This window comes from Streptosporangium sp. LJ11 (genome assembly GCF_051918945.1).
GTDB lineage: Bacteria > Actinomycetota > Actinomycetes > Streptosporangiales > Streptosporangiaceae > Streptosporangium.
On the sequence record NZ_JBPXMB010000002.1, the window covers coordinates 457,714 to 514,461 of the forward strand.

Genomic DNA, 56,748 nt, shown 5'->3' on the forward strand with positions numbered 1-56,748 from the left:
CTGTACGACGCCCTTGTCCGGGTTGAGGATGGCGGAGGGGTCGTAGATCGCCGCCAGCTGGCTCCGCGACATCCGCTGGAAGCCGCCGGTCACGCCCTTGAAGTGGACGGTCTCTCCGATCAGTACGAAATTGATCTCCTGGAGACTGCCCATCACGTCGATCTGGAGGGTGCCGTCCGCGTCGCCGGTCCCGCTGAGACGGCCGGAGGCCTTCTTGACCGGTACGGGGGGCGTGCCCTCCGTCTCCATCGAGAAGGCGGCTGACTTCACGGCGCGCGTCACGTCCGCGGACTTCCTGAGCAGGTCGGCCCCGTCGGGAAGGGCCGTTGTGCCGTCGGAGGCACCACCGCCGCTGCACGCGGTGACCAGGAAGGACGCGGCGATCACCGCGGTGATGAGGATCCGGCGAGCAGACATGGGCGGATCGTAACGACACTCCGGTCTACTAAGGAGTAACGACCGGTATCGGTTTCGCGTCAGCGGACGCCTTCGCGGGTTTCACCGCCCGGTTTCGCGCCGGCGGACGCCTTCGCCGGTTTCGCCGCCCGGTCTCGGGTCAGCGGATGCCTTTGAGGTGGTCCACCACCGGTGCGTACGCCGCTTCCAGCTCGATCAGCTGGTCGTCGGTGAGCAGGTCGATGAAATGCCGTCGCACGCCGGCCACGTGGTGCGGCGCGACCTTCTGGATGGTGGCCCAGCCGTGTTCGGTGAGGACGGCGAAGGTGCCGCGCCGGTCGTCGGCGCAGGTCTCCCTGGCGACCAGGCCGGCGGCCTCCATCCGGGAGATCTGGTGGGACAGGCGGCTGCGGGACTGGATCGTGGCGTCCGCCAGGTCGCTCATCCGCATGCGGTGACCGGGGGTCTCCGACAGGTTCACCAGGATCTCGTAGTCGTTGACCGAGAGCCCGAAGGGCTGGAGCTCACGGTCGAGGCGGTGGTCGAGGAGCTTGTGCACGGCGAGGTGGGCGCGCCATGCCCGTTGCTCGATCGAGGACAGCCAGCGGGGCTCCTGCTCGCTCACCGGTCGCTCACCACTCTCGTTCGCCGCGTGTGTGGTCGCGACTCCGGCGGATCCGTCCCCCGGCCGACCACCCCGCCCGCCGGGCGGGGCTTGCTTCAGGGTCATAGATCAGAACTTACCTCAGAAGGTGCCGATAGCTCGTGGTAGGCGATGTGGCAACGTGACGGAACCCGCGTGTCTCCCCACCCCCGGACGCTCATCCCGCGAGGCCTGAGCTCTCCATCCACCTCTCCACCTCGTCGGGGTGGCGGGGCAGCCCGGCCGACATGAGACGGGCGCCGTCGGCGGTGACGACGAGGTCGTCCTCGATGCGCACCCCGATGCCGCGCAGTTCCGGCGGCAGCGTCAGGTCGTCCGGCTGCAGGTAGAGGCCGGGCTCGACGGTCAGCACCTGCCCCTCCTCCAGCACGCCGTCCAGGTAGACCTCCGAGCGGGCCCTGGCGCAGTCGTGCACGTCCATGCCGAGCATGTGGCCGCTGCTGCACAGCGTGTAGCGGCGGTACAGGCCGCTCTCGGGCTCCATCGCCTCGTCCGCGCCGATCTTCAGCACGCCCCAGTCGTGCAGTCCCTCCGCGATGACGCGCATCGCCGCGCGGTGGAAGTCGCGGAAGCGCGCACCGGGGCGCAGGGTGGCGATCGCCGCCTCCTGGGCCTCGTACACCAGCTCGTAGACCTGGCGCTGGACCGGGCTGAAGCGCCCGGACACCGGCAGGGTCCTGGTGATGTCGGCGGTGTAGAGGTGGTCGGTCTCCACACCAGCGTCGAGGAGCAACAGCTCGTTCCCGTCCAGCCGCCCGTCGTTGCGGATCCAGTGCAGCACGCACGCGTTGGCGCCGGAGGCCACGATGCTGTCGTAGCCGACCGCGTTGCCCTCCAGGCGGGCACGGAGGCCGAAGACCCCCTCCAGGTAACGCTCGCCGCGCCGGTGCCCCAGGGCGGCGGGCAGGGCCCGCGCCACGTCCTCGAACCCGCGCGTGGTCGCGTCGACCGAGAACTGCAGCTCGGCGATCTCCCACTCGTCCTTGATCAGCCGCATCTCGGAGAGGAACGTCTCCAGTTCCTCGTCGCCGCCGCCGGGCGAGACCCGCCCGTCCACGGACGCGTCCACCCCGCGCAGCACCCGCGCGGGCCCGGCGAGCGCGTCGTCCAGCCTGTCGATCGGCGCGCAGGCGATCTGGTGGATGGCCTCCGCCTCGGCCAGGTCGGGGCGGCGGCCCACCCAGAACTCGCCGTAGCGGCGGTCGCGGTAGAACTCCTGCCCGGCCTGGCCCGGCGCCGATCTCGGCGAGCGGGGGCGCAGGAACAGCGTGGCCTCCCCGGAGGGCTCGACGACGAGCACGTCATCGGGCTCCTGGTCACCGGTGAGGTAGGCGAACGCGCTGTGCGCCCGGAACCGGTAGTCGCTGTCGTTGCTGCGGGCCTTGAGCGTGCCGGACGGGATCACCAGCCGCTCGCCGGGAAAGCGGGCGGCGAGCGCGGCGCGCCGCTTGGCGGTGTAGGCGGCCTGCGGGAGCGGCGCGAGGTCGTCGCGGTGCGTGTCGGCCCAGCCGGTGTTCATGAACGCGGCGAGGGCGTCGGAGACCGGCAGGTCGTGGCTGCCGGTGTTGAGCTTCTGGGTCATCGTGTCCCCGGGCGCGGATGTCTTCTGGATGCCCCCACGTTAGTCCCGGAGCGGTGCGGCCCGCACCCCCGGCAGGTACGGAGCCGCACCGCGGATCACGGGTCAGCCCACCGGGACCTGGTACTCCTTGGCCAGGTCGGAGGTCGCGGCCTCCTTGAAGACGACCGCGCCGCCGAGGGCGGCCTTGTCCGGCTTGGCCACGTACGACAGCAGCGAGGCGGGCTTGTCGAACGTGGTGAAGTCCATGACCGTGCCGAACTCCGCACCCCAGGACGACTGGCCGCGGTGCGCGGTGACCACCGCGGCCCGGGTCAGGTCCTTGCCCTCGCAGGCCTTCTTGAGCGCGTCGACGACGATCGCCGCCGCCGAGTAGCCCGAGGGGACGCCGCTGTCGATGGCCGTGTCCGGGTACTTCGCCGCGTAGTCGGCGGCCAGCTTCTTCATGGCGGGCATGTCGGAGCTGATCGGCGTGCCCGCGGTCATGTAGTAGAAGTCCTTCAGCAGCGCGGGCCCGGCCGGGGTGGGCAGCAGCTGCGGGGAGTAGGCCGAGTTGCTGCCGACGAACGGCACGTCCATGCCCTTGGCGAGCGAGACGCCGACGAGCGAGGCGGTCTGCTTGGGGCCGACGGAGACCAGGACGGCCTTGACGCCCTCCGCCTTGAACGCGGCCACCTGGGCGCTCATGTCCTGGTCGGTGGCCTTGATCTTCTGCTCCACGAGCGTGAGGCCGAGCTTCTCCGACGCGTACTTGGAGCCGTTCAGCGCGCTCTCGCCGTAGTCGCCCTCGAAGTACAGGTGACCGATCTTGTCCCCGGACTTGATGCCCTTCTCCTTCGTCAGGAAGTCCACCCCGTTGATCATGTCGATGTCGTAGGTCGTCCCGGTGACCTGGATGGACTTGCTGCCGAGCAGCCCGGTCGCCCAGGCCTGCGGGATGGTGAGCACCTGGTCGGTCTCGATGCGCTGCTTGAGCGCGTTGACCATGGGCGAGCCGACGAAGTGGGCGATCGCCACCACCTTCGGGGCGATCTCGGTGTAGGCCGCGACCGCCTTCTGCGCGTCGTAGCCGTGGTCGCGCACCAGCGCCTCCAGCTGCCGCCCGCACACGCCTCCGGCCGCGTTCGTCTGCTCGAAGTACAGCTGCTGCGCCTGGGTCAGGCTCTTGCCGAACGACGCGTAGGGGCCGGTGAGGTCGGTCATCAGGCCGATCGTGATCTTGTCGGCGGTGACGCCGGGGCCCGTCTTCACGCCGTCCCCCCCGACGGCGGAGGGGGCGGCGCCTCCGCTGCCCCCGGTGGCCTTCTCGCTGGCGCACGCGGTGACGGCCAGGGCCAGGGCGGCGAGTGCCGCGATGCGTCGGACCGGGGTTCTTGGGATTCCCATGTCATCAGTTCCTTGGGTCGGGGGAGGGAGAGGGAGAGGGGGACAGCGGGGTCTTCGTCGTCGCGGGAGTCGCGGGAGTGGTGGCGGCCGGGGGATCGGAGGCGGGGGTGGACCTCCGGTCGACGGCCAGGCGCAGGCGCCCGGCGAGGCCGAGCAGCCCGCCGGGCAGGAAGAGGACGATGACGACGACGGCGGCGCCGTACAGGATGCGGGCCGCCTCGGCGGGCGACACCCCGCCCGAGCCCGGCTCGGCCACCAGCGGCAGGGCGTCGCTGTAGCGGCTGAGCAGCTGGGGGAGCATCGAGATGAAGATCGCGCCGATCACCGCGCCGGCGACGGAGCCGAGCCCGCCGATGATGATCATCGCGAGGTAGTCGAGGGAGAGCAGCAGGCCGAAGTAGTCGGGCACGGTGCGCTGGAAGACCAGCGCGATCAGGACCCCGGCCAGGCCGCCGTACATCGACGACAGCACGAACACCCCGGCGCGGTAGCGGGCCACCGGCACGCCCATCACCCCGGCCGCGATCTCGTGGTCGCGGATGGTGTTCATGGCCCGCCCGGGACGGCCGCGCAGCACCCCGCGGGCGAACAGCGCCGCGCCGGTCAGCAGGACCAGCCCCAGGAACCAGAGCCGCTCCAGCGACCCGAACGGCACCTGCGCCACCACCAGCTCGGGGGTGTCGGCGAACGCGAACCCGAACAGCTCCATCGGCGGCACCGTCCGCCCGTTGTACCCGCCCGTCACGGGTTCGGCGTTGAACAGCACGTGCTGGCCGACGAAGATCAGCGCGAGGGTGGCGATACCGAGGTAGGCGCCTTTCAGGCGACCCGCGATGGGGCTGAACACCCCGCCCGCGACACCCGCCGTGAGCACCGCGAGCAGCGCCGCGACGGGCGTGGGCAGGCCCAGGCCGCCGAGGGCGTGCGCGCCGCCCTCCGGTTCGGAGCCGAAGTAGACGTAGGCGTACGCGCCGACCGCGAGGAAGAACGCGTGGCCCATGGACAGCTGGCCGGTGGCGCCGGTCAGCAGGTTGATGCCGATCGCCCCGATCGCCGCCGACATCGCGAAGAGCCCGGCCTGCAGCCAGAAGCCCTCCAGGTAGAACGGTACGGCGACCGCCACCGCGACCAGCGCGACGCAGGAGAGGATGACCTTCTTAGACACGTGCCAGCTCCCTCGTCCCGAACAGCCCCGCGGGGCGGATGAGCAGGACAACGATCATCACGAGGAACGGGGCGACGTCGCCGATGCCCCGGCCGAGGAAGGCCAGGTCGTTCTGGTAGCCGCTCATCATGGCCTCGGTGATGCCGATGATCAGCCCTCCGGCCAGCGCCCCCGTGGTGGAGTCGAGGCCGCCGAGGATCGCCGCCGGGAACGCCTTCATCGCCGCGAACGTGGTGCTGCGGTCCAGCCCCGGGGTGGGGAAGACGCACAGGAAGAGCGCGGCCACGGCGGCGAGCGCCCCGGCGACCGCCCAGGCCCCCATCGAGACCCGCCCGCGCCGCACGCCCATCAGCGCGGCGGTCTCCGCGTCCTCCGCGGTGGCGCGCATGGCGATGCCCCAGTTCGTGTACTTGAACGCCAGCAGGAACGCGGCGATCAGGGCCGCCGCGACGGCGAACGCGACCACCCGGGTCTGGGCGACGCTGACGGCTCCCAGATGCAGCACCCGGTCGTGCCACGGATCGCCCAGGGCGAGCACGTCGGTGCCGATCTGCCTGGTCAGCTCGGTCGTCAGCACGATGTCGACGCCGATCGTCACGATCGCCAGCACGCTGTGCGAGGTGACGTTCGCCCTGCGGATGATCAGGAACTCGATCAGGGCGCCCACGACGGCCGCCCCGGCGACGCCCAGCAGCAGGGCGGTCCAGAAGCCGACCGACGGGTGCGTCTTGGCCACGATGAAGCCGCCGACCAGCAGCAGCGAGGCGTGCGCGAAGTTCACCACCTCGGTCGCCTTGAAGATGATGACGAAGCCCAGGGCGATCAGCGCGTACACGGCCCCGACGGAGATCCCGTTCACCAGGAGCTCGAGAAAAGTGATCACGAAGCGACCTCCTCGTCCTTGGCCGGTGTGCTCTCCGCCGCCGCGCCCAGGTAGGCGCGGACCACCTCGGGGTCGTTCTGCACCTCGCGGGGGGACCCGTCCGCGATGCGCCTGCCGAAGTCCAGGACCGTCACCGCGTCGGCGAGCCGCATGACGATCCCCATGTCGTGCTCGACCAGCAGGATCGAGATGCCGAGGCTCTCCCGCACCGCGACGATCAGCTCGGCCATGTCGCGGCGCTCACCGCCGTTCATGCCGGCGACCGGCTCGTCCAGCAGCAGCAGCCGGGGCTCCATGCACAGGGCCCGCGCCAGCTCCACGCGCTTCTGCACGCCGTACGGCAGCAGCCCGACAGGCGTGGCCAGCCGTTCGGAGAGCCCGACGAACGCGGCGATCTCGGTCACCCGCTCGCCGTGCGCGGCCGCCTCGCGCCGGGCCGACGGCAGCCGCAGCCCGGCCGAGACGAACCCGGCGCGGGTCAGCCGGTGGCGGCCGAGCATCAGGTTGTCCCGCACCGACAGGCGCGGCGACAGGGCGATGTTCTGGAAGGTGCGCGCCACCCCCAGGGCGGCGATGCGGTGCGGGGCCAGGGAGGTCAGTTCCGCGTCGCCGAACCGCACGCTGCCCGAGGTGGCCCGGTAGACGCCCGACAGGACGTTGAAGCAGGTCGACTTGCCCGCTCCGTTGGGCCCGATCACCGCGTGGACGCTGCCGGGCTCGACGCTGAAGCCGACGGCGTCCAGCGCGGTGAGCCCGGCGAAGCGCACGGTCACGTCACGCACGTCGAGCCGGGGAATGGAAGTATCCGTACCGTCCGGTTGGTATGTGTCACTCACGCGGACCACCTCGCCAGTGCCGGGCGGGCGGCCGCCGCCTTCCCCGCGGATCCCGGGACGGCCGGAACCGGGTCCTCGATGCCCAGGTAGCGGCGGCGCACCTCGTCGCTCGCGGCGAGCTCGGCGGCCGGTCCCGACAGCACCACCTCGCCGACCTCCAGCACGTAGGCGTGCGAGGCCAGGGACAGGGCCATCGCGGCGTTCTGCTCCACCAGGAGCACCGTGGTGCCCGCGGTGTTGATCTCGCGGATGGTGTCGGCGATCCTGGCGGCCATCATCGGAGCGAGACCGAGGGTGGGCTCGTCCAGCAGCAGCATCCTCGGCCTGGCCATCAGCGCGCGGCCGATGGCGAGCATCTGCTGCTCGCCGCCGGACAGCAGGCCCGCGCGCTGCCCGGCGCGCTCGGCGAGCACGGGGAAGAGCGCGAGCACACTCTCCCTCGCCTCGGCCGCCGACCGCCGGTCGGGCGCGCCGAGGGCGCCGGCCCGCAGGTTCTCCTCCACCGTCATCCGCGCGAAGACCCTGCGCCCCTCGGGCACCTGGACGACGCCTCTCGCCACCACGGCCGAGGTGGCGGCACCGGACAGCCGCGTACCGCCGAACCCGACCTCGCCCGCGGTGATACCACCCCGGTGGAACCTGAGAGTGCCCGACACGGCGCGCAGCAGGGTCGACTTCCCCGCGCCGTTACCGCCGAGCACCGCGACGACCGAACCGCGCGGGACGTCCAGCGAGACACCCCGCAGGGCCAGGACCGGGCCGTAACTCACCGCCAGATCCCTGACGACCAGCCCGGAATCTCCGGGCGGGCGAGGGTCGTGCACGTCCATGTGTGCCTCCTGACAGCCGATGAACGCACCCAACCGAGGCGCTTCACCGGCGTCCAGAGGGCAGGGTGAAGTCGGGGCGGGCGCCCATGCGGGACGGGTGCCGGTTGTGCGCGCGCACAACCCCGCATCACGAAACAGAACAGAACCTTGTTCGGCTAGGTGCCTTGCTGTCACGATCCCCAGATGGGGACCCGCCCGGTTACGGACGAAGAAGTACGCAGGATCATGCGCCTGGCCGCCCGCAGGCTGCTGCTGAGGCTTCCCGAGCTCACCGACGAACTCGTCGCGAAGATCCGCGACACCGACGAGGCGTACCGGCGGATGGTCCCCACCGACGACCACTGGCAGAGCGTCTACGCGGCGATGCGGGACGGCATCGGCGCCATCCTGCTGCCCCGCTCCGAACGGTGCGACCTGCCTCAGGCGGAGAAGACCGCCCGGCGCAGGGCCGAGCAGGGACTGCCCATGGACTCCCTGCTGCGCAGCTACCGGCTCTCCGCGCAGGTGATGTGGGACGGCCTCATCGACGTGGTCGCCGAAGAGGAATCAGACAGCCTGCCGGTCCTGCTCCGCAGTGCCACGAAGGTGTGGCACGCCATCGACAGGCAGGCGATCGCCGCCGCCGAGGCCTACCGAAGACGGGAGGCCGAGATGTTCGGCCGCACAGCCGAGAGGGTCCAGGCCCTGCTCGACGCGCTCCTGGAGGACCGGGTCGACGCCGCCCTCGTCCGCAGTGCCGCCGCCGGGCTCGACCTGCCCGAACTGGGCCGGTACGCCGTCGTCATCACCCGGCTGCCCGGCCGCCACGACCACGGGGACGACGCCCCCAGGCCGACCGCCCTGGGCGTGATGCGCCTGCTGTGGCGGATGCGCCCCGACTACGAGGTGTCGGTCGTGCTGCTGCACGACGCGAACATGGACGACCTGGCCGAGGAGCTCCGCCCGCACGTCACCGGATGCGCGGGGATCAGCCCGGTCGTCGAGGGGCTGGCGGAACTGGGCCGCGCCAGGCGGCTCGCCGAGCTGGCCCTGCGGACCTGCGTGGGCGAGGGCCCGGAGATCGCCAGGCTGGAGGACAGGCTGCCCGCCGCGCTGGTGGTCAGCCAGCCCGAGCTCGCCGGTCACCTCAGCGGCGCTGTGCTGCGGCCCATCCTCGCCCTCGACCAGGCCGACCGGGAGGTGCTCCTCGGCACCCTGGAGGCGTGGCTGCGGTGCGAGGGCTCGGCCATGCGCGCCGCGGGGCAGCTGTACTGCCACCGCAACACGGTCTTCAACCGCATCCGCCGCATCGAGCAGCTCACCGGCCGGTCGCTCGCGCGCCCGCTCGACATCGTGGAGCTCACCCTGGCCCTCGACGCGGTACGGCTGCTGCCCGTCACCTGATAATCACACGCTTTGCCCATTTCAGCGCTTAGCGTGTGGCACAAAGGGGCAAAGGAAAGGGATACCCGCGCCAGGCTGAACCGAGGTGGTGTCAATGCTGATCGGTACGATTCTGCAAGGCAAGGGAGCGGAGGTGGCGACCGTCCGCCCGGACGCGACGGTCGCCGCGCTGCTGGCCGTGCTGGCCGAGAAGAACATCGGTGCCGTGGTGGTGTCCGAGGACGGCTCGTCCATCGCGGGCATCGTCTCCGAGCGCGACGTCGTGCGGCGGCTGCACGACCGCGGCGCCGGCGTGCTGGACGAGCCGGTGTCGTCGATCATGACGACCGAGGTCCGCACCTGCCCGCCGGACGCCGATGTCGACGACCTCCGCCAGACCATGACCACGCACCGCATCCGGCACGTGCCGGTCGTGAGCGCCGGTCGGCTGGCCGGGATCGTGAGCATCGGCGACGTGGTCAAGAGTTCCATCGAGGCGCTGGAGACCGAGAAGGCCTACCTGGTCGACTATCTCCACCGCTGAGCCCTGAGCTCGTGAGCCCGGACGGGTCCGGGCTCACGAGCCAGGACGGGCCCGGCGCGTCGCGCCGGGCCCGTCACGTTTCCCCTTACTGCACGGTTATCCTGTCCACCTCTATCGTCAGGCCCTTGACCTGCGGTGTCGACGTGCCCGTGGTCACCGTCCCGACGCCGGGGCTGACGCCCTTGATCTTCATCGTGTAGCTCAGGCTGCCTCCCGGGGCGCCGGGCGTGCTGGACACCCGGAGGTCCTCGGCCGGCGGGCCGCTGATCTGGCCGCCCGCGGTGCCGTCGGCGTTCTCGGCGCCCACGGTGAGGCCGTAGCCCGCCGGGGGATCGCCGGGCAGGTTGGCCGGGTCATAGGTGTAGGTGATGTCCTCGGTCCCGTTCAGGCCGATCCACTGCTGGAAGACCTTGAGGTCGCTCGTTCCGTAGAGGTTGACCCGCCACTCGATGACGAGCCAGTCGCTCACGCCGTCGGTCAGCGTGCCGGCGTAGACGCCCGGCGCGCCGGTGCCGTCCAGGTCCGTCCAGTAGGGGGCGAGCACGTTGTTCGGGCGCGTGGGGTCGGGCAGGGTCTGTGGCTGGAACGAGACGTCGGCCGAGCCCGAGCTTCCCCCGGCGATCGTGTAGCCGTTGGAGACGATGCCGAGCCTGGTGTAGGTGTTGCCCGCGTACTGGAACGGGGGCACGGTGAAGTTGATCGCCTGCTCGTCGCCGATCGGCGTCGGCGCGATGCCGAAGGCGTCGAGCGGCAGGTACGGGGCCGGACCTGTGCCAGGGGCGATGCCCGGCCTGTCCGGCTGCCTGGCCGCGAGGGTGGCCTTCGTCGTCGCGATCTGCGAACCGACCTTGGTGGCGCCGGTCACCGAGTTCAGGCGCAGCCTGCCGTCGAGCGTGCTGACCGCCGTGACCTCGGCGTTCTCCAGGGTGTCGTTCTGCACGGTGACCGTGCAGGTGGACTCGCCGGTGTCGCGCGGGATGGTGGCCGGTGCGCAGGTCTGGTCCACCGGGATGGCGCCCTCCTTGCGGACGAACGCGACCGGCAGGTGCAGGTTGCGCGAGCCGCCGACCTGCTTGAGGTTCACCTGGCCGAAGTACTGGCCCTCCGGCAGGTCCGGCGCGGTGATGACCACGCTGAGCTTGACGCTCTTGCCCGCCTTCACGCTGAACAGCGGCGGCAGCACCGTGATGTTCGCGCCGCTCACGGTCGTGCCCGTGGCGGTGAAGGTGAGCGTCTTGTTCGTGACGTTGGTGAACGTCCGCTTGGCGGTGATGAGGCCCGGCATGATCGGGGCGTTCACCGACGGCAGGTTCAGGTCGATGCGGTTCAGCGGGTCGTCGGCCGAGGCGGTGAAGTTCTCGCCCGTCTCGTTCAGGGTCAGGCCGGGGTCACCGGCCTTGGTCAGGTCGATGCGCCCGCCGCCGGTGTCGAACGGGTCGGCCGGGGTGACGCGGTCCTGCTTGGTGACCGAGGTCTTGGCCGTCGTCTCCAGCGCGGACTTCACCTGGCCCGGCGTCCAGTCCGGGTGCAGCGCGAACAGCAGGGCCGCGGAGCCCGCGACGTGCGGCGACGACATCGAGGTGCCCGAGATGGCCTGGTAGAGGTTGCCCTGCGGGCCGCCGGCCGGACCCTCGAGCAGCGGGGTTTGACCGGCCAGGATGTGCAGGCCGGGGGCGGTGACGTCCGGCTTGAGGAAGTCGCCGCCGGGGCCGCGCGAGGAGAACGTGGTGATCGCGTCGCCCTGCCAGGTGGCCTTGGTGCCCTGGGTGAACGAGGCCGTCGCGCCGGGGTTGGCCGACAGGAACGCCAGCAGGGCGTCCCCCTCGGGCTTGTCGATGTGGACGGAGGGGATCCAGTGGTTGTCCGTCATCACGTCGAGCGGGGTGGCGTTGTACAGGATCATCCCGGCCGCGCCGCCCTGCCGGACGTTGAAGCCCTTCAGGACCCGGTCGGGACCGCGCTCACAGACGACGATCTTCCCGGTGAACAGGCCCGGGGGTGCGGGCGCGGTGCAGAGCGGGTTGGAGTACGGCGGGGCCGAGGCCCGCACCACCGGCAGCGGGGAGGCGATGCCCGGGGTGATGGAGGCGCCCTTCACCGTGGCCGTCGCGCCGCCGGAACCGGACAGCGTGACCGTCGACTGGAAGGTCCTGGTCTGCGTGGAGGCCGCCACCGTGGTCACCCACGGGCTGACGTGGTTGACGGTCGCCGCGCCGGGACCGGCGTTGCCCGCCGAGGCCGAGACGAGCACGCCCGCCGAGTACGCGTCGAGGAAGGCGAGTTCCACCGGGTCGCTGTAGGGGGAGGTGCCGCCGGAGATCGAGAAGTTGATCACGCGGACGCCGTCGAGGATGGCCCGGCCGACCGCCTGGGCGGAGTCGGAGGGATAGCAGCCCGTGACGCCGCAGACCTTGTAGACCGACACGTGCGCCGCCGGGGCGATGCCGTGGATCGGTCCCCGGTTGATGCCGAGCGGGTTCGCGTCGGCCACCGGGCCGCCCGCCGAGGTCGTCGCGGTGTGGGTGCCGTGGCCGTTGGAGTCGCGGGCGCTGTCCGGGAAGGTCTCGCCGGGGACGTTCGCGTTGTAGGTCTCCAGGAACGGGGCGCCGCCGATGACCTTCCGGTTGCAGACGAACGGGTCGGCCGCCGGGGTCAGCGGGTTGTCGCCGAAGTCGCAGACGCGCGGCGTGCCGTCCTTGGTCGCCGGTACGGCGGGCAGCGTGCCGGGGTCGGCGAACTGGGGGTGCTCGGGCCAGGCGCCGGAGTCCAGGATGCCGACGATGACGCCCTTGCCCGACGAGGAACTGCCGCCCAGCTTGCTGTAGATCGCGGGCGCTCCGATGAACGCGGGGCTGGAGTCGGTCAGCAGCTGCTCGGGCTTGTCCTCCTGGACGGCGGCGACACCGGGCAGCTTCAGCAGCGCGGCCGCCTTGTTCGCGGGGACGCGCAGCGCGATGCCGCCGTAGACGGTCCGCAGCTTCTGGCCCGCCTTGGCGCCTGGCACGTTCCTGGCCAGCTCGGCGAGGAAGGTGTTCTCGACGTCCTCGATGTGCCGCTGGTATTTCTGCGCGTCGCCGCTCTTGATGTCAAGAGCCTTTCCGGTCTTCGCCGGGCTCGTCGCGGGAAGTCCTTCGAGACCGCCCTGATAGGCGGCGAAAGAGTCGTAGTCGAGTTTGACCATCACGTTGACCGTGGCGCCCGAGGTCGACTTCAGCAGCCCCTCGTCACTCCGGGCGAGTTTGCCGGTGGGGGACTTCGCGCCCTGGACCGGCTCACCCCCGGTCAGGGGAGTCGCCGTCCATTTGGCGGACGGCGTGGGGGTGGGGGTGGGATCCGCGCTCGCCGGCGGCGCCATCGCCGCGACGAGCCCGACGCCGGCGGCGAGTACCGCCACGCGTCTGATCCTCGGTGAGTAGGGCTTCCTGGCCAACGAGACCTCCCTGTAGGCACGCGTGAACCGCCACGCCACAGGGAGGGAGGCCACCCGCGGGCCCGGGGCAGGGCATGCCGGAGAGGCCGTGACCCTCCCCGGTGGGTGACGCGCGATCGGCCACCCGGTAAAGGCGGCCGATCATGACAGGGAGCCTAACTAGACAGCATTTGTCTGCCTAGATCATTGAATTGACACAATAATCCTGGGAATTGGTCAAATTTGATTGCAGACTAGGCCGATGTTTCGGTGTCCCCGAGGTCCGCGACTCCTGACGTCTCGCGCCCGCGCGATTCGCGATCGCGGGCGGACATGATGGCGGGGCGTGATCACGGGGAGGCGTGCCCGCCGCGAAGGCGTGGCGTGCCGCCCCGCGTAAACTGGCCCCACCTGACACGCGGGAGGCTCGGTTGAAGCTCAAGCTTGATCTACACCCCCTCTACAACAAGGGCGGGGAGATCGACAAGGCGCTGCGGGGCATCATCGACGAGGCCATCAGGAAGAAGGCCACCGAGGTCGAGATCATCCCCGGCAAGGGCTCGGGCCAGCTGAAGAAGAAGGTCCTGCGCTTCCTGGAGCAGAAGGAGATCAAGGCCCTCTACCACCGCATCGACAAGGACGCCAAGAACCACGGCCGCCTCTTCGTCTACTTCCGCTACAAGTAGGCCGGAGAGCGCGGCGGCGACCACCGCGGGATCGTCGAGTCCGAGACAAACCGCTGCTGTAAGCCCAGGTCAACGCCGATCTCTTCAACGCGGAAGACGTAAGGGCCAGCGGTGATGAACTGTCGGCCCGAGAGGCCCTCACCGGTCCTGGGCCGTCTGCGGGCCGTCAGACCAAGACCCAGTGACCTCATAAACCCTGTCGACGGCTCTTCGGGTCCGTCCCTGACTGCTCGGCATCAGGTGTGTATAGACCCGCAGGGTGAACCCTGGATCGCTGTGGCCGAGGTACTGACTGAGGGCCTTGTGAGCTTGCTCCGCTTTGACGAACCCCTGATCTCGGATGTCCGTCAAACCGGATCAAGCCCAAATCGCGCCCACGCCCGTATCCGGGCCATCGGTGAGCGTGCCGTCGCGACCTTGAAGGGCTGGAAGGTGCTGACCAGGCTGCGCTGTTGCCCGCATCGAGCGACCGCGTTCGTGCAGGCGATCCTTGTGCTGCAGCTCGTGGAAGAAGGCCGCTACCCAGGATGAAATGGCTCTTATTGTGTCGGTGGGCGCTGCGAGCATGACGGGATGATCGCGACTCCTGACGACTACTCCTGGTTCTCCCCCGAGCGCTTCCCCGGCCTGGCGGACGCCTACTGCTTCACCTACGTCCGCGGCCTGACGCTTGAGGAAGTGGTGACCCGGCTCGGCGTCCGGGTCGAAGACTGCTCTCGCGTGACGCTCGATGGGCTGATCCGGTGGCAAACCTTCGGTGCCGTCGCCGTTGGAGACTGGGTGCTCTTCGTCGAGGCCTGCAGCGGGCTCGGCGTCACCGAAGAGATCATCATGCCGCTGTCGGCGGGCACCCGTCTCGTCTCCCACTTCTACCTCGACGTCGATGACATGGACCACTTCTACTGGATCGACGACGGGAAGATCCGGTTCGAGTTCGCGCACGACGAAGGCTATTCCCACCGGATCGAAGACGGGAGGATCCAGTTCATGGCCAGGCCCCACGAAAGCTACTCGGAGGAGACGCCGGACGAACTCGCGGAGATCCTGGAGCGGATCGACTCCCCCGTCTACTCGATCGCCGCCCCCCACAAAGGGCCGGCGTTCCTCCTGGCCGAGCGCCTCACCGGGATCACGATGACGCCGCAACTGCTGGAGGAGTCCACCTATCTGTGCGGAGTCGTTCCCGGATCGAGGTGAGCAGGATCCATCGTCTGCAGACCCCGCGGGTCGGCAGGCGGACGGTGGATCACTTCGCCGCACGCTCCTGCAGGTTTCACGGGGGCACTGTTCTCCGCGGGCCTGCCGCACCAGGCCGTCAGGATGAAAAGCCTCACAAGATCGCATCGGCCGGCGGCGCATCATCCCGGCCACGGCGGCTGCCGTTGTAGCCCTGCGGCGAAGGAGCGAAGTACGCAAGTGATCAGGTGGTGTGTTTCGTCAGCAGTACACCCGCCATTCCTCATCAGGGACGGAGCCCTCTGACGCGTCACAGACACGATCAGACCACTCGTGGGCAACAAAGACCGGACGGGTCAAGACGACATCTCCGGCGCGTTGCGCACGCATCACGAGCCCAAGCTCGTCAGCTCCGAGATTTCCGTACTGAGAGGAGCGGACCGCCTCCGGCAGTCCCCGCGACAGCATGTGATCAACGAATAGATCCTCCAACTCGGACGGCACACGTCCAACCAGCCGAAGGCCATCCATCGTCACCTGAGGACCGTGAAGCGCGTCAACCGCGATGCAGGACAGGCGTCCAGACTCCGCATAGTACGTCGTCAGGGCACTCCCGTGAGAGGTAGGCAGACGGAACCACGCATGGCGCACTCCGCATCCGTCAGACTGGCTGGAAGGGACATCCGTATCCAGCGCAGCCATCACCTCGTCATGACTCATTCCAAACCGTAGTGGTCCAACGCTCATGAGCGGTGTGAAATCCCACTGCAGTCGTTCCGTGTCGTCTAAAATGACGCCCGCACGTTTCATGGAGCGCGCCTTTCCGATGCCCCTGACAGTTCAGCGCACCGCACCCTACCGCGTGAGCGTTCAACACTTGCCCGGGCGTAACCCGGCCGTCACGACCTTGAACATCTACACCCACCGGGGCCGGACGCGGGCGACCGCGGCCTCGCTGCGGCGGCGATCTGCGCCGACATCAAGCCCAGCCCGCCGATTCCACCAGCGAACCCGCCTGGCCACCGCATATTCCCAGCTCAACTAACGAATGGCGGCTGCCGTACCAAGACTGTGACTCGTTTGGTGGTCGCTCGTCGGACATGGCGCGGATGCATTCCTTCGGCGACCGGCCCGAACGGGATGACACAAAGATACGTAGCGGCCATCGTGATCTGCGGGAACAGGCCCCCGGTCTTTACCGTGGCGTGATATGCCGGACCAGCCCCGTGACGTTCAACTCCGAGACTCCCTCCTGTGATGACCGGGAGAGTGTGGCCTGCCGTTTCAGAAGGCCATGGCGCAGATCACCGCCTGACGCGCTCTTCACGCTGCGGGCGGCGCGGCGGTGACCGAAACATTTCGGTATTTCACCGGCTAAGCTGCAGCTTAATTAAATTGACATATTTCGGAAATGCTCCCAGAATGGCGCGCAGGCCGGCTGCCGCCACACATCACCTTGACGATCAGCCGTCCAGCAGGCGGTGCTGGGGGATGCCGTCGTCGAAACCGCATCACCACCGGTGTGCGGATTTTTGCACCTGCTCCTCCCCGGCCCCGGCTCCCGTGGGCGATCGGGGGCGTCTCCGGACGGCCCCCGTACGACACGCCCGACTGTCCAGTGGAAGGAGAAGCCGCGGTGACGATGGTTGAGGTGGTGGCGAGACGATGGCCCCTGGTGGGCCGCGACGCGGAGCTGAAGGCGTTCAAGGCGGTCCTCAATGAAACCGGTTACAAGGCTTTTCTCATCTTCGGTGAGCCCGGCGTCGGCATGACCCGGCTGGCGGAGGAATGCCTCACCGTCGCGGAGCTGCAGGGGCACGCCGTGGGCCGCGCCGCCGCGACCGGCGCGGCGGCGGAGATCCCCCTCGGGGCGATAGCACATCTCCTGCCGGACGGCGTGGATCTGTCGGATCCCGTCGCGGGCTTCGCGACGGCCGTCCGGCTCATGTCGCGGGCCTACGGCGCACCGGCCCGTCTCGTTCTGCTCATCGATGACCTGCACCTGCTCGACTCCGCCTCGGCCCTGCTGTTGCGCCAGCTCATGGAGACCGGTGCCGTCTTCCTGGTGGGCACGGTGCGCTCGGATGCCTCGTCCCTGGAGAGCGTCGTGACGCTCGGGCGGGGCGATGCCGTCCATCACGCCGACCTCGCGCCGTTGACGTGGCGGGAGGTGAACGAGCTCCTCCAGCACGCCCTGGCCGGGCACGTCCACCGGGAGAGCATCGACCGATTACACGCCGCGAGCGGAGGCAATCCGCTCTATCTGGGCGAACTGGTGCGCGGTGCGCTGGCCGAAGGCCGGCTGACGAACGACGGGGAGATCTGGCAGCTGGCCGCCACCGAGCCCCTTCCGGTCACCCGCCGCCTCACTGATCTGATCCGCCACCGGCTCGCGACGGTGGCGCCGTGCGGCCGTCGCCTTCTCGACGTCCTCGCGCTGTGCGGCCCGGTGTCCGTAGCCGACCTCGAACGCGAGCCCGGCGCCGAGGTCCTGGACGAGCTGGAGCGAGCCGGACTCGTCACCGTCGTACGGGAGGGACGGCGCACGTACGCCCGCCTGGCGCACCCTCTCTACACGGAGGTGCTGCCCCCGGGCATCACCGAGAGGCGGCGCAGGGAGATCCTGCGCGAGCAGGCGGACAGGCTGGAACGGACCGGCTCGCGCCGCCGGGAGGACGCCATGCGCCTGGCCTCCTACCGGCTCGCCGGCACCGGCACCGCCGATCCGGCCCTCCTCCTCCAGGCCGCCCGGCTCGCCGCGTACGGTGACGACCACGCCCGCGCGCTCGCCTTCCTCCGGGCGATCCCCGAGGACGACCTCACCTTCCCGGCCCTGCTTCTGCTCGGCCGCACGCTTTCGGAGGCGGGCCGGCCGCAGGAGGCCGAGGACGTGCTGTGCCGGGCCGACGGGCGGGCCACCACGGAGAGCCGCGCGCTCGCGGTGGCGCTGGCGCGCACCCACAACCTCATGTGGTGCCGCGGCGCAGCCCGCGAGGAGGCCGTCGCCGCGAACGGCGCGGCGCGCGACCGCGTCACGAGCGCCGCGGGCCGGTGGGCGCTGCAGGTGAACGAAGCCAACATACTCTCCAGCCTGGGCCACCACGCCGAGAGCCTCGGCCTGCTCGACGGCATGCTGGACGAGGAACCGGCGGTGGGTGACATCGCGGGCGTGGCAGCGTGGACGGCCGCCGCCGCGACGAGGGCCAGTGCGCTGTCCTTTCTCGGCCGGAGCGAGGAGGCGGTGCCGTGGGCCGAGCGGGCCGTGGCCCTGTGCGCGAAGGCGAGGACGGAAGGCAGGGGCCACGCCCCGCAGGAGGCGGCCGCGTGGTCCGCCCTCGTCCTGGCCCTGACCGAGATCGGACGTCTGCGGGAGGCCCGCGTCACCGCCGAGCGCGCCTACACCGACTCGGGCTGGGTGCCGACCGGGTGGCAGCGTACGCTCCTGGTCTTCCCGCTCGCCCGCAACGCCTGGACGGCCGGCCGCCCGGCCTCGGCGCGCCGCTGGTACGCGGAGATCGCGCACGACACCCGCCCCCAGGCAGTGATCATCCGTCCACTCGCCCTCGCCGGGCTCGCGGCGGCCGCGGCGCTGCAGGGTGACGTGCGCGCGGCGGAGGCCGCCCTCGCCGAGTACGCCGGCCTCGCGGCGCCGGTGTACGTGCCCGAGGAACGGCTCGGCGAGGCGTGGACGCACGTGGCGCGGGGAGAGCAGGGGGCGGCCAGGAGAGTGCTGCGGGAGGCGGCGGCCGAGGCCCGCGAGCGGGGGCAGTTCTCCTCCGAGGCCATGTTGCTGACGGACCTCGCGCGGCTCGGCGGCGCCGCGGAGGCGGCGAACGGTCTCTCGGAGCTCGCGAAGGCCGGGGGGCCCTTCACCGCCGCCCGGGCACGGCTGGCGGCCGCGCTGGCCGCCGGAGACCAGGACGGCCTGATGGCGGTGGCCGGCGACTTCGACCGGATGGGGGCGAGCCTGCTCGCGGCGGAGGCGGCGGGCGCGGCGGCGGAACTGTGGCGCCGTTCCGGCAGCCCCAGGCAGGCCTCCGCCGCCGCCGCGCGGGCGGCCGCGAACGCCGCCCTGTGCGAGGGCGCGCGCACGCCCCTGCTCCAGGCGGCCGACGCGGCCGTGCCGCTCACGACCAGGGAAAGCGAAGTGGCGATCCTGGCCTCCGGAGGGATGTCCAGCAAGGACATCGCGGCCAATCTGACCATCTCCGTCAGGACCGTGGACAACCACCTGCAGCGCGTCTACGCGAAGCTCGGCGTCTCGAACCGCCAGGAGCTGACCGGCCGGCTCGGCCGCACGAACAGGTGAACCACTCGGCCGCGCCGCCCGCGCACAGGGGCGCGGGCGGCGCGGCCGCGGAGTCGCCGGGTCCCGCCCGCCTTCGCCGGCGGGGCGGGACCCGGGTGGCGCAGGCGGCGCGTCAGACCGCTTCGAGCCAGTAATCGGAGACCCCGAACAGGCAGCCGGACTCGGTCCGCGCGGGGGTCGTGAAGCTCGTCCAGCGGCCCTCGACGACCGCCGCCGGCTCGCTGCGGTAGGTCAAGCCCCATGAGCAACTGGTGACGAGCCGGACCCGCGCGCTCGAGGCGTGGGGCTTGGTGTGGCACTCGTTCGCGAAGGCGCGATAGCCGGTCGGGCGGTAGGCGTCGTAGTAGGTTCCGGTCGCCCACGCCGGGCAGGCCACCTTGTCCGTCTCCAGATATTTGTATGTGCCCGCGGCGGCCGCCGGAGAGGCCGGGCCCAGTACGGTGAGCGCGGCGAGTGTGACGGCGCCCGCTTTCCTGACGATATTGTTCATGGCGTTTCCATATCCTCTCGAATTCACGGCGGGCGTTTTCACAGGGCGGAGGCGAGCGCCACCGCGACGCCTTCCGAACCGAGGGTGAGCTTGCTCTGCGGCAGGTTGCTGGCGTAGCAGTTGAACTGGGCGAAGCAGAGGTTGACCCCGCGCGCCATGTGGGAGTAGTGGGGCGACCCGACGCCGGTGGTGTTGGTTCCGACCGGCGCGCCCACGAAGGCGCGGACCACGTCGGTGACCAGGCCCTGCGGGTAGGCGACGGAGGACTTGTCGGTGAAGTAGTCACGTCGGTTGTACATGGGCTCGGAGATGACACGGGTGCTCTCCCAGCCCGAAACCTGGTTCGCCGTGCAGTAGGAGAACGCGTGATGCCAGGTGTAGATGGTGAGGCCCGCCCAGGAAGTGAGCGTCAGCGGGTGGTCGACGGCCCAGCATTTCTGCTGGTAGGACGCTAGCGCGGCGCGCGACGCGGAGGAGTCCCGGCCGCCGGGCCTCTGGGGCGGGTCGACCTTGGTGACGACCGGATCGCCCGCCTTCACCGACACCGGCACCGTACGGGCCAGCTGGGGGTCGTTCTTGATGATCTCGAGGTCGGCGGTGGTGGCCTTGCCCGACACGGCGTGCTGGATGGCGGTCCTGACGTCGGCCTCGGAAGGGCCGTCCGCGGCGGTCGCGGGACCCCCGGCGACCATCACCGCCGCGGCCGCGACAGCGAGTCCCGCGGACAGGGTGCGGAGCTTCATTCTCATTTCCCCTTCGAAATCGGAATACTGTTTTCGATAAGAGAAACTTTTTCAGCCGTGGAATTCGAGAGGTAGAGTAATGACTACTCATTCCTCCGTGCGCGACTGCTCATGCTCACCATGAACGCCGGGGCCGCGCGATGCGATCTCTCGATCGTCATCGTCCCCGCCCCGCTTCTCCGGGGCCCGCGCGCTCGCCGCTGCCGTCCGCGCCACCCGTGTCGGCCACCCGGCCCCGTACGCCGGAGCCGCCGGGCCGTCGCGTGCTTCCGTCCCTCCGGCCCGCGTCCGGGTGGCGGGCGGTGGCGACGCCGGTCGGCGCCGGCCGGCGCCGACCGGCGCCGACCGGCTCAGCCGGAGGCGACGGGACGGTAGCCCCTGACGTAGTCGACCGTGAACCGCTTGGGATAGGCGTGTCCGGGCCTCGGCGACCCGTCCGGCTCGGGGAACTCGTAGATGTTCAGCATCAGCTGCATCGGATAGCCCGGCGACTGGTGAACCGTCCGGACACGGCGCCCGTCGACGAAGAAGGCGACGTGCTCGGAGGTCCACTCGGCGGCGTAGACGTGAAACTCCCGCGCGTCGATGGGCAGGGTCTCCACCGTGAAGTCGTCGGTGATCTCCGGGTCCCCGAACGGGTGAAGCCCCATCCCCACCTTCACGCTGTCCGGTCCGACGTCCCGGCCGAAGATCTCGCACACGCATATCTCGGCGGAGCGCTCCGGCTCGTCCTCGTAGCCGATCATCCACAGCGCGACCATGCATCCCGGGTCGTCGATCGCCTTGGCCCGCATCTCGATCAGCCCGTACCTCGGGGTGTAGAGCCGGACGTTGCGCTGGGCCTCACGCACGACGGCCCTGGAACCGCGCCCGTGCTGCCCGATCGTGCTTCCCACCGGACCGGCGAAGACGCCGGTCTGCAGCGACGACACGCGGAGCGGCCCCTCGAGCTCGGGCGACCAGGGCGGCTGGTCCTCCTCGATCAGCAGGTGCAGACGCCCGCCGTCCAGCTCGTAGCGGGCGGCGGAGGCCGCGCGGTCGCTCCACTGGGGCAGGTATCGGGGAACCCAGCGATCCTCGTCGAGGCGGTCGGCCTCGAAGGTGTCCTCGAACTCCAGCTCGTAGCCGGCCCACGCCACGGGTCCCCACCTTCCTGCCGCCGTCTTTCCGGAAAGGACCATACGCCGGGTCGGCCGCCGCGGTCACGGGCGGCGCGGGTGTGGGCGGGCGGGGGCGGCGCGGACCGCTCACGGATCAGCGGCCAGGTTCTGCCAGCAGCAACGAATTGAGGGTGCCGTACTCAAGACCGCCCTCAAGGGCTCCGCAGGTGCCGTCGGTGAGCAGTTCCCGGGCGGCACGTGCGACCAGCCCGTAGGCCGCCTCGGCGATCGAGGATCCAGCACTCACCCGAGCCACGCCCAACGCCGCGAGCGCGGGCACGGTGAGAGTCCCGGGACCCGCCAGGACGTTCACCGGCACGGACACCGCACGCACGAGCGCCGTGATGGTCTCCGCATCCAGAGCCCCGAGAACGAACACCCCGTCAGCGCCGGCCGCCACGTAGGCCTCGGCCCGGGCCAGGGTTTCCTTCAGCCGTACCGCGGGATCCCCGGCCGGCAGACGGTGCGTGTCGATTCGGGTGTTGATGAACAGCGGCACACCAGCGGTGTCCGCGGCACCACGGGCAGCCGCGATGCGCTCGGACTGCTCCGGGACGGGACGCAGCAGGGCCGGGCCCGCGCGAAGTGAGTCCTCCAGATTGATGCCGACGGCTCCGGCCGCGAGCACGCCCCGCACGGTCTCGGCCACCCCCGCGGGGTCGGGCGCGTATCCGCCTTCGACATCGGCTGTCACCGGAACGTCGACCGCTGCGGCGACCCGAGCGATCAGGTCGAGGCCGCGGTCCCGGTCCAGGTGGTCGCCGTCTCCATAGCCCAGGGCCCACGAGACGCCGGCGCTGGTGGTGGCGACCGCGGCGGCGCCGGCATCCGTCACGATACGCGCGGAGGCGACGTCCCAGGCATTGGGCAGTACCAGCGGCCGGCCGGGGACGTGCATCGAGCGGAACAACAGGGCCTTGCCGCGAAGTGTCGTCATGCCGGTTATTTCATCAGACGGTACTGAAGCCCGATCAAACCTATTTCGCGAAGCCACCGCGGAGTATCGAAATCGCGCATGAGCTGCTGCCGGCTCCGGAGCTCGTCGCTGCCCGGGCACCAGTCGAGGCCCCAGCCGCCGAGGGCGTGGATGATCGGAAGAGTCTGGATGCCGGTTTCGGTGAGGCTGTAGCGAGCGCGCTGCCCCCGCGATGCGGTGCCGCGGGTGAGGATCCCCGCCTCGACGAGCCGCACGAGGCGGTCGGCGAGGATGTTCGAAGCGATGCCCTCGATCGATCCGGTGAGCAGCACCCGGAAGTAGCGGCGGTCGCCGAAGATGACGTCGCGCAGCACGAGCAACGATCAGCGATCTCCGAGCACCTCGACGGCGGCGTTGATCGGACACCCGGACCGTGGTTCCACGATTCCTCCTTGACAGGTATTTCGTCCTCACTACAGTAGTTGCAAAACGCAATCACTATGGTGGAAGAGGAGATGATGGGCCACTTCGTGTATTGGATGAACGTGTCCCTCGACCTGCGGATCGAGCAGGTTCCGGGGGACAACGGCGCGGGCGAGTGGCTGCGTATCGGCGAGGAACTGCACCGCGAGTTCAACGCCCGGGCACAGACGCTCGCCCTGATGGTCCAGGGCCGGGTCATGTACGAGACCATGGAGGAGTTCTGGCCACGGGCGCGCGAGGACACGTCGCTGCCGGACGTCTTGCGTGAGTACGGCGAGATCTGGACCGCCAAGCCCAAGGTGCTCGTCTCCCGCACCCGCCACAGCGCCGATCACGACACCCGGATCGTCGGCGGAGACGACGCGATCGAGCGGCTCGCCGCCCTGCGGGCCGAGACCGACGGCCCCATCGGGGTGGGCGGCGCGGCAATCGCGACGCAGCTGCTCCGGGCCGGGCTGCTTGACGAGCTGCTGCTCTTCACCCACCCGGAAATCCTCGGCTTCGGCAGGCCGCTGTTCGACGACTACGACCTGCCGATCGAGCTCGACCTACTCGAGCAGCGATCGTTCGAGCAGGGCGTCACGATGCATCGCTACGCCATCCGGGACGCGAGGCGGGCGAGCTCGTGCTGAGGCAGGTCGCGGAGGGCTCGCGCTCCGGGCGAGCGGCGGACGGCGGCGAGAGCCCACCGGCGGCGGGCCCGCTCATCCCTTCAGGCCCGAACGGGAGATGCCCTCGATGACCCAGCGCTGGGCGACGAGGTAGAGCACGATCACCGGCAGGCTGGCGATCACCGCCCCGGCCATCAACAGGTCGTAGCGGATGCTGTTGGCGCTCTGGAAGTTGCCCAGGCCCGCAGGGAGGGTGAGGGACTCGGGGCTGAGCAGCACGAAGATCGGCCACAGGAAGTCGTTCCAGTTGGTCAGGAACGACAGCAGGAACAGCGTGACCAGCGCCGGGCGGGCCAGCGGGAGCGCGATGGTGGTGAAGATCTGCCACCGGTTGCAGCCGTCCAGCTCGGCGGCCTCCTCCAGCTCCCCGGGCAGGGTGACGAAGAACTGCCGCAGGAAGAACACGCCGAACGCCCCCGCCGCCGCCGGGACGATCACCGCCGGCAGGCTGTCCACCCAGGCGAGCTCGTTGACGATCAGGAAGTTGGGGATCAGCAGCACCACCGGCGGCACGAACAGCGTCGCCACCACCGTCGCGAAGATCGTGCTCCGGCCGCGGAAGCGGAGCCGGGCCAGCGCGTACGCGGCCGGCGCGGCGGTCACCAGGACCAGGGCCGCGTGGCCGGTGGCGGCGGCGAGGCTGTTGAGGAACCACGTCATGATCGGGCTGTCGGCGCTGCCGAGCAGCTGCCGGTAGGCGTCCAGCGAGATCGGGTCGGGGATCCACTGCGGCTCGGTGGAGCCGGCCGCCTCGCGGGTCTTGAACGAGGTGACGAACATGTAGACCAGCGGGCTCAGGTACAGCGCCGCGATCACCGCCAGGACGAGGTGCAGCAGGGCGCGCCGCAGCCGCCGGGTGTCGAGGGTCATCGCGTGCTCCTGTCTCTGAAGGCGCCGAAGACCAGGGCGCTGGCCACCATCAGGAACGCGGCGAGGATGAAGCTCATCGCGGACGCGGTGCCCATGTCGAACTGGCGCAGGCCGGTCTCGGCGATGAGGTAGATCGCGGTCTTCGTCTGGTCGGCGGGCGCCCCGCGGGTGATGATGTAGGACTGGCCGAACATGTTGGCCGAGGCCAGGATCGTGGCGTTGACCACGAACACCGTGACCGGCCGCAGCCCCGGCAGGGTCACCGAGCGGAACCGGTGCCAGGCGGAGGCGCCGTCGACCATCGCGGCCTCGTGCAGCTCGCGCGGGATGTCCTGAAGCCCGGCGAGGAAGATGACCGAGTTCAGGCCGAGCGTCCACCAGACCGTCACGCCCACGAGGGCGACCCAGGCGGGCGGCACGTCGGTGGTCCACTGCACGTCCAGGCCGAGGTAGTGGTTGACCAGGCCGATGTTGCCGTCCAGCAGGAACTGCCAGACGAACCCGACGACCGCCACGCCCAGCACGTACGGCGCGAAGTAGACGGCGCGGTAGACGTTGCGTCCCGCGAAGCGGCCGTTCATCAGCAGCGCGGTGAGCAGGGGCAGCACGATGAGCAGCGGCACCGACGCGAGGGTGAAGATGCCGGTGGCCCGCATGGCCGTCCAGAACCGCGAGCCGTCCACGCTGGCCGGGTCGAACAGCTCGGCGTAGTTCTCCAGCCCGACGAACGGCTTGTCCGGGAGGTTGATGTCCCACTCGTGCAGGCTGGTCCAGAACCCGAAGCCGATCGGCAGCAGCATGAAGACGGCGAACAGCGCGAGGTAGGGGGCCAGGAAGGCGTACGGCGTCCAGGGCCGCATCCTGGGCGTGGTCCCGGCGGCGGGGGGCCGGTCCCCGGGGGCGGGGGACCGGCCCTTCCGCTCGGCGAGCAGGCTCACTTCCCGTACTTCCGCTTGTTGGCGGCGAGCAGCTTGTCGGCGGACGCCACGCCCTCCTTCAGCGCGTCGGCCGGGGACGCCTGCTTCAGCACGGCCTTGGCCACCGCGAGCTCCAGCGCCTTGGACTGCACGTCGCCGACGCCGGGCAGCGGCGGCAGGAAGCGGAAGATGTTCACGTCGGAGGCCATCCTGATCTGCGGCAGGTCGGCGATCGCGGGGTCCTGGCGGGCGGAGTTGCGCGCCGGGATCATCCCGGCCTTGGCCCACTCGGTGGACTGGCGGCTGATGTGGTCGATGAAGAACTTGGCCGCCTGGACCTTGTTCGGGTCCTTGCCCGCCTGGGAGGTCATCACGAAGTTGTGCGAGGAGGCCCAGGCCGCGGCCGTGCCGCCGATGTTCGGGATCGGGGACATGCCCCACTTCAGCGACCTGGCGTTGGTCTTCAGGTCGTTGATCTGCCAGATGCCGTCCCAGGTGAAGCTGACCTTGTCGTTCTTGAAGGCGGCGTACTGGCTGTCCTGGGCGACCTTGGCCGGGCTGAAGCCCTTGTCGATCTGCTCGACCATCCAGCCCAGGGCCTTGGCGCCAGCCTCGGAGCCCCAGAGCGCGTTCGCGCCGTCCTCGCTGTAGAGCTCGCCGCCGAACTGCCAGAGCAGGCTCATGAACATCAGGTGGGCCGGCCACTTGCTGGGCATCCAGAACGGGTTCTCGATCCCGGCCTCCTTCAGCCTGCCCAGGGCGTCCTCGTACCCGGCCCTGTCGGCGGGGGCGTCGTCGAGGTCGATCTTCTCCAGGTGGGAGGTGTTCCAGTAGTCGGCCAGGCTGTGCACGTCCAGCGGGACGCTGTAGCGCTTGCCCTCGTAGATCCCGGCGTTCCACACCGCGGGGATGAAGTCGGACTCGCTGAGCTTCAGCGCGCCGACCACGTCGTCCAGCGGGATCAGCGTCTTGCGGGTGGCGAAGGTGCCGATCCAGTCGTTGTGGATGACCGCCACGTCCGGGCCCTTGCCCGCGGTGATGGCCGTCGGCATGGCCGGGTAGAGGTCCTCCCAGCGCCGGGTGACGTTGCGGACCTCGATACGGCCGGCGTACTCCTTGTTGAACGCCTCCAGCATGGTCCGCATGTGCGGGCCGTCGCCGCCGGTGAAACCGTTCCAGTAGTCCAGGGTCACCTTGGGGCCGGAGTACTCCCCGCCGGAGAAGGTCGGCGCGGCCGGGGCCGGGGAGGAGGCACCGGATCCGAGCTTGGTGCCGCCGCCGCAGGCGGCCAGCGCGGCGGTCAGACCGGCGGCGCCGGTCAGGCCCATGAACGAGCGGCGGGACAGAGGACTGGTCATGTTCCTACTCCTGGGGGGAAGGGGCGGCGAAGCGGACGATGTTCCACGAGACGGGTGAGAGGTTCAGGAAGGCGCGGCGGCCCTCCAGGCGCGGGCCGTCGCCCGGCCGGGGGACGACACGGTCGGGCGCGTCGGCGGAGTTGACCGCCGACAGGTCGTCGTCGGTGAGCTCCAGGTGCTCCACGGGCCGCAGCCCCTCGGGCAGCGTGAGCTCCAGCGCGCACGGGGCGTTCCGGTCGCGGTTGACCACGAACAGCACCAGCTCGCCGGTCGCCTCGTCGTGCGTGGCGGTCGCCCAGATCGCGGGTGCCTCCCCGTATTTGGCGGTGGGGATCACCTCGCACTCCGGCTCCACCCGCAGCACCTGGCCGCGGGCGTGCCGCGCGGTCAGCGCGAACGGGTGGAAGATGCTCTGCCGCCACGCCGGGCCGCCCGGCTCGGTCCTGATCGGGGCGATCACGTTGGCCAGCTGTGCCTGGCAGGCGACGCCGACCCGGTCGGTGTTGCGCAGCAGCGTGATGAGCAGGCTGCCGACCACCACCGCGTCGGTCACGTCGTAGGTGTCCTCGATCAGCCGCGGGCGCTCCTCCCAGTCCAGCGACGACTCGCCGGAGAAACGGCTCTGGTACCAGACGTTCCACTCGTCGAAGGAGAGCCTGATCCGCTTCTTGCTGCGCAGCTTCGCGCCCACGTGGTCGGCGGTGGCCGTGATCGAGCGGATCATGTGCTCCATGTCGGCGCCGCTGGCGAGGAAGGAGTCGGCGTCGCCGTCGGAGGGGTCGTAGTAGGCGTGCAGCGAGATGTAGTCGACCATCTCGTACGTCGCCTCCAGCACCTCGGCCTCCCAGGCGCCGAACGTCGGCATGCCGCTGTTGGAGCTGCCGCAGGCCACCAGCGACAGGCCGTCGTCGAAGCGCTTGAGGGCCCGCGCGGTCTCGGCGGCGAGCCGGCCGTACTCGGCGGCGGTCTTGTGACCCATCTGCCACGGGCCGTCCAGCTCGTTGCCCAGGCACCACAGCCGCACGTCGTGCGGCTTGTCGACGCCGTGCGAGCGGCGCAGGTCCGACAGGCGCGTGCCGCCGGGGTAGTTGGTGTACTCGACCAGCTCCAGCGCCTCGGCCACCCCTCTGGTGCCGAGGTTGAGCGCCATCATCGGCTCGACCCCGGCCTTGGCGGCCCAGGCCATGAACTCGTTGAGCCCGAAGCGGTTGCCCTCCAGGCTCCGCCAGGCGAGGTCCAGCCGTGCCGGCCGCTCCTCGGCCGGGCCGACGCCGTCCTCCCAGCGGTAGTTGGAGACGAAGTTGCCCCCGGGGTAGCGGACCAGCGTCACCCCGAGCTCGCGGGTCAGCTCCAGCACGTCGGTGCGCAGGCCGTCGGCGTCGGCCAGCGGGTGGCCGGGCTCGAAGACGCCGGTGTAGACGCAGCGGCCCATGTGCTCGACGAAGGAACCGAAGAGCCGGGGCTCCACCGGGCCGATCCGGAAGGCGGGGTCCAGGGTGAGACGGGCGGTGGTCGCCAAGACACGACCTCTCTGTTAACGCGACATTTCGTGGTAGGGGGTTTCTACAACGTTGTTTCAACGTTGTAAACAGGTGCTCCGGAAGTCGATACCGGGGCGTTACGATCGTCGCAATCGGATCTCGTACGGTCCGTGGAGCGTCGGCCGGGCCGGGCGGCGGAGACCGCGGCGGGAATGGGGGAGCGGGTGGGTGCGAGCCTGCGCGACATCGCGCGCCTGGCGGGGGTGTCGGTGAAGACCGTCTCCAACGTCGTCAACGGGTACGCCCACGTGTCGCCCGTGACGCGGGCCAAGGTCGAGGAGGCGCTCTCCCAGCTGGAGTACCGGCCCAACCTGTCGGCCAGAAGCCTGCGTCAGGGACGCACCGGCGTGATCGCCCTGGCGCTGCCCGAGCTCGACGCCCCCTACTTCGCCGAACTGTCCAGGTTCGTCATCGACGCCGCGGCCAAGCTGAGGTGGCTGGTGGTCATCGAGCAGACCGACGGCCGCCTGGAGCGGGAGCGGCGCATCCTGGACGGGGTCCGCGACCACCGGGTGGACGGGGTGATCCTCAGTCCCATCGCCATCGGCGCCGACGAGCTCGCGGCGCGCACCGACGCCACCGCGCTCGTGCTGCTGGGCGAGCGGATCCACGACGGTCCCGCCGACCACGTGGCCATCGACAACGTACGGGCGGCGCGAGACGTCACCGAGCACCTGATCGGGCTCGGCCGCACCCGCGTCGCCGCGCTGGGGGCCGAGGACAACGCCGCCAGCGGCACCGCCCCGCTCCGCCTCGCCGGGTACCGCGAGGCCATGGCCGCCCACGGGCTGCCCGAGACGGTCGCCACGGTCGAGCGCTACCGCAGGGACCAGGGGGCGGCGGCGATGGCCGCGCTGCTGAAGCGCGCCGAACCGCCCGACGCGGTCTTCTGCTTCAACGACCTGCTGGCACTGGGCGCCATGCGGACCGTCCTCTCCGCCGGCCTGCGAGTGCCCGAGGACGTCGCGCTGGCCGGCCTCGACGACATCGAGGACGGCCGTTTCAGCACCCCGACGCTGACCACGGTCGCCCCCGACAAGGCCCAGCTGGCCCGGACCGCGGTCGACCTGCTCAAGCAGCGGATCGACGGCCCCGCCGACCGCCCCCCGAAGGAGGTGGGCGCGGGCTACCGGCTCATGGTCAGGGAGAGCACCCTCGGGCGGTGACCGGCGTGCCCCTTCCGGGGCCCGGCCGTCCTCGTGACCGCGATCCGGTAATAAATCTACATCGTAAAGGCCCCGGCTCGATTTGCAAGATCATTTCTGACCGTCCCTCCGCGAGAGAATCGGCGGGCAAAAGGCCCGGACACGTCAACCGGGAAGATTTAACGGCGCGGAACACCGGGGACGACAACGGCTGGTTCCCGTCGCGGTACACCGAGAGCCCATATGCGGCCATAATGACGCATCCACCCGCGCCCACCTGCGCTTTCGTCGACCGGCGACATCGCGGCTTTACGGGGTGCCGAAGATGATTCACAATTCCTGCGGGGGGTCACACGCCGACGCGGTTCGATAGGGGCATCATGCAACTCGGCAGGCGATCCTTTGTGGCGGTCCTTCTCACCCTCGGATTCCTCTCCCTGGCGTTACTCGCCGCCGCACTGGTGATCGGCCCGGCCGGAGAGACGGCGCTGGCCGCCGCCCCGGCGAGGGGCGCCCCGTACGTGGCCGCTCCGGCGGGGGCGGCCGACGACACCACCCCGCCGACGCGTCCCGCCGGCACGCGGCCCTGCCCGGTGCCGCAGGCCTCCACCCCGACCGGCTACGCCTCCATCTGCTGGGACCCCTCGACGGACGACACGGGGGTCGTCGGCTACGACCTGTACCGCCTGGACGCCGGCGGTTTCGTCCTCGCCGCCACCACGACCGGCACGATCGGCGGCTTCTCGGGCGAGCTGAACCGCTCGTACACGATGTACGTCGTGGCCAGGGACGCGGCGGGCAACGTCAGCCCGCCCTCCACCCTGATCACGGTGTCCGCGACGGTCGGCATGACCCCGACCGCCTCGCCGACCCCGCTGCCGGGCGACCGCGTGCCCCCGTCCAGGCCGACCGGCCTGAGCGAGCCCTGCCTGTGGGACTACCGGGGCGTCGCGTTCTGCTGGCAGCCGTCGAGCGACAACGTGGCGGTGACGGGATACGACGTCTACCGCGAGACCGCGACGGGTTACGCCAAGGTCGGCACCACCACCTATCCCTCGTACCAGGGCTCCGGAGGGCCCGGGGTGGTCATCGGGCAGCGCTACACCTACGTCGTGGTCGCCAGGGACGCGGCCGGCAACCTCAGCGCGCCGTCCGACCCGCTGTCCGTCCTGGCCAGGGAAGGTCTCCCCTCCCCGAGCCCGCTGCCGCCGTCGTGCACGGTGTCGTACCGGGCGACGACGTGGGGTTCGGGGCTGACCGCGAACATCACCGTGCGCAACAACGGCACGATCGCGTTCGAGGACTGGACGCTGACGGTCGACTACCCGGCGCCGGGCGTGCGCCTCGTCTCGGGCTGGTCGGCGGACTGGAGCCAGACCGGTTCGCGGATCGTCGGCACGAGCAAGCACTGGAACAGGGTCATCGCCCCCGGCTCGACGGTGCAGGTCGGGTTCGTCGCCTCGTCCAGCGGTCCCCCGCCCACCCCCGCGAGCTTCACCCTCAACGGAAGGGACTGCGCCGTCGGCGGCTGAGGGCGCCCTGGCGGTGCGGCCCGGACCACGGTCCCGGCTTGAGCGGCACCGGGATCGGCCGTCAGCGGATCCCGGTGCCGGTTGTGCCGCTCGGTAAGATCGGGGACACCGTCGACGTCCCCCTCGCCGCGTCCGCGCGCCGCCGGCGCCGAGGAGGCCCGAGCAGGGGAGAACGCCATGCTGGAGGCTTTCGCCGACCTGTCCACGCCGCTGGTGGCCGATGCCTGCGTCCGCGGCGGCCTGCCCCTGCGCGCCGCGCCGCCCGGCATCGGCCCGGTCGTCCCCGGACACCGGATCGCGGGACGCGCGCTGCCGGCGCGGCACTACGGCAGCGTGGACGTGTTCCTGGAGGCGTTCGGCCGGGCCGGGCGCGGTGACGTGCTGGTCGTCGACAACGGGGGGCGCCAGGACGAGGCGTGTGTCGGCGACCTGGCGGTGCTGGAGGCCGAGGCGGCGGGGATGGCGGGCCTGGTGGTGTGGGGGCTGCACCGCGACACGCCGGAGCTGGCGGAGATCGGACTTCCGGTGTTCAGCTACGGCCGCTACCCGCCCGGTCCGGTGCGGCTGGACGAACGGGAACCCGAGGCGCTGGCCACCGCGCGATTCGGGCCGCACCTGGTGAGCGCCGCCGACGTCGTCTTCGGCGACGACGACGGCGTGTTGTTCGTCGCCGCCGAGCACGTCGAGGGGGTGCTGGCGACGGCGCGCCGGATCGGGCGGACCGAGCGCGAGCAGGCCCGCAGGATCCGGGAGGGCGAGACGCTGCGCCGGCAGACGGCCTTCGACGACTACCTGGCGCGGCGCGACGCCGATCCTTCGTACACCTTCCGGCGGCATCTCCGGCGCGTCGGCGGAGCCATCGAGGAGTAGGCCGTGTCCCGACCGCCGCGGACGTGACGGCCGGTCACGTCCGGGGGAGTGTCCCGCTCCCGCGGCGGCCCAGGACAGGATCTTCGAGCACGCCGGGAGGATGACCGGCCCCGTACCTCCCCGTCGCCCGCACCCCGGGGTCCTATCGGGCCCCGGCCCCGATCGCGTCGTGGACCGCCTCCAGGAGGTCGGCGGCTCTGCGGTCGGGCACGCCTTCCTGGATGTGGTTCATGACGTAGCCGAAGGCGAGGCCGGTCGCCGGGTCGGCGAAGCCGAGCGATCCGCCGTAGCCGGGAAACCCGAAGGCGGTCGGGCTGTACCAGAAGGCGTCGGGGGTCGGCAGGCCGAAACCGGTGCCGATCCGGACCGGCACCCGCAGGACGCGGTCGACACCGCCGGTCTGTTCCGCGGTCGCCGCGGCCAGGGTGGCGGGTGTGAGGATGCGGTGTCCGTCGACCTCGCCGATGAGCGCGGCGTAGAAACGGGCCAGCGCGCGGGCCGTGCAGATGCCGTTGGTCGAGGGCATCTCGGCGACCTGCTCGGCGGGGTCGTCGTGGTTCGGCATCGGCGTGATGACGCTCGTCGCCCGCCTGGTCAGCGAGGTGGGGTCGGCGTAGGCCCGCATCACCTCGCGCGCGGGCTCGGGCAAAGCGTCCAGGTCGATCCGGGCGAACGCGTCCAGGTCGACGGGGGCGGCGACGATCCGGCTGACCCGGTGCAGCTCGGTTTCCGGCAGTCCGATCCACAGGTCCAGGCCGAGCGGCGCGGCGATCTCCTCGGCGAGGAAGGTGCCGAGGCTGCGGCCGGTCACCCGGCGGACGACCTCTCCGACCAGCCAGCCGTAGGTGTGCGCGTGGTAGCCGTGCTCGGTGCCCGGCTCCCAGGCGGGACGCTGGGCGGCCAGGGCGTTCACCATCGGGTCCCAGGCGATCGCCTCCGCCGGGGTGATCGGGTGGTCGATCACGGGAAGCCCGGCCTGGTGGGTGAGCAGCCAGCGGACCGGGATGTGATCCTTCCCGTTCGCCGCGAACTCCGGCCAGTACTCGGCGACGGGCGCGTCGAGGTCCAGCTCGCCCCGCTGGGCCAGCAGGTGCGCGCAGGCGGCGGTGACGCCCTTGGTGGTGGAGAAGACGACCTGCAGCGTGTCGCGCTCCCAGGGGCGGCCGGTCGCGGGGTCGGCGATCCCGCCCCACAGGTCGACGACCTTCCGGCCGTGCAGGTAGACGCCGACCGCGGCGCCCACCTCCTGCCCGCCGGCCAGGTTGGCCGCGAACGCCTCGCGCACCCCTTCGAACCCCGGTGCGGTGGTTCCTCCGATTTCGGGCATGCGTCATCGCCTTCCGTCTGGTGTGTGTCGCCGGAGGTGCTAGCCGCGCCATTTCTCGATGAGCCAGGCGCAGATCTCCGGCTCGGTCATCTCGGGAAACTCTTCGGTGAACGTGACGAGTGCGCGCACCGCCTCGTCCCGGTCCAGGCCACGCGCCGCCGCCGCTCTCAGGTACTCCTGACGTGCGGCGGAAGGACGGCCTCCGCCCGTGCCGCGGCCCGGCAGGCCGTCGCGCCACCGCGCGATCTCCTCCAGCCGATCGGCCCGCCAGCCGGGGGCTCCGTCGACCTCGACGTCGGGTTCGGGAAAGGGGTGACGCGAATCGCGCGGATGGCGTGAGCGCCACTTGTGCACCGCGTGCCGGCTCACCCCCAGCGCCTCGCCGACGCCGAGAACGCCGAGGAAGTGCTCGGTCATGGCGTACCAACTTGTCTGTCCGGCCTCTCCGTGGGTCCCATTACTACCACGCCCGAAGCGGAGTCCCGCGTCCACGGACACATCGAACATCGTCTCTACCAGAGACGATATTAGGGTGGGCGTTGGAACATCGTCAATATCAGAGACGACGTTATCTCCGGCGTTGGAACTTTGTGGACGCTTCATGCGTCGTTCCAGGAAAGCGGGAGGCATCGCCGGGGGAAAGGCAGGGGTGGCGATAGGGGTGACACGATCGCTCGCCGGGGGCGGGTGTGAGATGCGTGTGGACGAAAACTGTCTCGTCGTCGACGTGCCGGGGCGCCATCCGATCCGGTTGCCGCTCACCGGTGAGGAACGTGCGGCCCGCCTGGTCATGTACCGCCTTCCCCGGGAGAACGGGGTCGTCTATGGGGTCGCGGTCCTGAACGCCGCGGGAAGGGGCATGCTCGACTCCCCGGGGGCCAGGCCCCGCCATCTGGTGGAGGCGTTCGCCGTGCACGCCGGGCTGCTCTTCGAGTATCGGCCCCATGCCGCGGAGCGGGAGGGCTACGCCGACATCGAGACCCGGGCGCGTGGGTGGCGCAACACGGCGGACGTGGGGCTGCCGGTGCGTGGCACCCACTCTCCCTACGAGGTGGCGCTCCGGCTCCGGCCGTACGACGAGGTGTCCGGCGAGCTCCGGCCGTGCGAGGGTGCGCTGGAGGGCGCGCCCTGCCCGGCGACCACGCTCAGCTGGGACGGCCGGACGCTGGTCGCGGCGGATCCGGTGGCGGGGCGTTCGCTGCGGCTCATGCCCGCCTCCCTGTACCACTACCGGTACGAGCGCCGGGTGCTCGTCTCCGGCAAGGAGGAGACGCGCTCCCTCACCGGGCTCGCCGTGCTCGACGCCGACGGGCTGGTGCTCGCCGACCTTCCCGGCGAGTGGCCGGCCCACGAGGTGGCCGCCTTCGCGGCCGGCCGGAGACTTCCCGTGCACGATGCCCTGGTGGCGCCGCCGAGGGCGGTCCGCACCGCGCTGAGCAGGCGGGCCCCCGGCTGGACGCGCCTCACCGGGCTGGAGATCCCCCGGATGTCCAGGGCCAAGAAGACCGTCGCGGTCTGCGCCGGGGCGGCGGGGTTGTTCGCGATGGCCTATGTCGTCACGACGGGCGGCTGGTTCGCGTGGCGGGGGCTGTCCGCGCTGGGCGGGATGCTGCTGGACCTGCTGGACGCCAAGTGGCTGGCGGTCTTCTTCGCCCCCCTGCTCGTCGTCCTGAAGCCCGTGCGCGAGGCGTGGCACGCCTCGCGCATCCGGCGCGGTGCCGCGCTCGGGCCACCCGGGGGGCCGTACCTCTCCGTCCCGCGCGGGAGGACGGCACGCGTCCCGCACGGGAGGACGCTGCGCGTCGGGCTCGGCGCGCGGATGGTCCCCGACGACCTGGAGATCGGGCCTGACCTGGGCTGCGCGGCCGGCCTGATGGCCTACCGCCACGAGAGGCTGTCCGGGCTCTTCGTGGTGGACGGCGAGGGCAGGCCCGTCCGCCACCTGCCCGGCCCGTGGCCGCCGGAGGACGCGCACCGCTTCGCCGCGCGACGCGGGCTCGGCTTCGAGGTCCGGACGCTGGGCCGTGCGGAGTATCTCGACCTCACCGCCCGGGCTCGCGACGCCGTACCCTGACCCACCGCTCCCGGGGCGACCGCCGGGTGGCGGGGGAGACGACGACACGAGCGGCCGTCTCGATGCCAGATGCCTCTGAGCGGTGATGATTCCCCGAGACGGATCGACGCCGGGTGGGCTCGTACGGCACCATTATGTGACGCATGACGGCAATGTCCTCTCCGGCGATCGGCGAAGCCTCCGGCAGCTCGCGGATCGCGGCGGGGTTCTGCCCGGGTGGAGGCCCGATCCTCTCGTGAACAACCTTCAGTAGAACGCGCCGCTTCCACCCGCATACCTCTCACCTCCCCTGAAAGGCCCCCCTATGAGCGACCTCAACGCACTCCTCGCCCAGCGCGCCGAGCTGGACCGCCAGATCGAGGAACTCCAGTCCGGAGACCTGAAGGAGCGCGAGAACACGCTCAGCGACATCCTCGCGGCCGTCGCCGAGTGGGCCACCGTGCGCGGCCACGAGGCGCTCAGGAGGGAACTCAAGAACTGGGAGTACGTCACCTTCGCCGGTATCGAGGTCGGCGTGGGTCACGACGGCGGTGAGCGCTGGGGGCTGCCGCAGAGCTCGGTCAGCGTGATGGACTCCGTCAGCGGGACCGACGTGGAGTTCGGCACCACGCCCCCTCCGGTCCAGGCCGTCCTCGGCCTGCTGGAGGGCCTGCTGGCCACGCGCTAGCCCCGTCCCGCGCGTCCGCCGGAACCGGGACGGTCTCCGCGTGGCCACGCGCCGGCCCGTCCCGCGCGTCCGCCGAACCAGGACGATCCCCACACCACCGCCCCGGCCTCGCGTGCACGCCGGACCCCGCCCTCCCCGGAGGGCGGGGGTCGCGCGTCAGAGCTTGCGGAAGGTCCTCGCCTCCTCGGCCGCCGCGAGCACGGCCCGCAGCGCACAGCCGGTGCCCGCCGACACGACGGCCGAGATCGCCCCCTCCACGAACGGCACGTCGGCGATGACCACGCGCTCGTCCGCGAAGAGCCGGGCGGTGAGCACCGAGCTTCCCAGGTCGGGGATGAGGATCACCCCGTCTCCCCGGTCCACCTCCTCGATCGCCGCCGCCACCAGGTCGGGACTGGTCCCGAGGCCGCCGTCCTCGGTGCCGCCCGCGGCGGCCAGCGGGACGTTCGTGCCGCCGATCTGCGAGGCCAGCAGCGCCACCTCGGCCGCCAGCGGGCCGCTGTGCGAGATGAGGACGATGCCTACCACGGGCTCACCACGGGTCCGCCGGCCGGTTCGCGACCGGGTGCGAGCCGGCGGCCGCCCGCCTCCGGCCGGAGCGGGGAGCGGGTCATCGTGCCACCACCGCGTGCAGGGCGGAGAGGATGAGCGCGGTGGAGGCGGCGCCGGGGTCCTCGTGGCCCACGCTGCGCGGCCCGAGATAGCTGGCCCGGCCCTTGCGGGCCTGCATCGGGATCGTCGCCTCGGCTCCGGTACGGGCCGCCGCCGCCGCGGCCCCGACCGCCTCCGCCGGGTCCTTCCCGTCCTGTACGGCTTGTTCCAGTGCCCGCACGGCCGGGGCGAGGGCGTCCACCATGGTCTTGTCGCCCTCGGCCGCGGATCCCAGCTTGCGCACCCCGGCGAGCCCGGCCTCCAGGGCGGCGTGGAGCTGCGCGACGGACACCTCGGGGGTGTCGCCCAGCGTCTTGCCCGCCTCGCGGAACGCCGTGCCGTACAGGGGGCCGGACGCCCCGCCGACCTTGCGGATCAAGGTGTTGCCCACCAGCACCAGCAGCGATCCCGGGGTGCCGGGTTCCTTGCCGGCCAGGGCCGTGGTGACCGCGGTGAGGCCCCGGTCGAGGTTGACGCCGTGGTCGGCGTCGCCGATCGCGGCGTCCAGGCCGGTCAGCCGCTCCTTTTCGGCGGCGACGGTCCTGGCGGTCTCCTCGATCCAGGCGGCGAAAAGGGCGGTGTCCATCGCGGTGTTCATCTCGGTGTCGTCCGTGTCGGTGTGTGTCTCGGTATCGGTGCCGGTGTTCGTGCCGGTGTTCGGGGCGGCGTCCGTGCCGGAGGCCATCAGCGGCCCCAGCGCAGCGCGGGGGTTTCGACGGGGGCGTCCCACAACCGGGTGAGCTCCTCGTCCAACCGGCACACCGTGATCGAGAATCCCTGCATGTCGAGGCTCGTCACGTAGTTGCCGACAAGGTTACGCGCCGCCCGCGCCTGCTTCTCCGCCAGGTGCTCCACGACGGCCGCGTAGGCGATGTACAGCTCGATCAGCGGGGTGCCGCCCATGCCGTTCACCATCACGAGGGTGTCGCCGGAGATCGGCAGGTCCTCGTGGACGGCGTCCATCGCCAGGTGGACCAGCTCGCGGGCCGGGCGCATGGCCGAGCGCGTCCGGCCGGGCTCGCCGTGGATGCCGATGCCCAGCTCGATCTCGGTGTCGGCGAGATCGAAGGTGGGCATGCCCGCCGCGGGTGTGGTGCAGGGGCTCAGCGCGACCCCGAAGGAGCGGCTGCGGGCGTTGACCTCCCTGGCCACCCGCGCGACCTCGGCCAGCGGCGCGCCGGTCTCGGCCATCGCCCCGGCGATCTTCTCGACGAACAGCGTGGCGCCGGTGCCCCTGCGTCCCGCCGTGTAGAGGGAGTCGCGCACGGCCACGTCGTCGTCGACCAGCACGCTCTCCACCCGCACCCCCTCCTCGCCGCTCAGCTCGGCGGCCATCTGGAAGTTCAGCACGTCGCCCGTGTAGTTCTTCACGATGTGCAGGACGCCCGCCCCGCCGTCCACCGCCGCGGTGGCCTCGATCATCTGGTCGGGTACCGGGGAGGTGAAGATCTCACCGGCGCAGGCCGCGTCGAGCATGCCGTACCCCACGAATCCGGCGTGCAGCGGCTCGTGCCCCGACCCGCCGCCGGACACCAGGCCCACCTTGCCGGGGCGCGGTCCCGAGGCCCGGAACACGATCTGGTTGTCCACGTCCACCCGCAGCCCGGGATGGGCCGCCGCGACGCCGCGCAGCGCATCGGGAACGACGGACTCGACATCGTTGATGAGCTTTTTCACAGTTCCCAAACTCGCCCTGTTCGCGGGCGATGGCAAGCATCGGCCGCGGAAGCTCTTCCCGGCTTCCTTCCCGGCTTCGATGTCTCGGCCGGACCGGGGCGGGCGGGACCGGCGCGCGGCCGTCGCCGGGCAGGGAGGACCGGTGGGCACGCGAAGGTGGCGGGCGAAGGCGGCGCTGTAGGAGGATCTGCCGAGGTCCTGTCCCGTTGGAGTCCCGTTGGAGGCGTCATGTCGGTGTTGCGGAACCTGGTGGAGAGCATCCGGAACGGCGGGATCGAGGTGATCGACCTGACGGCGCCGCTGTCGTCGGAGACGCCGATCCTGCGGCTGCCGGAGCCGTTCGGCAACACCGTCCCGTTCGCGCTCAAGGAGATCAGCCGCTACGACGACCGCGGCCCCGCCTGGTACTGGAACGACATCGTGACGGGCGAGCACACCGGCACCCATTTCGACGCTCCCGTCCACTGGGTCACCGGCAAGGACGGCGAGGACGTCTCGCAGGTGCCGGTCGAGCGGCTGATCGCCCCGGCCGTGGTCCTCGACTTCGCCGCCGAGGCGGCCGAGAACGCCGACTTCCTGCTGGAGATCGCGCACGTCAAGGCATGGGAGGAGGCCAACGGGCCGCTGCCGGAGGGCGGATGGCTGCTCTACCGCACCGGCTGGGACGCCCGCTCCCACGACCAGGAGCGCTTCCTGAACGCGAACGAGACGGGCCCGCACACGCCCGGCGTCTCGGTCGAGTGCGCCCGGTGGCTGGCCGAGGAGACCCCGATCGCCGGGCTGGGCGTGGAGACCGTCGGTACCGACGCGGGCGCCGCGCACGGCTTCGACCCCGCCTTCCCGTGCCACTCGTTCCTGCTGGGCGCGGGGAAGTACGGCCTGACCCAGCTGCGCAACCTCGACCGGCTCCCGGTGACCGGCGCCGTGGTCGTCGCCCCGCCGCTGCCCATCGCCGGAGGCTCGGGCAGCCCGCTGCGGGTGCTGGCCCTGGTCGAGAGGTGAACGTCGCCGAGGTCGTGGGGCGGACCCTCGCCTCGCTCGGCGTGGGCACCGCCTTCGGGGTGGTGGGCAGCGGCAACTTCCACGTGACCAACGCCCTGGTCGCGTACGGCGCGCGCTACGTCGCCGCGCGCCACGAGGGCGGCGCGGCGACCATGGCAGACGCCTACGCCCGCCTCAGCGGCGAGGTCGCCGTGCTCAGCGTCCACCAGGGGCCGGGGCTCACCAACGCGATGACCGGCATCGCCGAGGCCGCCAAGAGCCGCACCCCGCTCGTCGTGCTGGCCGGAGAGGTGACCGAGCCCCGCTCGAACTTCTTCGTCGACCAGGTCACGCTGGCGGAGGCGGTGGGTGCCGTCGCGATGCGGATCGGGTCGGCGGAGACCGCCGCCGCCGACACGGCCGAGGCGTTCCGCGCCGCCCGCGACGGACGCCGTACGGTCCTGCTCAACCTTCCGCTGGAGGTTCAGGGCCTGGCCGTCCCGGACGCGGGCCGGGAGGCTCCGGCGGCCGTCGCGGAGGGGGAGGGGCCGGGGGCGGCCGTACCGGAATCCGGGCAGGCCGTCCGGTGGCCGGGATCCGGTGAGGTCGTCCCGCCGCGGGAACCCGGGGTCGAGCGGGTCGCCCGGCTGGCGGAGATCCTCGCGGCGGCCCGCCGTCCCGTCTTCGTGGCCGGGCGGGGCGCACGCGGGGCCCGGCGCGAGATCGAGGAACTCGCCGAGCGGGCCGGGGCGCTGCTGGCCACCTCCGCCGTGGCGAAAGGGCTCTTCCGGGGCAGTCCGTGGGATCTGGACGTGAGCGGCGGGTTCGCCTCGCCGCTCACGGTCGAGCTCATCCGCGACGCCGACGTGCTCGTGGGCTGGGGCTGCGCCCTCAACATGTGGACCATGCGCCACGGCACGCTGATCGGCCGCGACACCACCGTCGTCCAGGTCGACCTGGACGAGGCCGCGCTCGGTGCTCACCGGCCCGTCCACCTCGGCGTGGCCGGTGACGCCGCCCTCACCGCGCGGGCCACCGCTCGCCTGCTCGGCGACGGCGACGGCGACGGCGACGGCGAGGGTGACGGCGAGGGCGAGGGTGACGGCGAGGGCGAGGGCGAGGGCGACGGCGACGGCGAGGGTGACGGCGATCGTGACGGTGACAGCGACGGTGACGGTGTATCGCGTGACGAGGTGAAAGTCCCGGGCGGTGCGAGCGCCGGCGTCCCGGGCGCCGGCGGAGCCGGGTACCGCTCGGCGGGGCTGGCCGCGCGGATCGCCGGGGAGAACCGCTGGCGGGACGTTCCCTACACCGACGAGAGCGGCGACGGCAGGATCGACCCCCGGACGCTGACGATCGCGCTGGACGACCTGCTCCCCGCGGAACGCGTGGTCTCCATCGACTCCGGAAATTTCATGGGATATCCGTCGATGTTTCTCGATGTCCCTGATGAGCGGGGTTTCTGCTTCACACAGGCGTTCCAGTCGATCGGCCTCGGCCTCGCCACCGCGATCGGCGCGGCCCTGGCCCAGCCGGACCGGCTCCCGGTGGCCGCGCTGGGCGACGGCGGCGCGCTGATGGGCGTCGCCGAGCTGGAGACGGTCGTACGACTCGGCCTGCCGATGGTGATCGTCGTGTACGACGACGACGGCTACGGTGCCGAGGTGCACCACTTCGGCCCGGACGGGCACCCCCTGGAGACCGTGACCTTCCCGCCCGCCGACATCGCCGCCGTCGCCCGCGGCTTCGGCTGCGAGGCGGTCACCGTACGGACCCGGGAGGATCTCGTCGCGGTGGCCCGGTGGCTGGAGGGGGACCGTGACCGGCCCCTGCTGGTCCACGCCAGGGTCAGCCGCGCGCGCGGATCGTGGTGGCTGGAGGAGGCGTTCAGGGGGCACTGAGGCCCGGCCCCGCGAGGGCGTCCGCAAGAGGATCGGGGGAGGTCGGGCCGGGGGGAGAGCTGAGGTACGGTTCAGCCATGGCTGAGATCGTGTACCCCCCGGTCATCGGGGCGGCGTTGACCTTGTTCCGTGCGCTGGACCTCAAAATCCGCATCGAGGGCGCGGAGCGCATCCCGCGGACCGGCGGGGCCGTGCTGGTCAGCAATCACATCAGCTATCTCGACTTCATCTTCGCCGGTCTGGCCGCGCGTCCCTCCGGGCGCCTGGTGCGTTTCATGGCGAAGAAGGAGGTGTTCGACCACCGGATCTCCGGACCGCTGATGCGCGGCATGCACCACATCCCGGTCGACCGCGCGGCCGGGGCCGCCGCGTTCGGCGCGGCGCTGAAGTCGCTCAAGGGCGGTGAGGTCGTCGGCGTGTTCGCCGAGGCCACGATCAGCCGGTCCTTCACGATCAAGGAGATCAAGAACGGCGCGGTCCGGATGGCCGTCAGCGCCAAGGTGCCGATGATCCCGGTCTCCCTGTGGGGCACCCAGCGGCTGTGGACCAAGGGTCACCCCAAGAAGCTGCTGCAGCGGCACGTGCCGATCACGATCCAGGTCGGCGAGCCGATGTACCCCCAGCGCGGCGACGACTACGACGCCGTCACCGCGGACCTGCGCGAGCGCATGGCCGAGATGCTCGACAAGGCGCAGCGGAGCTACCCGGAGATCCCGCCGGGCGTCTGGTGGCAGCCCCGCCACCTCGGCGGCACCGCGCCCACCCCCGAGGAGGCCGCCAAGCTGGACGCCGCCGAGGCGGAGGCCAGGGCGGTCCGCGACAAGCCATGAACAGGTAGTTCACAAGTGGCGTGCCCCATCCTCTCCCCATGAGCAGCGCATTCGACGACATCGCGAACGCCTTCCAGCCGGTGCCGGCCCCCGGACCGGGACGCACGCCGGGGAAGGTCGGCATGGCCGTTCTGCTGGTCCTCTGGACGGGGCTGGGAGTGCTGCCCTTCGTGGTCGCGGTGCCCGGCCTCAAGCTCGCGACGGGCTCCATCGGCGTCCCCGGAACGCTCACGGTCGTCTCGTGCGAGGACCTGGGCCGGGGCCGCTACGACTGCAAGGGCGCTTTCGCGCCCGACGGCGGCGGCGACGCGATCCCGGTCGACGCCTCACCCGACTCCACCGCCGGTGACGTCAGGCGGGCCCGGCTCACCCCCGAGGGCGACCGCGCCGTACCGACCGGCACCTCCGGTGTGCTGGCCGCGCTGACCATGCCCTTCCTCGGCGTCGGCGTGCTGGGCTTCCTGCCGTACGTCCTCCTCCACGTCTCCGGGGCGCGGCGGGGCCGCCGGGCCGCCGTGGTCCTCGGATGCCTCCTCACGCTCGTCTCGCTCGCCGGTGTGGTCGTCGGGATGGTCGCCGCCTACTCCTGAGCACGCCGAGGCGCGCACGCGCCCGGCGGCGTGTCCCGGCGCTCGTTCGGGAGACGGGCTGACGACAATCGTCGGATGGAGAAGATGACGGACGCCGAATGGCGTGAGTTCGTGATGACGGGGACGCGTACCGGCAAGCTCGGGGTGGTCAGGGCCGACGGCAGGCCGCACGTGACGCCGATCTGGTTCGTGCTCGACGGGGACGACGTGGTGTTCACCACCCACGAGAGCAGCGTCAAGGGCAGGAGCCTGCGGCGCGACCCCAGGGGGGTCCTGTGCGTGGACGACGAGACCCCGCCGTTCTCCTACGTCATGATCGAAGGCCTTGTCACCCTCTCCGCGGACGCGGACGAGCTGCTGAGGTGGGCCACCGAGATCGGCGGCCGGTACATGGGCCGCGAGCGCGCCCACGAGTTCGGCCGGCGCAACGGCGTACCGGGGGAGTGGCTGGTCAGGCTCCGCGTCGGCAGGGTCGTCGCCGGCCGCGACGTGGCGGACTGAGGATCCCACCGGACATCCCGTACGGCATTCGGGTGACCCCCGGCCGTGAGACCTCCGACGGCATGCGGGACGTCGTAGGGGCGAATCTGGTCGAAATTGGAATTTTTAAACACGGTGGTGAGCTGCTGAAAAGCCCGATTTAGGGTGTCATGCACTTATTTTGCTTGCATGGGTTCGCGTGAAGCGGGCACTGTTCCCCGCGCCCTGGACGGAGGACCACGACCGGGCGGTGGTCCTCGGTCTCGGCGGCGGGCGTAGGCACCCCTTCGACGCCCCCGCTGGTTCCGGATCAAACCAGATGGAGGACAAGGTGACGCGAACAAACCCCGGCAGTTCCAACGAGGTGTCGTCGAGCGGATCGGGCAGAGCACCCTGGCGCATTCCACGCCCGATGGTCCTCGCCACCGCCGTCGTGCTGGCGGCCTCGGGCGGCGTCGGGGTGTCCTCGGCGTCAGCGGCATCGCCGCCGCCCGTTCCCACGCCGCCGGAGACGCCGACTCCCAGCGTGACGGTGACGGTGAGCGAGACACCCACCCCGGATCCCACGCTGACCCCGACCCTGACGCCGACCCCGGGGCCCACCGCCACGACGCCGCCCAAGATACCGCCGGTGGCGTTCCCCGGCGCGCTGCACGGCGAGTTCGTGCTGCCGGCGAAGGACGGCTGCGGCTTCACGGTGTTCGCCCAGACGGGTGAGGCGATCGCTGTGGCGGAGGACTCGATCACGGTGCGAAGCCAGGACGGCTTCGAGAAGGTGTACGCGATCACCGATTCCACCAAGTCCCTCTCGGGACGGCGGGGCAACGTGGTCAGGCAGGGAGACTGGGTCTCGGTGACCGCCACGACGACGGGCGCCACGACCCCGGGTGAGACGATCCCGGGCGAGACGCCGCCGCCTGCCCCGACGCCGGGCGAGACGACGCCTGCCACGACGCCGACCGTCACAGCCCCGGGTGAGACGCCGCCGCCTGCCCCGACGCCGACCGCTACGACGCCGCCCGCCCCGGCGCCCGGTGAGACGATCCCGACCGCCCCGGCGCCCGGTGAGACGACGCCGGGCGAGACGACCACGGGCGAGACGGCGACGGCCGCCTACGTCTTCGACCTGACGCGGCCCAGCAGGAAGTTCTGGCGCGGCGGCGACTGGTGGTCCCTCAGCAAGTGGCGGATCGGCAAGTGGCGCGAGCCCAGCATCTGCCCCACGCCGCCCGCCGTGACCCCCACGGTGCCGCCTCCCGCGGAGACCCCGGCGCCCCCCACGGAGACCCCTCTCCCGCCCACGGAGACCCCGCTGCCTCCCACGGAGACGCCGATCGTCCCCACTCCCGAGCCGACCCCCACCGTGACGGAAACCCCGACCCCCACCCCGACTCCCTGAGCGTCCAGGGACCGGACGCGGCCGTCGCGCGCCCCTGACCCGTGGGGCCGCGCCGAGGATCCCGAAGCCGTCCAGCGCGAGGTGAGGGGCCCGGGGGGCCGATGACGCGCGGCTCGCGAGGGCGTCGCCCGGGTCTCCGATCGGAGACCCGGGCGACGCCGTTCCACGTCGCGACCGCCTCGGTGCCCCGAGCCGGGGCGCGGTCGCGGCACCCCCGGCGGTCACGAATCCGGTCTCCGCGGACTCCTCGAAGTCGTCATGCCCCGGTGCGTACGGGGAAGGTCACCACGGAGAGACCGTCCACGATCCCTGGAGGCGAATTGACCGCGAAATCCGGAACAGAGTCCGAATCCGTGATGTCTCCCAGCCGCTTCGACGCCCGGATCACCGCGGATCCGGACTCGGCCTGGCCGGCGGAACCGCGTCGTTACCGGCTGGTCGCGAGCCGCGCGTGCCCGTTCGCGAGCAGGGCCGTGGTGAGCCGCAGGCTGCTCGGCCTGGAGGACGCGATCTCGCTGGCCGTCGTCGACCCCATCCAGGACGACCGCGGCTGGAGCTTCGCCCTCGGCCCGGACGGCAGGGATCCCGTCCTCGGCTACCGCCACCTCAGCGAGGCGTACCTGGCCGCCGACCCGGAATACGACGGCGGGTTCAGCGTTCCCGCGATGGTCGACACGGCCACCGGGCGCCTGGTCACCAACGACTTCGACGCGATGACCCTGGACCTGGCGACCCAGTGGACGGCCCTCGCCCGCCCCGGCGCCCCGGATCTGTACCCCGAGCCGCTGCGCGCGGAGATCGACGAGCTGAACGAGCGGATCTTCCAGGACGTCAACATCGGGGTGTACGAGGCGGGCATGGCCACCACCCAGGAGGCGTACTCGCGGGCCTACGACGCGCTGTTCGCCCGCCTCGACGCGCTGGAGGAGCGGCTGCGGACCCGCCGCTACCTGGTCGGCGACACGATCACCGAGGCCGACATCCGGCTGTTCACCTCGCTGGTGCGCTTCGACGTGGTCTACCACGGGCACTTCCGGTGCAACCGCTCCAAGCTGACGGAGATGCCGGCGCTGTGGGCGTACGCGCGTGACCTGTTCCAGACCCCCGGCTTCGGCGACACGGTCGACTTCGACCACATCAAGCGTCACTACCACCTCGTTCTGGACGAGAGCAATCCCCATCACATCGTGCCCGGCGGCCCGGACCTGTCCGGATGGCTCGTCCCGCACGGCCGCGACGGTCTCGGCGGCAGGCCGTTCGGGGACGGCACCCCGCCGGGCCCGCCGCCCGCCGCGGAGGTCGTCCCGCCACGGGGACGGGCGGCCTGACGCCACCCCCCGCCGCGCCCCGGGGATCCTGAGGTCCCGGCCGTGTGCGGGGGTGGCGACCGGCCGGCACGGCGCCGCCGGACGGGTGGCGCCCGGCGCCGTTCAGCCCCGTTCAGCCCCGGTGCGGCCAGGCGCGGGCTCTGCCGGTGCTCCAGGCCCACGAGGCGATACCGACGCGGTTCCGCACCCCCAGCTTGCGCTGGATGCCGGCGATGTGGTTCTTGACCGTGCCGGGCGACAGGAACAGCTCCGCGGCGATCTCGGCGTTGGTCTTGCCCTGGGCGACGAGCAGGGCGACGTCGTCCTCGCGTTCGGTCAGCGCCGTGCCCCGGGGGACGTCCTCGGGCGACGGGCCGATCCGGCTGAGGAGCCGTACGGTGAGTTGCGGGCTGATGAGCACATCGCCGTTCACGGCCGCGCGTACGGCCTCGACCAGAAGGGCCGGGCCCGAGCGCTTGAGGACGAACCCGGCCGCGCCGTGGCTCAGCGCGGCGTACAGGTACTCGTCCAGTCCGAACGTGGTGACGACGACGACGCGGACGCCGGTGCCGGCCAGCGCGCGGGTCACCTCGATGCCGTCGGCGTGCGGCATCCGGATGTCGGCGAGCACCACGTCGGGGCGCAGGTGCCGGGCCGACTCGATGGCGGTGACGCCGTCGGCGGCCTCCGCGATGACGGTCATGTCCGGCTGGGCGTCGAGGATGAGACGGAAGGCGGTGCGGATGCCCTCCTGGTCGTCGGCGACGAGGATGCGGATCGACATGTCGCTCATCGTGCCAAGGGGATGCGGGCCGTGAGCGACCACCCTCCGCGTACGGGGGCCGCGTGCAGGAGGCCGCCCAGCGATCGGAGGTGCCGCGCCAGGACCGGCAGGCCGAAGCCGCCGCGTCCGCCCTCGCCCGGTCCGGTCACCCCGTCGTTCGTCACCGTGACCACGAGCGTGGCGGACTCCACCGTGACGGTGACGTCCACCACGGTGGCCTCGGGGGCGTGACGGCGCACGTTGGTCAGTGATTCGGCCACGACCCGGAACGCGGTGGCGGCCGTCTCCCGCGGCACCGTCTCGCCCACACCCGGGTCCATGTCCACGCGGACGCGTGCCCGCCCGGCCGCGGTGAACCGGGCGGCGAGTTCGGGCAGCTCGGCCAGGCCCGGGAGCGGTGACGTGGTCGCGAGCTCGTCCTCCCGCAGGATGAGGACGGTCCTGTCCAGCGCCGACATGGCCCGCTGACCGGCCTTCTCGACACGTTCGAGGGCGAGGAGCGCCTGTCCGGGATCGCCGGGACCGACCACCTGGCCGGCCTGCGCGTGCGCCACCATCTCGCTGATGTCATGGGCGACGAAGTCGTGCAGGTCTCCGGCCACCTGCAGCCGCAGGGCGGTGCGGACGTCGGTCACCGCGCGGACCCGCCGGGTGTCCAGGGAGCGCAGGTACGTCCCCGAACCGGCCGCGACCAGCGCGCCGACCGACCAGAACGCGCAGGCTCCCACCCCCTCCAGCAGGGACGAGGGCGTGATGAACCGCAGCAGGCAGACAGACGAGGCGAGGCCCGCGAGCGCACCGGCGGCCGCCGCCCGCCGTACCGGCGACCACCGGGCGTTCAGCGCGACCAGCAGCATGAGTGCCGCGCTCTCCGCCATTCCCGATATGCCGGCCTGCCAGGCGAGGGGAAGCCCCATCAGGCACGCCAGGGTGACGGCGAGGGACACGGCCGCGGCCACGCAGGTCACCGTGGCCAGGTGTGCCGGTGTCCGCGACCGGCCGCCGGCCGCCCAGACCAGGGCGGCCGTCACCGTCGTCGCCGCCGCCATGGCCGCCGCCCCGAAGACGGGCGAGGCACCGATCCCGGCCAGGACCACGGCGGCGACGGCGATCGCACGGGTACGCCCACGAAGACTCACCGGACCGACGATACGCAGGCGCCTGCGCCCGCCGCACCTGCCGTACGGCACGGTCACCGGGCGCGGAGACCGTCATCACCTGCCGAACGGCACATGGCCTGTCGCCCGCCGGGAGCACGATGCTGACCTCATGGCAACGACCACCGCTCCACCTTCGCCCATCCACCGGTCCGCCTGGCCGGGCTACGCGGCGGCCCTGTGGTCGCTCGGTTACGGCGCGCTCGGCCTGTCGTGGGCGCTCGGCGCGCCCGGCTTCCCCTGGGGGAGGTCCGATCCCGATCCCGACGGGGCACTGTCCATCCTCGCTCACGCCACCCCGGATCCCGGCGGTTGGTGGATCGTCGCCTTCTGCGTGCCGGCACTGTTCACCTCGCTGGCCCTGGCACGGACGGACGGACGTGAGCCCGCCGGCCGGGTGCCCCCGCTCCTCGCCTGGCCGATGGCCGTGCTGCTGATCCTGGTGATCCCCGACTCCAGGCCGATGATGGGGGTGGCCTACACCCCGCTGCTGCTGGTGGCGCCCCTTTTCGACCTGGAGCTGGGCGGCAGCACCTTGGCCGACCTCTGGCCGTGGCCGGTGGTCAACCAGGTGCTGTGCGTCGCCGGAGGGCTGCTGCTGGCCGCGGCGGCGCTGAACTACCGACGCCGCCGCCGGGAGGCCTGCGCCGCCTGCGGGCGTACCGGCCACGACGGGTGGACCGCCCCCGCCGCGGCGGCCCGCTGGGGCCGTGTCGCCGTCCACATCGCCGTCGCCGTACCCCTGGTGTACTGCGTGACCCGGTGGAGCTGGGCTCTCGGCATTCCGCTGGGGGTGCGCGGGGAGTTCCTGGAGGAGGGGACGAGGGACACCCCGGGCATCTGGCTGGCCGGCGCCTACCTGGCGACGTTCGGCGCCTGCGGAGGCCTGCTCACGCTGGGGCTGGTCCAGCGCTGGGGGGAGATCTTCCCCCGCTGGATCCCCGGCCTGCGCGGCAGGCGTGTCCCTCCGCTCCTCGCCGTCATCCCGGCCGGCCTCGTCGCGATCATCGTCACGGTCGCGGGACTGACCTACATCCGCTGGACCGTGGCCGGCCGTTTCGCCCTGGACGAATGGGGGGCCTGGCTCCCGGAGACCTTCTGGCCGATCTGGGGAGGGGCACTGGCCGCCGCCGCTCTCGCCTACCACCTGCGCAGGCGCGGCGGATGCCACCACTGCGGGCGGGGTCCGGTCCGGGCCGATGCCGTTCCCGCCTGAACGCGACGCCAGGGTCCCGAACCCGGGACCCTGGCGTCCGAGGTGGGCGGTACGGCCGGGCGAGCGGGCTGGTCTCGCCCACGCTCCTCAGCGTGTCGTCGAGATGTCTCTCGTGCTCCACCGTGTCGTGTCCCGTCAGGTGGCGGAAACACGCCACCCCGCAGAGGGCTCCCCGCCTCCGGGCCCCGCTCCCGGGCAGGACGGTTGAAGCCCCAGGTCATCCTCGTTTCGCCGAGCCGGGACCACGCGGATTCCCTCGCCTCACGCGGGTGCGAATGAAACTCTTGTAAATTTTTCTGTCCCTTATTACGAGCAAATGCAACATTTATTCATTACCCTCCCCGGAGGTTAGGGAGATCCCTTATCGCCCATTTTGCTTCCCCCCGCGGGCACCCCCTGCCCGTGAAGGAGATCGTGTGTTCACAGCCCGCCCCTGGCGAGTGGTCCTGATCGGGACCATCACCCTCGCCTCACTGATCCAGCAGAGTGTGGCGTACGGCGCCACACAGGCCTCGCCCGAGTTCGACAAGATCGACCGGGTGGTCCAGGCCGACCTGTCCACGGACGACAAGGCCACCTTCTGGGTGCGCCTGAAGGACGACGCCGACCTGCGGGCGGCGCGTACGGCGAAGACCAAGGCCGAGAAAGGCAAGGAGGTCTACCGGGCGAAGACGAAGACCGCCGCCGCCTCGCAGACGAACCTGCGCAAGCTCCTCAAGGCCGCACGCGCCGACTTCACCCCGTTCTGGATCGTCAACACCGTCAAGGTGACCGGCGACGCGAAACTGGCGGCCGAGATCGCCAAGCTCCCCGAGGTGACGGCGATCGAGCCGTCCCGGGTCGTCCGGCTGCCCGATCCGGAGCCGGCCAAGGAGGTCAAGGCCACCGCGGCCTCCGTCGAGTGGAACATCGACCGTATCAACGCCACCAAGGTGTGGGACGAACTCGGCGACCACGGCGAGGGCATCGTCATCGGGAGCATCGACAGTGGCGCGCAGTGGGACCACCCGGCGCTGGTCTCCGCCTATCGCGGCACGAAGCCCGGCGGCGGTGTCGACCACAACTACAACTGGGTCGACACGATAGGCGTATGCTCGGCCGGCGTGCCCTGTGACGACCTCGGCCACGGCACCCACACGATGGGCACCATGGTCGGTGGCGACGGCGGCGCCAACAACATCGGTGTCGCCCCCGGCGCCAAGTGGATCACCGCGAAGGCCTGCACGGTGAAGCCGAGGAGCTGCCCGAACGACGCGCTGCTCGCCGCCGGCCAGTGGATGCTCGCGCCCACCGATCTGAACCACCGGAACCCGCGTCCCGACCTCGCGCCTGACGTCATCAACAACTCCTGGGGCGGCGCCGGCCTCGACCTCTGGTACGACGAGATGGTCCGCGCCTGGGTCGCCGCCGGCATCTTCCCCACCTTCTCCAACGGGAACGAGGCCCTGAGGGCGCCCGTCACCTGTGAGAGCACCGGCAACCCCGGTGGGAACATCGCCGCCTACAGCGCCGGAGCGTTCGACTCCGAGGGGCGCATCGGGGAGTTCTCCTCGCGCGGTCCCGGCGAGAACGGCGAGATCAAGCCGAACATCACCGCGCCGGGCGTGAACGTCCGCTCGTCCTGGAACGACGGCGGCTACCGCCCCAACTCCGGCACGTCGATGGCCGGCCCGCACGTCGCCGCCACGGTGGCGCTGATGTGGTCGATGTCGCCCAGCCTGAAGAACGACGTCGAGAACACCCGCGCCCTGCTCGACGGGACCGCGGCCGACGTCGACGACACGAGCTGCGGCGGCACCGCCGCCGACAACCATGTCTGGGGCGAGGGCATGCTCGACGCCTACGCCGCGGTCAAGGCGACCCCGGCCGGGGAACTGGGCACGCTGGCCGGCACGGTCACCTCGGGCGGGTCCCCCCTGGCCGGCGCGACCATCGGCGTCTCCGGACCGGTGAGCCGTACGGTCACCACCGCGCAGGACGGGTCCTACACGCTGCCCCGCCTCCTGAGCGGCGACTACGAGATCACCTTCGGGAAGTTCGCCTACGACGAGGTCACCGCGACCGTCACCGTCACGACCGACCAGACGGTCACCCGGGACGCGTCGCTGGTGGCGCAGGCCCTGAGCACGGTGTCCGGGACGGTCACCAGCGTCGGCCTGCCTCAGGCCGGCGCCACGGTCGCCGCGGCGGGCACGCCGGCCGGCACGGTCACCGACGCCCAGGGCCACTACGAGCTCACGCTGCCCCGCCGGGGCTTCGACCTGAAGGTCACCGCGGGCTCGCGGTGCACGCAGGACGCCACCGTGCCCGTCACGGTGACCGGCGACCTGGTCAAGGACATCGAGCTGGCGAGCCACACCGACTCCTTCGGCCACACCTGCGGGAGCGGCACCGAGCCGTACGTCGAGGGCACCACCAAGGAGCGGCTCGGCGGCGACGACGAGAGCCAGATGATCACGCTGCCGTTCGCCTTCCCGTTCTACGGCAAGACCTACACCCGCGGCGCGGTCGCCACCAACGGGTTCCTGACCTTCGGTGCCAACACCTACGCCTTCCCGAGCAACGTCTCCCTGCCCGCCACCGGCGATTCCAACGCCTCCATCTACCCGTACTGGGAAGACCTGGCGATGTGGGACGACAGCGGGCTCTACACCGCCACCGTCGGCACCGCACCGCACCGCACCTTCGTCGTGGAGTGGCGCAACGTGCAGTTCTACGACAGCGACGACCACTTCTCGTTCGAGGCGTTGCTCGGTGAGGACGGTTCGATCGGGTTCCGCTACCGCGGAATCGACGCCCCCATCGAGGCGGGCACGACCGCGACGATCGGCATCGAGAACGCGGAGGGCACCGACGCCCTGCAGTACTCCTTCAAGACCGATCCTCTCCCCGCCATCGCCGACGGCCAGAGCCTGTCCTTCGCCGCCCGGGGGCACGGGCTGGTGACCGGCACCGTCACCGACGCCAACGACGGCGAGCCGCTGGCGGACGCGACGGTGAAGGTGGGCGACGTGGCCACCTTCACCACCGGAACCGACGGCACCTTCTTCGGGCAGGCCCCCGCCGGTGACCACCAGGTCGAGGTCTCCGGGGAGAACTACGGCACTGTCACCAAGCAGGTCACCGTCAAGGCCGGTGAGCGCAACCCGCTCGACACGGCCCTGGTCACCGGCCGGGTGACGGCGTCGACCGACGAGGTCACCCTCGTGATGCCGGCCTCCTCCACCAGGAAGGGCACGGTCGAGCTGTCCAACCTGGGGGCCGACGCGGCGTACACCGTCGAGATCGCCTCCGGCCAGACATGGCTGGGCGTGACCCCGGCCGGCGGGCAGATCGCGGCCCGCGGGTCCGTGACGCTGCAGGTCACCGCGTCCAGCGCGGGGGTCCAGCCCGGCAGCGTCCGCACCGGCGTGCTGGTCGTGCGCTCGGCGAGCGGCCGCAACCCGGCGTTCCCGATCAGCGTGTCCGTCGTGGTGCCGAAGTTCCAGGCCGCCATCGAGGCCGGCGGCTCCAAGGACGTCGTCGACGCCGTCGGCGACGTCTGGGCGGCCGACCGGAAGTACACGCCGGGCGGCTACGGCTACGTGGGCAACGGCGACAGGACGAGCACCTCCAGCGGGACCGTCGAGGGCACCACCGAGCAGGCGCTCTACGGGAGCGCCCGCGAGGACATGCGGGAGTACCGGTTCGACAAGGTGCCCACGGGGGTCTACACCGTCGAACTGGGCTTCGCCGAGACCCGGAACAAGCGTCCGGGCAAGCGGGTCTTCGACGTCGGCATCGAGGGCGAGCCCGCGATCTCGGCACTCGACCTCGCCCGGGAGGCCGGGGAGAACACCGCGGTCAGCCGCCAGTACACGGTGAAGGTCACCGACGGCCAGATCAACGTGGGCTTCACCGCGCGGACCGGCGATCCCATCGTCAACTCCATCCGTGTCAGCGAGCGTCCCGACAGGGCCGCCCGGTAGGCGCGATCCACACCCTCGACCGGCCCGTACCGCTCAGCGGGACGGGCCGGTTCCACGGTCGCCGGCTCGATCGCGGCAGCGCTGGTCTCCGCCTGCCGGGTGTGCCGCCGCTCACCGACGATGCCAAGTTCGCCGGCGCGACCGGGCACCGGGCGGAGACCCACCGCTACCCGCCACCGCTGGTGTAGATCCTCCTGCGATGCGTTGGCCCCCGGACGGCCCCCGGACGGCCCCCGGACGGCCCCCGGACGGCCCCCGGACGGCCCCCGGACGGCCCCCGGACGGCCCCCGGACGGCCCCCGGACGGCCCCCGGACGGCCCCCGGACGGCCCGCGGTGGGTTCCACCGGGTTCTCCATGATCTCGATCAGCACGGTCTGGCCGGGCCTGACGCGTCGAGGATGGATCGTGGATGAGCGGCGCCTTGGCCGACAGGACCGATGCCCGAGCCTCTGGATTCGAGACCCGGGCATCGCTTCGCCGTGAGGCGGTCACTCGGAAAAGCCCGGCGACGTGAGGCCGGGCCGCCGCCTTCCCGTCCGCGGAACGTCAGCCCATGTGCGGGTGGCGGTGGTCGACCGGCGGGACGGCGGTCACCGCATGGCGCATGCGGTCTCACCGCTCGCTGCGGGCGTGAGGTCCTTCATGGGGGCGCACGCCGTCGACGGCGAGTGCGAGCAGTCGGTCGGCCTCGGCTGCTCCCCCGGGTTCCTGTTCGGTGGCCAGCGAGATGGCGCTGACGAGTTTGAGCAGGTCGACGATGGCGACGTCGGGGCGGACGGCGTGCGCCTGGCGAGCACGCTCCAGCAGTTCGCCGCCGGCGTTCACGATCATCGTGTGGCAGGTGGTGCCCAGCGTCGGATCGCCGTCGTGGGCGCCGCGCATCAGCGACGCGGCCAGGCCGCGGTTGTGTTCAGCAGCAGATCATGGTTGTCGACGACGTCGGCGTGTTCGCCGCCCTGGCCTTCGCCCGCCCGGACGAGTGGATCGGCAGGGCGATCGACCTGGCCGGTGACGAGGTGACCCCACGGCGGATCGCCGAGGCCATCGGGGCGGCGATCGGGCGGCCCGTGCCGTACGTTCACCTTCCGATCGAGACGATCCGGCGGGCCGGCGAGGAGTTCGCCTTCGCCTGCGAGTGGCTCAACACGCTCGGCCGGCGGGCCGACATCTCTGCGGCGCGGCGAATCCACCCCGGCCTGATGGATCTGCACACCTGGCTGGAGCGGACCGGCGCCGCTCAGATCGAGGCCTTCTTCGAGGCCCGGCAGGAAGTATGAACGACCATGGACTCGATCTCGGGCGTATCGGGATCTGGGCGGGAGACCTCGGCGGCTACCTGGACGCGATGGACGCCGCCTCGTTCGGGCCGCCCGAGTCGCCGGTCACCCCACGCCGAGTGCTCGCCGCGCTGGGGCCGGAGCTGCTCGCCCTCGCCCGCGAGCGGGCCTGGGGGGCACACCCGCTCGGCATGCCGGTCGAGCACACCAGGACCGCCAGGACCCTGCTCGGTCCGGACGCGCTGCTGGCCGTCACCCAGCTCGTCGTTCTGGACCCGGACCGCTCCGCCACCGCAGGCCTGGCCCGCTCCCACGCCGCCGCGCTCCTTCCCAACCGCCGCGCACTGTTGCGGAACCTGGGGTTCGAGGACGTCGACTCCCTCGACGACCGGCTGGTCGACGCGCTGGTGAGTCGCGGGCCCGCCGATTCCATCGCGCACCGCGTAGAGGAGCATCTGGATGCCGGGGCCGACCACGTGAGTCTTTTCGTCGTCACCGCCACGCCGTCTGCCCCGCCCCTGCGCCAGTGGCGTGAACTCGCCGAACGACTTCTGATCTGACGTCAGTGATGAGCGACGCCCGGGTCTCGAATGCGAGAGCCGGGCATCGCCTTGCCGTGAGGGATCACTCGGGAAAGCCCGGCGACTTGAGGCCGGGCCGCTGTCACCCGCTCTGAGGAACGTCACCCCCGTACGCTCCCCGAACAATCGGCGGGACGGCCGCCTTCTCTGCGGCGTCCGAGGCCGGAGGGTCAGCCTGGGGTGAGGAAGTGGCCGTCGGTCCTGATGGCCTCGCCGGTGGTGTTGGTGTTGGCGGCCGAGCACAGGTAGACGATCATGCGTGCGGCGTCGTCGGGGTGGCTGACGCGCTTGGTCGCGGCGGCCTCGCCCGCCTTGTCGAGCAGGTGCTGCGGCATGGGTTTGTCCGCTGGGGTGAAGCCCGGCATGACGACGTTGGTGAGGATGCCGGCGGAGGCGAGTTCCCTGGACATCACCCGGGTGAGGCCGTGCAGGCCCGCCTTGGCGGCCACGTAGGAGACGTTGCCGGGAAAGCCGTCCTCGACCAGTCCTGTGGAGACGTTGACGATGCGGCCCCATCCGTTCGCCCGCATGTCGGCCAGCACGGCGCGGGCGAGCAGGTAGGGGCCGACCAGGTTCGCGGTCACCGACGTGGTGAAGCGCTCGGGCGGCGCGGTCTCGAACAGCTCGCCCGGCTCGGGCCAGTCCGGCCAGCGGACGGCGTTGTTGACCAGGACGTCGACCGGCCCGAGCCGGTCGCGGGCGTGCGTGACCGCGGCCTGTAGCGAGTCGGGGCGGCCGAGGTCGAGTCGCCAGGCGATCGCCTGGGCTCCGCGCTGTTCGGCCATGGCGACGGTCTCCTCCGCGGCCTGGAGGTTGGTGTGGTAGCCGACGGCGATGTGTGCCTTCTCCTCGGCGAAGGCCAGCGCGGTGGCCCTGCCGATGGCCGTGCTCGCGCCGGTCACCAGGACGACTTTTCCTGCGAGTCCGAGTTCCATGCGTTCTCCCGCGGGTGGTGGTCAGGTGAGGTTGTCGCGGACGGTGTGCAGCAGCCGGATGAGTCGCGCGGCGTCGGCCTCGCCGAGCCCGGCGCTCGCCCGGCTTTCCACCTGCGCCCACGCGGCCACGACGGCGTCGACCACGGCCTCGCCGCGTTCGGTCAGCCGCAACCGGGTCACCCGGCGATCGCCGGGGTCCGGGGCGCGCTCGACGAACCCGGCCCGTTCCATGCGGGTGATCGCTTTGGCGATGGTGGGCTGCTCGATGCCGATGCGCTGGACGAGGTCCGCCTGGGTGGTCTCGGGATTGTGGTGGAGGTCGACGATGAGAAGCTCCTGGCCCAGGTGCAGGCCGAGCTCGGCCATCCGGCGCTGCATCTCGGCGCGGTGCGCCCTGGTGACCTCGGCGAGGGCGTAGCCGATCGGCCCCTGTTCGGCCGCGACCTGCCGCCCGGCGGTCACGCCGGCACCGCCTGCCGGTCATCCGCGACGCGGGCGAGGACGCGCCGCCACAGCCGGGTGATGTCGTGTCGCGCCTCCTCCTCCGTCAGAACCCCGTCGGCGTCGATGTGGCGGTGGGCGAAGCCGACCGCCACATCGAAGTCGGAGAGCACCTCGGCGCCGACCCGCCGCAGCATGTCGCCGAGCTGCAACTGGGCGAAGACTCCGCCGAACCGGTTGGGGGACGCGCTCATCAGCACCACCGGCTTGCCCGCCAGCGGGCGCGGGGGCGCGAGGATCGACAGCCAGTCGACGAGGTCCTTCAGCTGCCCCGGGATGCCGCGGCTCAGCTCCGGCGTCACCAGCAGCAGCACGTCGGCCGTCGCCACGCGCTCGCGCAGGGCGCCGACGGCCTGGGGGAAGGGGCGGTCGCGGGTGGCGTCCAGGCGGGGAACCCGGGCGTGGTCGTCCCACACCTCCACCCGCAACGGGGCGTCCGCCAGCTGCTGCGCGGTTCGAAGGAGGGACCGGTTGTGCGACCCCTCCCGGGTGCTCCCGCAGATCGCCAACACGTCAACTATT

General features: G+C 71.4%; 50 protein-coding genes and 2 pseudogenes (2 of these 52 cut by a window edge). 23 read left to right on the top strand and 29 right to left on the bottom strand.

What is annotated here, in order from left to right:
• From ACTOQ3_RS04455 to ACTOQ3_RS04490, 8 genes are all read right to left on the bottom strand, one after another.
• Nucleotides 1-417, bottom strand: partial view of an LppX_LprAFG lipoprotein gene (locus ACTOQ3_RS04455; protein ID WP_440082108.1) — the 5' portion only. The gene continues 264 nt to the left of window position 1, outside the view; the window shows 417 of its 681 coding nt (coding positions 1-417); it begins with the start codon at nt 415-417; its stop codon lies beyond the left edge, outside the window.
• A 139-nt stretch (nt 418-556) separates the two neighbouring features.
• The gene (locus ACTOQ3_RS04460) at nt 557-1,021 is read right to left on the bottom strand and encodes a MarR family winged helix-turn-helix transcriptional regulator (protein ID WP_362676068.1); all 465 of its coding nucleotides are present in this window, start codon (nt 1,019-1,021) and stop codon (nt 557-559) included.
• 196 nt (nt 1,022-1,217) lie between these two features.
• The gene (locus ACTOQ3_RS04465; protein ID WP_440082109.1) at nt 1,218-2,642 is read right to left on the bottom strand and encodes an aminopeptidase P family protein; all 1,425 of its coding nucleotides are present in this window, start codon (nt 2,640-2,642) and stop codon (nt 1,218-1,220) included.
• A 102-nt stretch (nt 2,643-2,744) separates the two neighbouring features.
• On the bottom strand, nt 2,745-4,025 hold the full coding sequence (locus tag ACTOQ3_RS04470; protein WP_440082110.1) for an ABC transporter substrate-binding protein: 1,281 nt from the start codon (nt 4,023-4,025) through the stop codon (nt 2,745-2,747).
• A 4-nt stretch (nt 4,026-4,029) separates the two neighbouring features.
• The gene (locus ACTOQ3_RS04475; protein ID WP_440082111.1) at nt 4,030-5,190 is read right to left on the bottom strand and encodes a branched-chain amino acid ABC transporter permease; all 1,161 of its coding nucleotides are present in this window, start codon (nt 5,188-5,190) and stop codon (nt 4,030-4,032) included.
• Nucleotides 5,183-6,073 carry a branched-chain amino acid ABC transporter permease gene (locus ACTOQ3_RS04480; protein ID WP_440082112.1) on the bottom strand — a complete coding sequence of 297 codons (891 nt, stop codon included), beginning with the start codon at nt 6,071-6,073 and terminating at the stop codon, nt 5,183-5,185. The genes ACTOQ3_RS04475 and ACTOQ3_RS04480 overlap by 8 nt, the downstream gene beginning before the upstream one ends.
• Nucleotides 6,070-6,909: an ABC transporter ATP-binding protein gene (locus tag ACTOQ3_RS04485; protein WP_440082113.1), complete on the bottom strand. Its 840-nt coding sequence runs from the start codon at nt 6,907-6,909 to the stop codon at nt 6,070-6,072. Before ACTOQ3_RS04485 ends, ACTOQ3_RS04480 begins: the two co-directional genes overlap by 4 nt.
• Nucleotides 6,906-7,739, bottom strand: a complete 834-nt coding sequence (locus ACTOQ3_RS04490) for an ABC transporter ATP-binding protein (RefSeq protein WP_440082114.1) — start codon at nt 7,737-7,739, stop codon at nt 6,906-6,908. The genes ACTOQ3_RS04485 and ACTOQ3_RS04490 overlap by 4 nt, the downstream gene beginning before the upstream one ends.
• 225 nt (nt 7,740-7,964) lie before the next feature.
• Here ACTOQ3_RS04490 and ACTOQ3_RS04495 point away from each other — a divergent pair, with 225 nt between their 5' ends.
• Complete coding sequence (locus ACTOQ3_RS04495) at nt 7,965-9,122, top strand: PucR family transcriptional regulator (RefSeq protein ID WP_440082115.1); 1,158 nt, start codon at nt 7,965-7,967, stop codon at nt 9,120-9,122.
• A gap of 94 nt (nt 9,123-9,216) precedes the next feature.
• Nucleotides 9,217-9,645: a CBS domain-containing protein gene (locus ACTOQ3_RS04500; protein ID WP_440082116.1), complete on the top strand. Its 429-nt coding sequence runs from the start codon at nt 9,217-9,219 to the stop codon at nt 9,643-9,645.
• Between the two features lie 85 nt (nt 9,646-9,730).
• On the opposite strand, the gene ACTOQ3_RS04505 is transcribed toward ACTOQ3_RS04500, so the two are convergent.
• Nucleotides 9,731-13,039 (bottom strand): S8 family serine peptidase, encoded by a 3,309-nt coding sequence (locus ACTOQ3_RS04505; RefSeq protein WP_440082117.1) that lies wholly within the window; start codon nt 13,037-13,039, stop codon nt 9,731-9,733.
• Between the two features lie 446 nt (nt 13,040-13,485).
• Between ACTOQ3_RS04505 and ACTOQ3_RS04510 the strand changes: the two genes are divergently transcribed.
• The 4 genes and pseudogenes from ACTOQ3_RS04510 (at nt 13,486) to ACTOQ3_RS04525 (ending at nt 19,225) form a co-directional block, all read left to right on the top strand.
• Nucleotides 13,486-13,740 carry a Smr/MutS family protein gene (locus ACTOQ3_RS04510; RefSeq protein WP_329093428.1) on the top strand — a complete coding sequence of 85 codons (255 nt, stop codon included), beginning with the start codon at nt 13,486-13,488 and terminating at the stop codon, nt 13,738-13,740.
• 366 nt (nt 13,741-14,106) lie between these two features.
• Nucleotides 14,107-14,271: pseudogene (locus ACTOQ3_RS04515) on the top strand (IS5/IS1182 family transposase); the annotation flags it as partial.
• Nucleotides 14,272-14,313: 42 nt separating this feature from the next.
• A complete protein-coding gene (locus tag ACTOQ3_RS04520; RefSeq protein WP_440082118.1) occupies nt 14,314-14,937 on the top strand; it encodes a DUF6461 domain-containing protein in 624 nt (207 codons plus the stop codon).
• A 1,621-nt stretch (nt 14,938-16,558) separates the two neighbouring features.
• Nucleotides 16,559-19,225, top strand: a complete 2,667-nt coding sequence (locus ACTOQ3_RS04525) for a LuxR C-terminal-related transcriptional regulator (RefSeq protein ID WP_440082187.1) — start codon at nt 16,559-16,561, stop codon at nt 19,223-19,225.
• Nucleotides 19,226-19,337: 112 nt separating this feature from the next.
• On the opposite strand, the gene ACTOQ3_RS04530 is transcribed toward ACTOQ3_RS04525, so the two are convergent.
• The 5 genes from ACTOQ3_RS04530 to ACTOQ3_RS04550 form a co-directional block, all read right to left on the bottom strand.
• Entirely contained in the window at nt 19,338-19,715 is a 378-nt protein-coding gene (locus ACTOQ3_RS04530) for a hypothetical protein (protein ID WP_440082119.1), read from the bottom strand.
• Nucleotides 19,716-19,753: 38 nt separating this feature from the next.
• A complete protein-coding gene (locus tag ACTOQ3_RS04535; protein ID WP_440082120.1) occupies nt 19,754-20,458 on the bottom strand; it encodes a hypothetical protein in 705 nt (234 codons plus the stop codon).
• 350 nt (nt 20,459-20,808) lie between these two features.
• Nucleotides 20,809-21,597: a glycoside hydrolase family 16 protein gene (locus ACTOQ3_RS04540; RefSeq protein WP_440082121.1), complete on the bottom strand. Its 789-nt coding sequence runs from the start codon at nt 21,595-21,597 to the stop codon at nt 20,809-20,811.
• Nucleotides 21,598-21,712: 115 nt separating this feature from the next.
• Nucleotides 21,713-22,555, bottom strand: coding sequence for an isocitrate lyase/PEP mutase family protein (locus ACTOQ3_RS04545; protein WP_440082122.1), 843 nt, complete (start codon nt 22,553-22,555; stop codon nt 21,713-21,715).
• A gap of 5 nt (nt 22,556-22,560) precedes the next feature.
• Nucleotides 22,561-22,908: a winged helix-turn-helix transcriptional regulator gene (locus ACTOQ3_RS04550; RefSeq protein ID WP_440082188.1), complete on the bottom strand. Its 348-nt coding sequence runs from the start codon at nt 22,906-22,908 to the stop codon at nt 22,561-22,563.
• Between the two features lie 165 nt (nt 22,909-23,073).
• Between ACTOQ3_RS04550 and ACTOQ3_RS04555 the strand changes: the two genes are divergently transcribed.
• Nucleotides 23,074-23,649, top strand: coding sequence for a dihydrofolate reductase family protein (locus tag ACTOQ3_RS04555; protein WP_440082123.1), 576 nt, complete (start codon nt 23,074-23,076; stop codon nt 23,647-23,649).
• 72 nt (nt 23,650-23,721) lie between these two features.
• On the opposite strand, the gene ACTOQ3_RS04560 is transcribed toward ACTOQ3_RS04555, so the two are convergent.
• The 4 genes from ACTOQ3_RS04560 to arfA are packed head-to-tail and all read right to left on the bottom strand — an operon-like array spanning nt 23,722 to nt 28,352.
• Complete coding sequence (locus ACTOQ3_RS04560) at nt 23,722-24,558, bottom strand: carbohydrate ABC transporter permease (RefSeq protein WP_440082124.1); 837 nt, start codon at nt 24,556-24,558, stop codon at nt 23,722-23,724.
• On the bottom strand, nt 24,555-25,496 hold the full coding sequence (locus tag ACTOQ3_RS04565; protein ID WP_440082125.1) for a carbohydrate ABC transporter permease: 942 nt from the start codon (nt 25,494-25,496) through the stop codon (nt 24,555-24,557). The genes ACTOQ3_RS04560 and ACTOQ3_RS04565 overlap by 4 nt, the downstream gene beginning before the upstream one ends.
• The gene (locus ACTOQ3_RS04570) at nt 25,493-26,833 is read right to left on the bottom strand and encodes an extracellular solute-binding protein (protein WP_440082126.1); all 1,341 of its coding nucleotides are present in this window, start codon (nt 26,831-26,833) and stop codon (nt 25,493-25,495) included. The genes ACTOQ3_RS04565 and ACTOQ3_RS04570 overlap by 4 nt, the downstream gene beginning before the upstream one ends.
• 4 nt (nt 26,834-26,837) lie before the next feature.
• Complete coding sequence (gene arfA, locus ACTOQ3_RS04575; RefSeq protein WP_440082128.1) at nt 26,838-28,352, bottom strand: arabinosylfuranosidase ArfA; 1,515 nt, start codon at nt 28,350-28,352, stop codon at nt 26,838-26,840.
• A gap of 132 nt (nt 28,353-28,484) precedes the next feature.
• Between arfA and ACTOQ3_RS04580 the strand changes: the two genes are divergently transcribed.
• From ACTOQ3_RS04580 to ACTOQ3_RS04590, 3 genes are all read left to right on the top strand, one after another.
• The gene (locus ACTOQ3_RS04580; RefSeq protein ID WP_440082129.1) at nt 28,485-29,540 is read left to right on the top strand and encodes a LacI family DNA-binding transcriptional regulator; all 1,056 of its coding nucleotides are present in this window, start codon (nt 28,485-28,487) and stop codon (nt 29,538-29,540) included.
• A 383-nt stretch (nt 29,541-29,923) separates the two neighbouring features.
• Nucleotides 29,924-31,051 (top strand): cellulose binding domain-containing protein, encoded by a 1,128-nt coding sequence (locus ACTOQ3_RS04585; RefSeq protein ID WP_440082130.1) that lies wholly within the window; start codon nt 29,924-29,926, stop codon nt 31,049-31,051.
• A 177-nt stretch (nt 31,052-31,228) separates the two neighbouring features.
• On the top strand, nt 31,229-31,921 hold the full coding sequence (locus tag ACTOQ3_RS04590) for an RraA family protein (protein WP_440082131.1): 693 nt from the start codon (nt 31,229-31,231) through the stop codon (nt 31,919-31,921).
• Nucleotides 31,922-32,063: 142 nt separating this feature from the next.
• On the opposite strand, the gene ACTOQ3_RS04595 is transcribed toward ACTOQ3_RS04590, so the two are convergent.
• Together ACTOQ3_RS04595 and ACTOQ3_RS04600 are read right to left on the bottom strand one after the other, a co-directional pair.
• Nucleotides 32,064-33,248 carry a serine hydrolase domain-containing protein gene (locus ACTOQ3_RS04595; protein ID WP_440082132.1) on the bottom strand — a complete coding sequence of 395 codons (1,185 nt, stop codon included), beginning with the start codon at nt 33,246-33,248 and terminating at the stop codon, nt 32,064-32,066.
• 39 nt (nt 33,249-33,287) lie between these two features.
• Complete coding sequence (locus ACTOQ3_RS04600; RefSeq protein WP_440082133.1) at nt 33,288-33,665, bottom strand: hypothetical protein; 378 nt, start codon at nt 33,663-33,665, stop codon at nt 33,288-33,290.
• Between the two features lie 277 nt (nt 33,666-33,942).
• Here ACTOQ3_RS04600 and ACTOQ3_RS04605 point away from each other — a divergent pair, with 277 nt between their 5' ends.
• A complete protein-coding gene (locus tag ACTOQ3_RS04605) occupies nt 33,943-35,322 on the top strand; it encodes a hypothetical protein (RefSeq protein ID WP_440082134.1) in 1,380 nt (459 codons plus the stop codon).
• A 304-nt stretch (nt 35,323-35,626) separates the two neighbouring features.
• On the top strand, nt 35,627-35,989 hold the full coding sequence (locus ACTOQ3_RS04610) for a hypothetical protein (protein WP_440064848.1): 363 nt from the start codon (nt 35,627-35,629) through the stop codon (nt 35,987-35,989).
• Nucleotides 35,990-36,145: 156 nt separating this feature from the next.
• Here ACTOQ3_RS04610 and ACTOQ3_RS04615 read toward each other — a convergent pair whose 3' ends face one another.
• The 3 genes from ACTOQ3_RS04615 to dhaK all read right to left on the bottom strand — a co-directional run bounded on the left by ACTOQ3_RS04615 (nt 36,146) and on the right by dhaK (nt 38,317).
• A complete protein-coding gene (locus tag ACTOQ3_RS04615) occupies nt 36,146-36,517 on the bottom strand; it encodes a PTS-dependent dihydroxyacetone kinase phosphotransferase subunit DhaM (protein WP_440082135.1) in 372 nt (123 codons plus the stop codon).
• 82 nt (nt 36,518-36,599) lie between these two features.
• Entirely contained in the window at nt 36,600-37,325 is a 726-nt protein-coding gene (gene dhaL / locus ACTOQ3_RS04620; RefSeq protein WP_440082136.1) for a dihydroxyacetone kinase subunit DhaL, read from the bottom strand.
• The gene (dhaK, locus tag ACTOQ3_RS04625; protein WP_440082137.1) at nt 37,325-38,317 is read right to left on the bottom strand and encodes a dihydroxyacetone kinase subunit DhaK; all 993 of its coding nucleotides are present in this window, start codon (nt 38,315-38,317) and stop codon (nt 37,325-37,327) included. Before dhaK ends, dhaL begins: the two co-directional genes overlap by 1 nt.
• A 228-nt stretch (nt 38,318-38,545) precedes the next feature.
• On the opposite strand from dhaK, the gene ACTOQ3_RS04630 reads away from it, so the two are divergent.
• The 7 genes from ACTOQ3_RS04630 to ACTOQ3_RS04660 all read left to right on the top strand — a co-directional run bounded on the left by ACTOQ3_RS04630 (nt 38,546) and on the right by ACTOQ3_RS04660 (nt 45,826).
• Entirely contained in the window at nt 38,546-39,319 is a 774-nt protein-coding gene (locus ACTOQ3_RS04630; protein ID WP_440064840.1) for a cyclase family protein, read from the top strand.
• Nucleotides 39,316-41,199: a thiamine pyrophosphate-binding protein gene (locus tag ACTOQ3_RS04635; RefSeq protein WP_440082138.1), complete on the top strand. Its 1,884-nt coding sequence runs from the start codon at nt 39,316-39,318 to the stop codon at nt 41,197-41,199. Before ACTOQ3_RS04630 ends, ACTOQ3_RS04635 begins: the two co-directional genes overlap by 4 nt.
• 77 nt (nt 41,200-41,276) lie before the next feature.
• Complete coding sequence (locus ACTOQ3_RS04640) at nt 41,277-42,029, top strand: lysophospholipid acyltransferase family protein (protein ID WP_440082139.1); 753 nt, start codon at nt 41,277-41,279, stop codon at nt 42,027-42,029.
• 38 nt (nt 42,030-42,067) lie between these two features.
• On the top strand, nt 42,068-42,619 hold the full coding sequence (locus ACTOQ3_RS04645; RefSeq protein WP_440082140.1) for a hypothetical protein: 552 nt from the start codon (nt 42,068-42,070) through the stop codon (nt 42,617-42,619).
• 75 nt (nt 42,620-42,694) lie between these two features.
• Entirely contained in the window at nt 42,695-43,120 is a 426-nt protein-coding gene (locus ACTOQ3_RS04650; protein ID WP_440082141.1) for a PPOX class F420-dependent oxidoreductase, read from the top strand.
• Between the two features lie 178 nt (nt 43,121-43,298).
• On the top strand, nt 43,299-44,498 hold the full coding sequence (locus ACTOQ3_RS04655; protein ID WP_440082142.1) for a hypothetical protein: 1,200 nt from the start codon (nt 43,299-43,301) through the stop codon (nt 44,496-44,498).
• A 356-nt stretch (nt 44,499-44,854) separates the two neighbouring features.
• Nucleotides 44,855-45,826: a glutathione S-transferase family protein gene (locus ACTOQ3_RS04660; RefSeq protein ID WP_440082189.1), complete on the top strand. Its 972-nt coding sequence runs from the start codon at nt 44,855-44,857 to the stop codon at nt 45,824-45,826.
• Nucleotides 45,827-45,938: 112 nt separating this feature from the next.
• Here ACTOQ3_RS04660 and ACTOQ3_RS04665 read toward each other — a convergent pair whose 3' ends face one another.
• The gene (locus tag ACTOQ3_RS04665) at nt 45,939-46,589 is read right to left on the bottom strand and encodes a response regulator transcription factor (protein WP_440082143.1); all 651 of its coding nucleotides are present in this window, start codon (nt 46,587-46,589) and stop codon (nt 45,939-45,941) included.
• Nucleotides 46,590-46,594: 5 nt separating this feature from the next.
• The gene (locus tag ACTOQ3_RS04670; protein WP_440082144.1) at nt 46,595-47,728 is read right to left on the bottom strand and encodes a sensor histidine kinase; all 1,134 of its coding nucleotides are present in this window, start codon (nt 47,726-47,728) and stop codon (nt 46,595-46,597) included.
• Between the two features lie 130 nt (nt 47,729-47,858).
• Here ACTOQ3_RS04670 and ACTOQ3_RS04675 point away from each other — a divergent pair, with 130 nt between their 5' ends.
• Nucleotides 47,859-48,962 carry a hypothetical protein gene (locus ACTOQ3_RS04675; RefSeq protein WP_440082145.1) on the top strand — a complete coding sequence of 368 codons (1,104 nt, stop codon included), beginning with the start codon at nt 47,859-47,861 and terminating at the stop codon, nt 48,960-48,962.
• A gap of 416 nt (nt 48,963-49,378) precedes the next feature.
• Nucleotides 49,379-52,930, top strand: coding sequence for a S8 family serine peptidase (locus ACTOQ3_RS04680; RefSeq protein ID WP_440082146.1), 3,552 nt, complete (start codon nt 49,379-49,381; stop codon nt 52,928-52,930).
• 614 nt (nt 52,931-53,544) lie between these two features.
• Here the strand turns inward: ACTOQ3_RS04680 and ACTOQ3_RS04685 are convergent.
• Nucleotides 53,545-53,835: pseudogene (locus ACTOQ3_RS04685) on the bottom strand (TetR/AcrR family transcriptional regulator); the annotation flags it as partial.
• A gap of 20 nt (nt 53,836-53,855) precedes the next feature.
• On the opposite strand from ACTOQ3_RS04685, the gene ACTOQ3_RS04690 reads away from it, so the two are divergent.
• Both ACTOQ3_RS04690 and ACTOQ3_RS04695 read left to right on the top strand, forming a co-directional pair.
• Complete coding sequence (locus ACTOQ3_RS04690; RefSeq protein WP_440082147.1) at nt 53,856-54,209, top strand: NmrA family NAD(P)-binding protein; 354 nt, start codon at nt 53,856-53,858, stop codon at nt 54,207-54,209.
• Complete coding sequence (locus ACTOQ3_RS04695; protein ID WP_440082148.1) at nt 54,206-54,769, top strand: hypothetical protein; 564 nt, start codon at nt 54,206-54,208, stop codon at nt 54,767-54,769. The genes ACTOQ3_RS04690 and ACTOQ3_RS04695 overlap by 4 nt, the downstream gene beginning before the upstream one ends.
• 191 nt (nt 54,770-54,960) lie before the next feature.
• Here the strand turns inward: ACTOQ3_RS04695 and ACTOQ3_RS04700 are convergent, their stop codons facing one another.
• The 3 genes in view from ACTOQ3_RS04700 to ACTOQ3_RS04710 are tightly spaced (at most 21 nt apart) and all read right to left on the bottom strand, a layout consistent with a single transcriptional unit that may run on beyond the window.
• Nucleotides 54,961-55,725 (bottom strand): SDR family NAD(P)-dependent oxidoreductase, encoded by a 765-nt coding sequence (locus tag ACTOQ3_RS04700; protein WP_440082149.1) that lies wholly within the window; start codon nt 55,723-55,725, stop codon nt 54,961-54,963.
• Nucleotides 55,726-55,746: 21 nt separating this feature from the next.
• Entirely contained in the window at nt 55,747-56,187 is a 441-nt protein-coding gene (locus tag ACTOQ3_RS04705; RefSeq protein WP_362675992.1) for a MarR family winged helix-turn-helix transcriptional regulator, read from the bottom strand.
• Nucleotides 56,184-56,748 carry the 3' portion of an NADPH-dependent FMN reductase gene (locus ACTOQ3_RS04710; RefSeq protein WP_440082150.1) on the bottom strand. It continues 5 nt past the right edge of the window, so the window shows 565 of its 570 coding nt (coding positions 6-570); its start codon lies beyond the right edge, outside the window; its stop codon occupies nt 56,184-56,186. Before ACTOQ3_RS04710 ends, ACTOQ3_RS04705 begins: the two co-directional genes overlap by 4 nt.

What these genes read in the sequence shown, in the direction of transcription:
- ACTOQ3_RS04630 (WP_440064840.1), top strand. Translation starts at nt 38,546, where the DNA reads ATGTCGGTGTTGCGGAACCTGGTGGAGAGCATCCGGAACGGCGGGATC.
- ACTOQ3_RS04570 (WP_440082126.1), bottom strand. Translation starts at nt 26,833, where the DNA reads ATGACCAGTCCTCTGTCCCGCCGCTCGTTCATGGGCCTGACCGGCGCC.
- ACTOQ3_RS04535 (WP_440082120.1), bottom strand. Translation starts at nt 20,458, where the DNA reads ATGAAGCTCCGCACCCTGTCCGCGGGACTCGCTGTCGCGGCCGCGGCG.
- ACTOQ3_RS04695 (WP_440082148.1), top strand. Translation starts at nt 54,206, where the DNA reads ATGAACGACCATGGACTCGATCTCGGGCGTATCGGGATCTGGGCGGGA.
- ACTOQ3_RS04660 (WP_440082189.1), top strand. Translation starts at nt 44,855, where the DNA reads ATGTCTCCCAGCCGCTTCGACGCCCGGATCACCGCGGATCCGGACTCG.
- ACTOQ3_RS04560 (WP_440082124.1), bottom strand. Translation starts at nt 24,558, where the DNA reads ATGACCCTCGACACCCGGCGGCTGCGGCGCGCCCTGCTGCACCTCGTC.
- ACTOQ3_RS04610 (WP_440064848.1), top strand. Translation starts at nt 35,627, where the DNA reads ATGAGCGACCTCAACGCACTCCTCGCCCAGCGCGCCGAGCTGGACCGC.
- ACTOQ3_RS04595 (WP_440082132.1), bottom strand. Translation starts at nt 33,248, where the DNA reads ATGCCCGAAATCGGAGGAACCACCGCACCGGGGTTCGAAGGGGTGCGC.
- ACTOQ3_RS04700 (WP_440082149.1), bottom strand. Translation starts at nt 55,725, where the DNA reads ATGGAACTCGGACTCGCAGGAAAAGTCGTCCTGGTGACCGGCGCGAGC.
- ACTOQ3_RS04495 (WP_440082115.1), top strand. Translation starts at nt 7,965, where the DNA reads ATGCGCCTGGCCGCCCGCAGGCTGCTGCTGAGGCTTCCCGAGCTCACC.
- ACTOQ3_RS04665 (WP_440082143.1), bottom strand. Translation starts at nt 46,589, where the DNA reads ATGTCGATCCGCATCCTCGTCGCCGACGACCAGGAGGGCATCCGCACC.
- ACTOQ3_RS04640 (WP_440082139.1), top strand. Translation starts at nt 41,277, where the DNA reads ATGGCTGAGATCGTGTACCCCCCGGTCATCGGGGCGGCGTTGACCTTG.
- ACTOQ3_RS04470 (WP_440082110.1), bottom strand. Translation starts at nt 4,025, where the DNA reads ATGGGAATCCCAAGAACCCCGGTCCGACGCATCGCGGCACTCGCCGCC.
- ACTOQ3_RS04590 (WP_440082131.1), top strand. Translation starts at nt 31,229, where the DNA reads ATGCTGGAGGCTTTCGCCGACCTGTCCACGCCGCTGGTGGCCGATGCC.
- ACTOQ3_RS04465 (WP_440082109.1), bottom strand. Translation starts at nt 2,642, where the DNA reads ATGACCCAGAAGCTCAACACCGGCAGCCACGACCTGCCGGTCTCCGAC.
- ACTOQ3_RS04690 (WP_440082147.1), top strand. Translation starts at nt 53,856, where the DNA reads ATGGTTGTCGACGACGTCGGCGTGTTCGCCGCCCTGGCCTTCGCCCGC.
- ACTOQ3_RS04530 (WP_440082119.1), bottom strand. Translation starts at nt 19,715, where the DNA reads ATGAACAATATCGTCAGGAAAGCGGGCGCCGTCACACTCGCCGCGCTC.
- ACTOQ3_RS04490 (WP_440082114.1), bottom strand. Translation starts at nt 7,739, where the DNA reads ATGGACGTGCACGACCCTCGCCCGCCCGGAGATTCCGGGCTGGTCGTC.
- ACTOQ3_RS04600 (WP_440082133.1), bottom strand. Translation starts at nt 33,665, where the DNA reads ATGACCGAGCACTTCCTCGGCGTTCTCGGCGTCGGCGAGGCGCTGGGG.
- ACTOQ3_RS04555 (WP_440082123.1), top strand. Translation starts at nt 23,074, where the DNA reads ATGAACGTGTCCCTCGACCTGCGGATCGAGCAGGTTCCGGGGGACAAC.
- ACTOQ3_RS04525 (WP_440082187.1), top strand. Translation starts at nt 16,559, where the DNA reads ATGGTTGAGGTGGTGGCGAGACGATGGCCCCTGGTGGGCCGCGACGCG.
- dhaL (WP_440082136.1), bottom strand. Translation starts at nt 37,325, where the DNA reads ATGGCCTCCGGCACGGACGCCGCCCCGAACACCGGCACGAACACCGGC.
- ACTOQ3_RS04645 (WP_440082140.1), top strand. Translation starts at nt 42,068, where the DNA reads ATGAGCAGCGCATTCGACGACATCGCGAACGCCTTCCAGCCGGTGCCG.
- ACTOQ3_RS04545 (WP_440082122.1), bottom strand. Translation starts at nt 22,555, where the DNA reads ATGACGACACTTCGCGGCAAGGCCCTGTTGTTCCGCTCGATGCACGTC.
- ACTOQ3_RS04520 (WP_440082118.1), top strand. Translation starts at nt 14,314, where the DNA reads ATGATCGCGACTCCTGACGACTACTCCTGGTTCTCCCCCGAGCGCTTC.
- ACTOQ3_RS04650 (WP_440082141.1), top strand. Translation starts at nt 42,695, where the DNA reads ATGGAGAAGATGACGGACGCCGAATGGCGTGAGTTCGTGATGACGGGG.
- ACTOQ3_RS04500 (WP_440082116.1), top strand. Translation starts at nt 9,217, where the DNA reads ATGCTGATCGGTACGATTCTGCAAGGCAAGGGAGCGGAGGTGGCGACC.
- ACTOQ3_RS04675 (WP_440082145.1), top strand. Translation starts at nt 47,859, where the DNA reads ATGGCAACGACCACCGCTCCACCTTCGCCCATCCACCGGTCCGCCTGG.
- ACTOQ3_RS04605 (WP_440082134.1), top strand. Translation starts at nt 33,943, where the DNA reads ATGCGTGTGGACGAAAACTGTCTCGTCGTCGACGTGCCGGGGCGCCAT.